This window comes from Citrobacter koseri ATCC BAA-895 (assembly GCF_000018045.1).
Lineage (GTDB): Bacteria > Pseudomonadota > Gammaproteobacteria > Enterobacterales > Enterobacteriaceae > Citrobacter_B > Citrobacter_B koseri.
In genome coordinates this window covers 1,384,113-1,441,783 of record NC_009792.1, presented here as the reverse complement: position 1 = coordinate 1,441,783, position 57,671 = coordinate 1,384,113, and the positions used below count along the sequence as shown (strand labels likewise).

The 57,671-nt window shown below is 55.4% G+C and carries 51 protein-coding genes and 1 riboswitch (2 of these 52 cut by a window edge); of the genes, 17 read left to right on the top strand and 34 right to left on the bottom strand.

The features are described from left to right. Together CKO_RS06375 and CKO_RS06370 are read right to left on the bottom strand one after the other, a co-directional pair. A protein-coding gene (locus CKO_RS06375; protein ID WP_024130322.1) for an NADP-dependent oxidoreductase crosses the window boundary here: on the bottom strand, positions 1 to 972 show its 5' portion. The gene continues 66 nt to the left of window position 1, outside the view; only the first 972 of its 1,038 coding nucleotides appear in the window; the start codon lies at positions 970 to 972; the stop codon falls past the left edge of the window. Between the two features lie 48 nt (positions 973 to 1,020). Continuing rightward, entirely contained in the window at positions 1,021 to 1,596 is a 576-nt protein-coding gene (locus CKO_RS06370; protein WP_012132365.1) for a helix-turn-helix domain-containing protein, read from the bottom strand. Positions 1,597 to 1,633: 37 nt separating this feature from the next. Between CKO_RS06370 and CKO_RS06365 the strand changes: the two genes are divergently transcribed. Both CKO_RS06365 and CKO_RS06360 read left to right on the top strand, forming a co-directional pair. Continuing rightward, on the top strand, positions 1,634 to 2,152 hold the full coding sequence (locus tag CKO_RS06365; RefSeq protein ID WP_012132364.1) for a GNAT family N-acetyltransferase: 519 nt from the start codon (positions 1,634 to 1,636) through the stop codon (positions 2,150 to 2,152). Continuing rightward, entirely contained in the window at positions 2,149 to 2,598 is a 450-nt protein-coding gene (locus CKO_RS06360; protein WP_012132363.1) for a DMT family transporter, read from the top strand. Before CKO_RS06365 ends, CKO_RS06360 begins: the two co-directional genes overlap by 4 nt. Positions 2,599 to 2,680: 82 nt before the next feature. Here the strand turns inward: CKO_RS06360 and CKO_RS06355 are convergent, their stop codons facing one another. Both CKO_RS06355 and CKO_RS06350 read right to left on the bottom strand, forming a co-directional pair. Further along, complete coding sequence (locus CKO_RS06355) at positions 2,681 to 2,914, bottom strand: YdcY family protein (RefSeq protein ID WP_012132361.1); 234 nt, start codon at positions 2,912 to 2,914, stop codon at positions 2,681 to 2,683. 17 nt (positions 2,915 to 2,931) lie between these two features. Further along, positions 2,932 to 4,530 (bottom strand): ABC transporter substrate-binding protein, encoded by a 1,599-nt coding sequence (locus CKO_RS06350; RefSeq protein WP_024130321.1) that lies wholly within the window; start codon positions 4,528 to 4,530, stop codon positions 2,932 to 2,934. A 282-nt stretch (positions 4,531 to 4,812) separates the two neighbouring features. Here CKO_RS06350 and CKO_RS06345 point away from each other — a divergent pair, with 282 nt between their 5' ends. The 3 genes from CKO_RS06345 to CKO_RS06335 are packed head-to-tail and all read left to right on the top strand — an operon-like array spanning position 4,813 to position 11,289. Next, entirely contained in the window at positions 4,813 to 6,144 is a 1,332-nt protein-coding gene (locus CKO_RS06345) for an SrfA family protein (RefSeq protein WP_012132359.1), read from the top strand. 4 nt (positions 6,145 to 6,148) lie between these two features. Beyond that, complete coding sequence (locus tag CKO_RS06340) at positions 6,149 to 9,130, top strand: virulence factor SrfB (RefSeq protein ID WP_012132358.1); 2,982 nt, start codon at positions 6,149 to 6,151, stop codon at positions 9,128 to 9,130. Continuing rightward, on the top strand, positions 9,127 to 11,289 hold the full coding sequence (locus CKO_RS06335) for a virulence factor SrfC family protein (protein WP_012132357.1): 2,163 nt from the start codon (positions 9,127 to 9,129) through the stop codon (positions 11,287 to 11,289). The genes CKO_RS06340 and CKO_RS06335 overlap by 4 nt, the downstream gene beginning before the upstream one ends. A 64-nt stretch (positions 11,290 to 11,353) precedes the next feature. Here the strand turns inward: CKO_RS06335 and CKO_RS06330 are convergent, their stop codons facing one another. Beyond that, on the bottom strand, positions 11,354 to 11,527 hold the full coding sequence (locus tag CKO_RS06330) for a GhoT/OrtT family toxin (protein ID WP_048902428.1): 174 nt from the start codon (positions 11,525 to 11,527) through the stop codon (positions 11,354 to 11,356). 191 nt (positions 11,528 to 11,718) lie between these two features. On the opposite strand from CKO_RS06330, the gene yncL reads away from it, so the two are divergent. Then, on the top strand, positions 11,719 to 11,814 hold the full coding sequence (gene yncL / locus CKO_RS22320; RefSeq protein ID WP_071818853.1) for a stress response membrane protein YncL: 96 nt from the start codon (positions 11,719 to 11,721) through the stop codon (positions 11,812 to 11,814). Between the two features lie 98 nt (positions 11,815 to 11,912). Here the strand turns inward: yncL and patD are convergent, their stop codons facing one another. The 6 genes from patD to CKO_RS06305 all read right to left on the bottom strand — a co-directional run bounded on the left by patD (position 11,913) and on the right by CKO_RS06305 (position 18,554). After that, the gene (patD, locus tag CKO_RS06325; RefSeq protein WP_012132353.1) at positions 11,913 to 13,337 is read right to left on the bottom strand and encodes an aminobutyraldehyde dehydrogenase; all 1,425 of its coding nucleotides are present in this window, start codon (positions 13,335 to 13,337) and stop codon (positions 11,913 to 11,915) included. 318 nt (positions 13,338 to 13,655) lie between these two features. Next, complete coding sequence (locus CKO_RS06320; protein ID WP_012132351.1) at positions 13,656 to 15,065, bottom strand: aminotransferase-like domain-containing protein; 1,410 nt, start codon at positions 15,063 to 15,065, stop codon at positions 13,656 to 13,658. 51 nt (positions 15,066 to 15,116) lie between these two features. Beyond that, positions 15,117 to 15,533, bottom strand: coding sequence for a type II toxin-antitoxin system HicB family antitoxin (locus CKO_RS06315; protein WP_012132350.1), 417 nt, complete (start codon positions 15,531 to 15,533; stop codon positions 15,117 to 15,119). Between the two features lie 46 nt (positions 15,534 to 15,579). Beyond that, on the bottom strand, positions 15,580 to 15,756 hold the full coding sequence (locus CKO_RS22315; RefSeq protein ID WP_071818852.1) for a type II toxin-antitoxin system HicA family toxin: 177 nt from the start codon (positions 15,754 to 15,756) through the stop codon (positions 15,580 to 15,582). Between the two features lie 221 nt (positions 15,757 to 15,977). Beyond that, complete coding sequence (locus CKO_RS06310; RefSeq protein WP_012132347.1) at positions 15,978 to 17,939, bottom strand: peptidase U32 family protein; 1,962 nt, start codon at positions 17,937 to 17,939, stop codon at positions 15,978 to 15,980. Positions 17,940 to 18,017: 78 nt separating this feature from the next. Further along, complete coding sequence (locus CKO_RS06305; RefSeq protein ID WP_012132346.1) at positions 18,018 to 18,554, bottom strand: helix-turn-helix domain-containing protein; 537 nt, start codon at positions 18,552 to 18,554, stop codon at positions 18,018 to 18,020. 92 nt (positions 18,555 to 18,646) lie between these two features. Between CKO_RS06305 and CKO_RS06300 the strand changes: the two genes are divergently transcribed. Continuing rightward, positions 18,647 to 19,813 (top strand): benzoate/H(+) symporter BenE family transporter, encoded by a 1,167-nt coding sequence (locus tag CKO_RS06300; protein ID WP_012132345.1) that lies wholly within the window; start codon positions 18,647 to 18,649, stop codon positions 19,811 to 19,813. On the opposite strand, the gene CKO_RS06295 is transcribed toward CKO_RS06300, so the two are convergent. Next, the gene (locus CKO_RS06295) at positions 19,790 to 20,665 is read right to left on the bottom strand and encodes an AraC family transcriptional regulator (RefSeq protein WP_012132344.1); all 876 of its coding nucleotides are present in this window, start codon (positions 20,663 to 20,665) and stop codon (positions 19,790 to 19,792) included. The genes CKO_RS06300 and CKO_RS06295 overlap by 24 nt on opposite strands. Positions 20,666 to 20,858: 193 nt before the next feature. On the opposite strand from CKO_RS06295, the gene CKO_RS06290 reads away from it, so the two are divergent. After that, complete coding sequence (locus CKO_RS06290) at positions 20,859 to 21,767, top strand: DMT family transporter (RefSeq protein ID WP_012132343.1); 909 nt, start codon at positions 20,859 to 20,861, stop codon at positions 21,765 to 21,767. Positions 21,768 to 21,799: 32 nt separating this feature from the next. Here CKO_RS06290 and CKO_RS06285 read toward each other — a convergent pair whose 3' ends face one another. The 3 genes from CKO_RS06285 to tehA form a co-directional block, all read right to left on the bottom strand. Beyond that, a complete protein-coding gene (locus tag CKO_RS06285) occupies positions 21,800 to 22,468 on the bottom strand; it encodes a DUF3313 domain-containing protein (RefSeq protein WP_012132342.1) in 669 nt (222 codons plus the stop codon). 151 nt (positions 22,469 to 22,619) lie between these two features. Beyond that, entirely contained in the window at positions 22,620 to 23,216 is a 597-nt protein-coding gene (tehB, locus tag CKO_RS06280) for a tellurite resistance methyltransferase TehB (RefSeq protein ID WP_012132341.1), read from the bottom strand. Beyond that, complete coding sequence (tehA, locus tag CKO_RS06275) at positions 23,203 to 24,216, bottom strand: dicarboxylate transporter/tellurite-resistance protein TehA (protein WP_012132340.1); 1,014 nt, start codon at positions 24,214 to 24,216, stop codon at positions 23,203 to 23,205. The genes tehB and tehA overlap by 14 nt, the downstream gene beginning before the upstream one ends. Before the next feature lie 112 nt (positions 24,217 to 24,328). On the opposite strand from tehA, the gene ydcK reads away from it, so the two are divergent. Further along, positions 24,329 to 25,309, top strand: coding sequence for a YdcK family protein (ydcK, locus tag CKO_RS06270; protein WP_012132339.1), 981 nt, complete (start codon positions 24,329 to 24,331; stop codon positions 25,307 to 25,309). On the opposite strand, the gene rimL is transcribed toward ydcK, so the two are convergent. From rimL to CKO_RS06240, 6 genes are all read right to left on the bottom strand, one after another. Then, positions 25,301 to 25,846: a 50S ribosomal protein L7/L12-serine acetyltransferase gene (gene rimL, locus CKO_RS06265; protein ID WP_012132338.1), complete on the bottom strand. Its 546-nt coding sequence runs from the start codon at positions 25,844 to 25,846 to the stop codon at positions 25,301 to 25,303. The genes ydcK and rimL overlap by 9 nt on opposite strands. Positions 25,847 to 25,987: 141 nt before the next feature. Then, entirely contained in the window at positions 25,988 to 26,212 is a 225-nt protein-coding gene (locus CKO_RS06260) for an HP1242/YdcH family protein (RefSeq protein ID WP_012132337.1), read from the bottom strand. Positions 26,213 to 26,390: 178 nt separating this feature from the next. Then, entirely contained in the window at positions 26,391 to 28,046 is a 1,656-nt protein-coding gene (locus CKO_RS06255; RefSeq protein ID WP_024130319.1) for a glucan biosynthesis protein D, read from the bottom strand. Between the two features lie 243 nt (positions 28,047 to 28,289). Further along, the gene (locus CKO_RS06250; protein ID WP_024130318.1) at positions 28,290 to 29,798 is read right to left on the bottom strand and encodes a carboxylesterase/lipase family protein; all 1,509 of its coding nucleotides are present in this window, start codon (positions 29,796 to 29,798) and stop codon (positions 28,290 to 28,292) included. A gap of 41 nt (positions 29,799 to 29,839) precedes the next feature. Further along, on the bottom strand, positions 29,840 to 31,183 hold the full coding sequence (gene hglS, locus CKO_RS06245; RefSeq protein WP_012132333.1) for a 2-oxoadipate dioxygenase/decarboxylase HglS: 1,344 nt from the start codon (positions 31,181 to 31,183) through the stop codon (positions 29,840 to 29,842). Positions 31,184 to 31,264: 81 nt separating this feature from the next. Beyond that, positions 31,265 to 32,167, bottom strand: coding sequence for a DHHA2 domain-containing protein (locus CKO_RS06240; protein WP_012132332.1), 903 nt, complete (start codon positions 32,165 to 32,167; stop codon positions 31,265 to 31,267). A gap of 75 nt (positions 32,168 to 32,242) precedes the next feature. Continuing rightward, positions 32,243 to 32,315: riboswitch (Fluoride riboswitch) on the bottom strand. Positions 32,316 to 32,545: 230 nt separating this feature from the next. Here CKO_RS06240 and CKO_RS06235 point away from each other — a divergent pair. After that, positions 32,546 to 33,469, top strand: coding sequence for a LysR substrate-binding domain-containing protein (locus tag CKO_RS06235; RefSeq protein ID WP_012132331.1), 924 nt, complete (start codon positions 32,546 to 32,548; stop codon positions 33,467 to 33,469). A 62-nt stretch (positions 33,470 to 33,531) separates the two neighbouring features. Here the strand turns inward: CKO_RS06235 and CKO_RS06230 are convergent, their stop codons facing one another. From CKO_RS06230 to cybB, 4 genes are all read right to left on the bottom strand, one after another. Next, positions 33,532 to 35,220, bottom strand: a complete 1,689-nt coding sequence (locus CKO_RS06230; protein WP_012132330.1) for a methyl-accepting chemotaxis protein — start codon at positions 35,218 to 35,220, stop codon at positions 33,532 to 33,534. A 169-nt stretch (positions 35,221 to 35,389) separates the two neighbouring features. Further along, the gene (locus tag CKO_RS06225) at positions 35,390 to 36,508 is read right to left on the bottom strand and encodes an S-(hydroxymethyl)glutathione dehydrogenase/class III alcohol dehydrogenase (RefSeq protein WP_012132329.1); all 1,119 of its coding nucleotides are present in this window, start codon (positions 36,506 to 36,508) and stop codon (positions 35,390 to 35,392) included. Between the two features lie 32 nt (positions 36,509 to 36,540). After that, positions 36,541 to 36,816, bottom strand: a complete 276-nt coding sequence (locus CKO_RS06220; RefSeq protein ID WP_012132328.1) for a metal/formaldehyde-sensitive transcriptional repressor — start codon at positions 36,814 to 36,816, stop codon at positions 36,541 to 36,543. A 203-nt stretch (positions 36,817 to 37,019) separates the two neighbouring features. Beyond that, positions 37,020 to 37,550, bottom strand: a complete 531-nt coding sequence (gene cybB, locus CKO_RS06215; protein WP_012132327.1) for a cytochrome b561 — start codon at positions 37,548 to 37,550, stop codon at positions 37,020 to 37,022. Positions 37,551 to 37,740: 190 nt separating this feature from the next. On the opposite strand from cybB, the gene gap reads away from it, so the two are divergent. Together gap and CKO_RS06205 are read left to right on the top strand one after the other, a co-directional pair. Further along, complete coding sequence (gene gap, locus CKO_RS06210) at positions 37,741 to 38,742, top strand: type I glyceraldehyde-3-phosphate dehydrogenase (protein ID WP_012132325.1); 1,002 nt, start codon at positions 37,741 to 37,743, stop codon at positions 38,740 to 38,742. A gap of 132 nt (positions 38,743 to 38,874) precedes the next feature. Next, a complete protein-coding gene (locus CKO_RS06205; protein ID WP_012132324.1) occupies positions 38,875 to 39,801 on the top strand; it encodes an alpha/beta hydrolase in 927 nt (308 codons plus the stop codon). Between the two features lie 39 nt (positions 39,802 to 39,840). Here the strand turns inward: CKO_RS06205 and aldA are convergent, their stop codons facing one another. Both aldA and CKO_RS06195 read right to left on the bottom strand, forming a co-directional pair. Next, the gene (gene aldA / locus CKO_RS06200; RefSeq protein WP_024130317.1) at positions 39,841 to 41,280 is read right to left on the bottom strand and encodes an aldehyde dehydrogenase; all 1,440 of its coding nucleotides are present in this window, start codon (positions 41,278 to 41,280) and stop codon (positions 39,841 to 39,843) included. 204 nt (positions 41,281 to 41,484) lie between these two features. Further along, complete coding sequence (locus tag CKO_RS06195) at positions 41,485 to 42,285, bottom strand: YdcF family protein (RefSeq protein WP_012132322.1); 801 nt, start codon at positions 42,283 to 42,285, stop codon at positions 41,485 to 41,487. Between the two features lie 270 nt (positions 42,286 to 42,555). On the opposite strand from CKO_RS06195, the gene CKO_RS06190 reads away from it, so the two are divergent. From CKO_RS06190 to CKO_RS06180, 3 genes are read left to right on the top strand one after another with little or no spacing between them, the layout of a single operon-like run. Beyond that, positions 42,556 to 44,208 carry an MFS transporter gene (locus CKO_RS06190; protein WP_012132320.1) on the top strand — a complete coding sequence of 551 codons (1,653 nt, stop codon included), beginning with the start codon at positions 42,556 to 42,558 and terminating at the stop codon, positions 44,206 to 44,208. 41 nt (positions 44,209 to 44,249) lie between these two features. Next, positions 44,250 to 45,332, top strand: a complete 1,083-nt coding sequence (locus CKO_RS06185; RefSeq protein ID WP_012132319.1) for an HlyD family secretion protein — start codon at positions 44,250 to 44,252, stop codon at positions 45,330 to 45,332. Then, the gene (locus CKO_RS06180) at positions 45,329 to 46,705 is read left to right on the top strand and encodes an efflux transporter outer membrane subunit (protein ID WP_012132318.1); all 1,377 of its coding nucleotides are present in this window, start codon (positions 45,329 to 45,331) and stop codon (positions 46,703 to 46,705) included. The genes CKO_RS06185 and CKO_RS06180 overlap by 4 nt, the downstream gene beginning before the upstream one ends. Positions 46,706 to 46,707: 2 nt before the next feature. Here the strand turns inward: CKO_RS06180 and CKO_RS06175 are convergent, their stop codons facing one another. Continuing rightward, a complete protein-coding gene (locus CKO_RS06175; RefSeq protein WP_024130315.1) occupies positions 46,708 to 47,343 on the bottom strand; it encodes a LysE family translocator in 636 nt (211 codons plus the stop codon). Positions 47,344 to 47,471: 128 nt separating this feature from the next. Here CKO_RS06175 and CKO_RS06170 point away from each other — a divergent pair, with 128 nt between their 5' ends. Further along, positions 47,472 to 48,377 (top strand): LysR family transcriptional regulator, encoded by a 906-nt coding sequence (locus CKO_RS06170; RefSeq protein ID WP_012132316.1) that lies wholly within the window; start codon positions 47,472 to 47,474, stop codon positions 48,375 to 48,377. Between the two features lie 8 nt (positions 48,378 to 48,385). On the opposite strand, the gene hrpA is transcribed toward CKO_RS06170, so the two are convergent. After that, entirely contained in the window at positions 48,386 to 52,288 is a 3,903-nt protein-coding gene (gene hrpA, locus CKO_RS06165; protein ID WP_012132315.1) for an ATP-dependent RNA helicase HrpA, read from the bottom strand. Between the two features lie 201 nt (positions 52,289 to 52,489). Between hrpA and azoR the strand changes: the two genes are divergently transcribed. Further along, complete coding sequence (gene azoR / locus CKO_RS06160) at positions 52,490 to 53,095, top strand: FMN-dependent NADH-azoreductase (protein WP_012132314.1); 606 nt, start codon at positions 52,490 to 52,492, stop codon at positions 53,093 to 53,095. 62 nt (positions 53,096 to 53,157) lie between these two features. Here azoR and CKO_RS06155 read toward each other — a convergent pair whose 3' ends face one another. The 5 genes from CKO_RS06155 to CKO_RS06135 all read right to left on the bottom strand — a co-directional run. Continuing rightward, positions 53,158 to 54,027, bottom strand: a complete 870-nt coding sequence (locus CKO_RS06155) for an aldo/keto reductase family oxidoreductase (protein ID WP_012132313.1) — start codon at positions 54,025 to 54,027, stop codon at positions 53,158 to 53,160. Between the two features lie 117 nt (positions 54,028 to 54,144). Then, positions 54,145 to 54,468: a YdbL family probable chaperone protein gene (locus tag CKO_RS06150; protein WP_024130313.1), complete on the bottom strand. Its 324-nt coding sequence runs from the start codon at positions 54,466 to 54,468 to the stop codon at positions 54,145 to 54,147. 7 nt (positions 54,469 to 54,475) lie between these two features. Then, the gene (locus tag CKO_RS06145; protein ID WP_012132311.1) at positions 54,476 to 54,658 is read right to left on the bottom strand and encodes a YnbE family lipoprotein; all 183 of its coding nucleotides are present in this window, start codon (positions 54,656 to 54,658) and stop codon (positions 54,476 to 54,478) included. Next, the gene (locus CKO_RS06140) at positions 54,655 to 57,294 is read right to left on the bottom strand and encodes a YdbH family protein (RefSeq protein WP_012132310.1); all 2,640 of its coding nucleotides are present in this window, start codon (positions 57,292 to 57,294) and stop codon (positions 54,655 to 54,657) included. Before CKO_RS06140 ends, CKO_RS06145 begins: the two co-directional genes overlap by 4 nt. Before the next feature lie 344 nt (positions 57,295 to 57,638). Next, on the bottom strand, positions 57,639 to 57,671 hold the end of the coding sequence (locus CKO_RS06135; RefSeq protein WP_012132309.1) for a DUF417 family protein. The gene runs 411 nt beyond the window's last position; only the last 33 of its 444 coding nucleotides appear in the window; its start codon lies off the right edge, out of view — the gene reads right to left on this strand; it ends in the stop codon at positions 57,639 to 57,641.

The window sequence follows — 57,671 nt, the reverse complement described above, 5'->3', positions numbered from 1 at the left end:
CGCCCCCGGCGCTTTTTCCAGTCCGTCGGTGATCTGTTCGCGGTAGTGGATCTTCCCTTCTTTGACCCAGCGCCCCATCTCCTGCTGAAACTCATGAATCCGGTGCCCGTAGTCCTGACCAATAATAAACCCTTGCAGGCGGATGCGTTTTTTTAACAGCGTCGCCATTAATAGTGGCAGCCGGTCAGGTCCATCGGGGAGTTTTGTGGCGTTATACCCGCTCACCAGACCACACAACGGGATACGTGCCGAAGTATTCAACAGCGGCAGAACCGCATCAAACACCTTACCGCCGACATTTTCATAATACACATCAATTCCCTGCGGGCAGGCTTTCGCCAGTTGTTCCGCAAAATCCGCCGCGTGGTGATCGAGGCATATGTCAAAACCGAGAATCTCGGTCGCGTAGCGGCATTTTTCTGCGCCGCCTGCGACACCCACCACATGACAGCCCTTCAGTTTGCCTATTTGCCCGACGGTTGCGCCGACCGGCCCGGTGGCGGCAGCAACGACCAGCGTTTCCCCTGCTTTGGGCTGGCCGATATCCAGCAGTCCCATATAGGCGGTAAAGCCCGGCATCCCCAGCACGCCCAGCGCCCATGACGGATGCTCAGGGTTGTCACCGAGTTTCACCAGCCCTTTCCCGTCGGAAATATCATAATCCTGCCAGCCGCTGTAACTTAATACCCATTCTCCCGGATGGTAATCAGGGTGACTGGACTCCACGACCCGGCTGACCGTTCCGCCAACCATCACGCCGTCGATCTCCACTGGCGGTGAGTAGGACGGTTCGTCGCTCATTCTTCCGCGCATGTAGGGATCGAGGGACAGGAAAATTGTACGTAACAGCACTTGCCCTTCACCGGGCGTCGCCACGTCGTCCTCTTCCATGCGGAAGTTGCTCTCAACCGGCGCGCCATGCGGGCGCGAAGCCAGAACCCAACGACGATTACGGTATGCTTGTTGGCCCATGATGTTCTCCTCTGCTTGTGGCATGAATCCCTCAATAGTAGCCGAACATTAATTACCCGCGTGGTTTAAGCGCACAACCAGGTAAACGCATGTTTCCTGCGTCTCATTGATAAAACGGCAGTCGTTTGGCGGCCCCAGCTCCAGGCAGTCGCCCGCTTTCATCTCATGGCGAACCCCGCCTTCGACAAAGACCAGCTCTCCCTGCTGTAGCCAGATAAGCTGTCTTGCCAGCGCGTAGGATGCCGCAGGCATCGGTACGTCACTCCCCGCCGGAAGCGAGATTTGTACGAGATCGATGGGCAGGTCGCTGCGCGGTGAAACGTGGCGGCGCAGGTAGTGCGTCTGCGGGTCGTGCCAGACGGGTTGATCGGCAAAACGCAGCAGCTTGCCCTCCTGCATTTCTGCCCGCGCGATCAGCGTCGACATGCTGATGCCAAACGCCCCGGAAAGCCGCCCCAGCAGCGTGGCCGTCGGGCTGCTCTCTCCGCGTTCGATTTTGTGGATCATGGCGCGCGATACGCCTGCCCGCTCGGCAAGCTCCGTCAGCGACCAGCCCCGCGATTCACGCTCAATGCGAATTCTTGCACTGATCCGTTGATTTATGCTGTCTTCGATAGTATTCATATCGTAATACTATAGTGAACAACAACTGAGGTTCAACATGTCTATTCGATTTGCTGGCAAAGAAGACTGCGCCACCATCGCCGAAATCTACAATCACGCAGTATTGCACACGGCGGCAATCTGGAACGATCAAACGGTCGATGTGGATAACCGCATCGCATGGTTTGATGCGCGTCAGCTATCAGGCTATCCGGTTCTGGTCAGTGAAGAGAATGGCGTCGTCACCGGGTACGCCTCCTTTGGTGACTGGCGTAACTTTGACGGTTTCCGCCATACGGTTGAACATTCCGTATATGTCCACCCGGATCATCAGGGGAAAGGCCTCGGACGGGCGCTTCTCAGCCGTCTGATCGAGGAAGCGCGCGCATGTGGCAAGCATGTGATGGTCGCCGGAATCGAGTCGCAAAATCAAGCATCGCTGCATCTGCACGAAACGCTGGGGTTCAGCATTACCGCCCAAATGCCGCAGGTTGGCACCAAATTCGGCCGCTGGCTGGATCTGACGTTTATGCAGCTTCAGCTTGACGATCGCTGCGACCCGGATGCGCGCGGATGAACCAGACGCTGACCCTCGCCTTTCTGATTGCCGCCGGTATTGGGCTGGTTGTGCAAAACACGCTTATGGTGCGCATTACACAGAACTCGTCAACGATTCTCATCGCCATGCTGCTGAACTCGCTGGTCGGGATTGTCCTGTTTGTCAGCATTTTGTGGTTTAAACAAGGCGCGGCGGGGTTTAGCGAGCTGGCTTCCAGCGTGCGCTGGTGGACGTTGATTCCCGGCTTGCTCGGATCGCTTTTTGTTTTCGCCAGTATTAGCGGGTATCAGTACGTTGGCGCGGCGACGACTATCGCGGTTCTGGTTGCCAGCCAGCTTATTGGCGGCCTGGTATTGGACATTTTGAGAAGTCATGGCGTGCCGTTACGTGCGCTGGCAGGCCCGGTTTGCGGAGCGGTGTTGTTGGTGATCGGCGCGTGGCTGGTCGCCAGACGCCAGTTTTAACTGCCGCTTCGCCGGATGGCGGCGGCGCGGCGTAAATGCCTTATCCGGCCTGTACATCCCTCACAGGCCGTGCTTATCAACGTCAGAGAATGCTACCGCCTTTGGTAAGCTGTTCGCGACGCGCTTCCATATCTTCCTTGTACTGACGACCGTGATGCGCAATCGCCGTCCGTAGCCGCTGTTGCTGGGTGTAACGATCTTCCCGGCTCAGTTCGGCGTCATCGCTCAGCGCGATCAGCAGTTCGTTCATATGGGTAATGACGCTCTCTTCGATAGCGGCATCTACGCGCGCAGTGACCTCTTCCAGGTGCGACATAAACTCTCCTTAAACCATCAATTCAATTTAGCTTTTGAAAAATCACTGCCCATCAGGCTTACGCTGTATCCGGTTACGTTGCTGCGTGTGGCGTAGAACGTTTTGCCGTTTGCCAGCGCGATCCACGGCGCTTGCTGATAGAAAATATCCTGCGCCTGCTGGTAGAGCTGCGCACGTTCTTCCGGCTTGCTCACCCGTTTCGCTTTCTGGACGAGATCATCATACCCTTTATCGCACCAGCGCGCGGCATTTGAGCCGGTTTTTATGCTGTTGCAGCCCAGCAGCACATCGGCAAAGTTATCTGGATCGCCATTGTCAGACATCCAGCCGAACAGCGCGGTATCGTGCTCGCCTTTACGCATCCCGGACAGATACTCTCCCCATTCGTAAGAGACGATTTTCGCCGTCACGCCGACTTTTGCCCAGTCACTCTGGATCATTTCCGCAATGCGCCGGGAATTGGGGTTATAAGGGCGTTGCACCGGCATCGACCAGAGCGTTGCCTCGAACCCCTTCTCCAGCCCCGCCTGCTTCAGCAAATCTTTGGCTTTTTGCGGATCGTAGTCGTAATCCTTCAGGTTGTTATTAAAGCCCATCATATTTGGCGGAATGGGCGATTTCGCCACCGTACCGGAACCGAGGAACACCGCGTTGATAATGGCTTTTTTATCAGTGGCGTAATTTAACGCCTGGCGCACCAGTACGTTATCAAACGGTTTTTTCTCGGTATTAAAGGCCAGATAGCCGACGTTCAGCGCATCGACCGAATGCAGCGTTAACGCATTATTCTTTTTAATCTCGTCAAACTGTACGGGTGATGGCGCCGGAATAATCTGGCACTCGTTGGTTTGCAGTTTTGCCAGGCGCGTCTGGGCGTTAGGCGTAATCGAGAAAATAAGATGTCTGGTCGGCACTTCGCCATCCCAGTAGTTCGGGTTCGCCAGGTAGCGAATCTGTGAATCCTGCTTGTAGTGTTGCAGTACGTAAGGGCCAGTGCCGACAGGCCAGTTATCGACGTTTTCCGGTGTGCCTTTTTTCAGCATCGCATCGGCATACTCTGCGGAGAGAATGGAGGCGAAATCCATGCCCCAGTCAGCGAGGAATGCCGCATTGGGTTCGTTCAGCACAAACTGGACGTGATAATCGTCGACCTTTTTCACCTCTTTAATCAACTTATCGAGGCCGACATCATTGAAGTATTCGTAGCTGCCTTGCGACACATTATGGTACGGATGATCCGCATCCTTCTGGCGCAGCACCGAGAAAATAACGTCATCGGCATTAAAATCGCGCGTCGGTTTAAAGAATTTATTGCTGTTGAATTTCACGCCCTGACGCAGCGTAAACGTGTATGTTTTCCCGTCCGGGGAAATCGTCCAGTCGGTCGCCAGCGACGGCACCGGCGTATTTTTTACCGGATCGAAATTGATCAGTCGGTTGTACAACACCTGCGAACTGGCCACGAATGACGGGCCGGAGCTGGCGATTTGCGGGTTAAACGATTCGGGTGAGGCTTCAGAACAGTAGATGATGGTATCGGTATTGGCCGCAAATGCCGCCCCTGCCGGTAAAAGTGCGCTGAGCGCCAGCGCGAGCAACGTTTTCCCTGTAGACATCGTTATAAGCCTTTTCATTTGATTATAAAGAGTGTCATATGAGCATAGCTTACAAAAGCTGACAAATAACGAATCACTCTCAGGTTATTCCGTTCTGGTATTTTTCGCTAATGAATGCGTCCTGCGGCGTGAAATAATTTCCCTTAAGTCTTTTTGAAAACGTCAAGATTTTTCCCCCGGCGCTATGCCATGAAAATTAGCCCCTTTTTGCCTCTCTTCCGCCGTTTGCTTGTCTTTGTAATCCGTAAAGTAGATGCGTGAAGAAGTCTAAGGGACAACAACGTGGCAAAAACTCTCTTACGTAGCGGCAATCTGGATGACTATCAGGCCGTGGGCGGCGGCGGTCAGGCCGTATTTGATTCCGCATTGCAAATTCGTGAAACGCTTCGTCTGCGTAAACAGCAGGCAATGGTGGATTGTCTGGCGATCCCGCAAATTAATGACAGCGGCGATCGCGTCGACTGGTATTCCCCGGTCGAGGGAAAAGCCATCGCATGGAAGGCCGCAGAGGAAGAAGCTCGATTTCGGGCGCTGCGCTACCTGAGCAGCACGCTGGAAAACGCGGCGGCGCTGAGCCGCAAAAGTCTGCAATCCGGGAAAACTTCGTTGCAGCTGTTCGGTTCCCTGCTGGAAAAAGCGGTTCAGTTCCCTGGGGAAAACCACGTTTTTCTGGTTGATGGCAAACCGGTCATCACCTTCTGGGGGTTTGTGAATCTTAATGAAAACACCCGTGAGGACGTACTTGACTGCCTGCGCGCCATTGATGTTCCGCCCGTCCTGCCGCCTGCCGCTGAACCCGAGCAGGAGGTGGAAGATGAGCCGTTGCCAGAGGTGACGTTTGCCCGTTCCGATGAGCCATTACTGACGCCGGTGATGATTGAACGCCCCCAGGAACCCGAACCTGAACCGGTCGCCCCTGTTGTTGTCAGCGAACCGCAGGCGCCTTCACCATCTCCGACCGCTCCCGTGAAGCCCTCTTCGCGTCTGCCGCTATGGAGCCTGCCGGTTGCCGCCGTGATTGTCGCTGCCGTTGCGGCGCCGCTGTTGTGGAAACCGTCTGCCCCCGTCGCCGAAGCCACGGCGGTCAGTACGCCGGTTGTCGCCGCGAAAGTAGACAGTAAACCGTTGCCGAAGATGATTGCCCAACTGCCGCTGCATCAGGCGGAAGTGATTCCGCCAGTGAAAAAAGCGAAGCCCGCAGATGAACCGGTGGTGATCGCCGCCATCCCCAAAGATGCGCTGGTGATGGATGCCGGTCAGATGAAAGCGGGAGTCACGCGCTTTTTGAATGGAAACTGGCGCGTACTGATTGACGTTAAAGATCCGGTCAGCGGAAAAGCGCCTTCGCTGCGTTACCAGATCCAGAACAACAAAGGCACCGCCCGGGTGGTACACGGCGACAACATCGTCTGCCGGGCGGACATTTTCTCCGGCCTGCATCAGACCGGAGAGCTGATGATCAAGAGTCGTGGTCACGCACGTTGCACTGATGGTTCGCGCTACCCGATGCCGGAAATCACCTGTAAAGCCAGCACGAATGACGTTGCAGCTTGCTCAGCGCGTTATGACGCCCATGCGGAAGTCCCGTTGACGCTCAAAAAGATAGGTGCCTGATTTTATGTTGGTGAATCTGTGTGATTACAAACAGAGCGTAACGCTCATCGCAAACAGCGGCGTACAATTCCTCGACTTCGGCCTGACGCCGCAGGAGTCTGCCCATCTTGGTCGTTTCGTGCGTAAAACGGCGAACGGCCCCCTGCTCCGGCTCGACTTTGATCTGACCAACGGGCGCTATACGGTACCGGGGCGCACGGGGGGTCAACCTGAAGTGGTCAAACCGGAAAGCACCCAGATGTTGCACTATTCGCTGGATGTGCTGGATGGCGTCTGGTTGCCGCTCCCTTTCCTGCGCTTTAACCCTCCCCGTACGTTTGTGGAAGGCCCCGACAACTGGGCGCGCGTACAGGTGCGTAAGCTGCCTGAACCCGACAGCGCGGGTCATACGCACCGCATTACCGTGGCGCTGGACAGCCAGTTAAGCGAGAACGCGCCGGCGGCGCTGGCGCCTAACGAAAACGACCTGCTCAATGGCACGCGGTTCGCGCTGGCCTGGCGTGATGATGAAATTGCCGATTTTCTTGACCAGACGTGGATTGACGGCTGGCTGCGTGAATCCTTCCTTCACCACGTCACCCAGGAGGAGAACCGCTCCGAGCAGGAGATTCAGCAGGCGCTGCGTAACTTTGAGTACCAGGCGCACTGGTTGAATCTGATGACGTTACTGGGGGAACAGCTTTCCGTACCAGAGGTGAAGCTGGTCACCCACACGCTCAGCACGCCTGCGATTCCGGTAGATTTGATTCTGGACGTCGGCAATACCCATACCTGCGGCGTATTGATTGAAGATCACGGCGACGCCAATGACGGTTTGCGCCAGACGGCGGAATTACAGGTACGCTCCTTAAGTGAGCCGCAATGTCTTAACGATCCGCTGTTCACCAGCCGACTGGAGTTCTCCGAAGCGCGTTTCGGCAAACAGCATTTTTCGGTTGAAAGCGGCCGCGACGACGCCTTTATCTGGCCATCGATTGTGCGCGTGGGCGACGAAGCCCGCAAACTGGCTATGCAGCGTCTGGGAACGGAAGGCAGCAGCGGGATCTCCAGCCCGCGTCGTTATTTGTGGGACGAAACCCCGGTTTTACAGGACTGGCGCTTCAGCCAGATGAACAGCAAAACGCAGCGAGAACCGCTCGCCACCGCCTTCCCGCTGATGAATCTGATGAATGACGACGGACAACCGTTATTCAGCCTGCCGCCTGATGACCGGTTACCGGTCTTTTCGCCGCAGTACAGCCGCAGCACGCTGATGACGCACATGCTGTGCGAAATTCTGTCGCAGGCGCTGGGGCAAATGAACAGCGTGGCGACGCGGTTACGCCTCGGTTTTCCGGCGTCGCCGCGTCAGTTGCGCACGCTGATTCTGACCCTGCCATCGGCAATGCCGAAACAGGAACGCGAAATTTTCCGCCAGCGTATGTTCGAAGCCATCGCACTGGTATGGAAAGCGATGGGCTGGCATCCGCAGGATGAGGATTTTTCCTCCCGTAAACAGCAGGAAAAGAGCGTTGTTCCGGTGCCGGACATTCAGATGGAATGGGATGAAGCCAGCTGCGGACAGCTGGTATGGCTGTATAACGAAGCGATTTCCCATTACGCCGGGCGCACGGAGACGTTCTTCAACGCCCTGGCTCGCCCGGACCGTTTACCGGAACCGGGCGAAACCAAAGGTCGGGCGCTACGCGTGGCGTCTATCGACATTGGCGGCGGCACGACGGATATGGCGGTCGTCCACTACCAGCTTGATGACGGCGTCGGCGCGAACGTCAAGATCACCCCGCACTTACTGTTCCGTGAAGGGTTTAAAGTCGCGGGCGATGACATGCTGCTGGACGTCATCCAGAAATGCATACTGCCTGCGCTGCAAACCCGCTTACAGCAGGCCGGCGTGACGGATGCCGCCGCCCTGCTGGCAACGCTGTTTGGAGATTCAGGCCGCATTGATACGCAGGCGATTTTGCGTCAACAAACGGCGCTACAGCTGTTTATGCCGCTGGGGCACGCCGTACTGGCCGCCTGGGAACAGAGCGATGTTAACGATTCGCTCGCGGGTCTACACGCGACCTTTGGCGAACTGCTGACTCAACGCCCTACGCGCAACGTGATGAATTACATCCAGCAGGCGATCGACCATGCGCTGCCTTCAGGCTCACCGGCGTTCGATCTGCTGAGCGTGCCGTTGCAGGTGCAGTTCAGTCACTTACAGGAGGCATTACTGGCCGGTCAGTTTACCCTGACCTCGCCGCTGCATGCCGTTTGCGAAGCGATTTCTCATTACCGCTGCGACATTCTGCTGGTGACGGGCAGACCAACCTGCCTGCCCGGCGTGCAGGCGCTGATCCGCCATTTACAGCCGGTTCCCGTTAACCGCATCGTCTGGATGGACAAGTATCGCGTCCATGAATGGTATCCCTTCAGCCAACAGGGGCGGATTGGCAACCCGAAATCAACCGCCGCCGTGGGGGCGATGCTGTGCAGCCTGGCGCTGGATTTACGGCTACCGCGCTTTAACTTTAAAGCCGCCGATATCGGCGCCTATTCCACCGTACGCTATCTCGGCGTTCTGGATAACACGGTCAATACCTTGCGTGATGAAAACGTCTGGTATCAGGAGATCGACCTCGATAAACCCGGCGCGAAGCTGGATACCCGTCTGCACTTCCCGCTTCGCGGCAATGTGACGCTCGGTTTCCGCCAACTGGCGAACAGCCGCTGGCCCGCGACCCCACTCTATACCCTGAGCATTAACTCAGCAGAGCTGGCGAAAACCATCGCCGGTGATGGCGTTCTCAATGTCCGGCTGCAACTGCGCGGCGGGAACAAAGAGACGGGGCCGGAATCGTTTGTGCTGAGTGACGCCTGGCTACAGGATGGAACGCCCGTCGCCGCGAATGCCCTGACCTTAAAACTGAATACCCTGGCCGACCGTCGTCATAGCGGCAGCCACTACTGGATCGACAGCGGGAGCGTGTACCTGAAATGAGCAAGACGTTAAACACCACACAGGCCGCCATTGCGTGGGTTAACCATACACGTCAGCACGCAGTACGCCTGGATGATGAAGCGGACGCCCTGCTGGCGCAGCTCACACTCGCCGCTGCCGGTGAATCGGCGCTGAATGCCGCGCAACAGGCAAGAGGCAGCATCGGTCTGTATGGCCATTCACAATCCTCAAAAGCGCATCTGCTTGGCGCGCTGTGCGGTAACGGCGAGGGAAAACTGAACATCGCCACGCCGGATCGCTGCTTTGACTATTTTACCCATATCAACCCAGGCCATGCGCCAGCCAATATGGCGATCCGTTTTACGCAGGATGAAAGCGCGGCGGTTGATAGCGAATGGCCGCTACGTCTGCGGCTCATCAGTGAAGCTGAACTGGTACAACTGTTTATCGCCTGGGCCAGCGCCTCGCCCGATAACCGGCAGGTCGAAAAATCCATTATTGAGACACGGTTAGAAAAGTGGCAGGCGCTGCGTCAGCGTCAGCCGGTTCAGGGCGTGACCGCAGAGGACGTCGCCGCCATTGCCCGTTTCTGGCGCGCCTGCGTTCCTGTCGGGCAACAGCAAATCGACGATGCGCTCTGGCATCAGTTCGCCTCCCTGCTGCCCTCGGTGGATCTGACGACCCGCGCCAGCGCCTGGGCATTACTCTGGGGCGAACAGCCTGAATTAACGCAACAGTGGCTAACGCTGGCGCGTACGCTGCAACAGACCGGCCATGCGCAGGAGTTAGCGGCGCCGTTGAGTCTGCTGGTCGATCATTTCGGCCTTCCGGCAGAAAGTTTTCTGACCCAGGGCGCGTTATCCGGCAACGACGCGCAGAGCGACGTCGTTGTACATCCTGTCGAGCACCATCAGTTACTCAATGCGGTGAGCCTCTCTCTGGATTCACTGGCTTTGCTGACGCGTGAACTGGTGCTTAGCGTTGAAAACACGGCGCTGGATAATGTCGATCTGCTGGATATTCCGCTGGCGCCGGATGCGCACCCGCATCCACTCTGGCGGGCAAAACTCGGCTGGATGCTGGAACATTATCGCCAACATTTGCAGCCCGATGTGCTGGTCATTTGCAATGCCACCTCCGCCCGATCGCAAACGCCCGCTGCCGCCCGCACGCTGCTGGGCTGGGTGAACGATACACAACCGCTGCGCGACGCCGCGCTACCGGGCGTGGTCTGGGCCATTACGCCGCAGGATGCGCGTTTCACAACGCAGCAGAATCTTGATGAAGCCGTGCAGCAGTTAATGGGGAAACCCGGCCTTCACTGGGGCACGCTTCAGGCGCTGGATAAACACAGCTTGCAGCGTCTGGTGGAATGGCTGTCACAGGCGACGTCGCCGTTACAGCGCCAGGCGCGGCTGGCCTCCCTGTGTGAGCAGCATCAACAACGGCTTCATGACCTGCTGTTGAGCCATATCACCCCAAAAGACAGCGGCAATAAGGCGACGGAATCCGTTATTCGCCAGCTTCAGGGGCAGGCCGCCCGGCATGGCGAGTTGCTCGACGGGCTTCTGCCGCCGATACACCATTTTGAGTCGCTTTTGCGTATCCAGCAGCCGCGCGAGGAGCAGGTCAGCGGCCTGTTTAATGAAGCGATCGATCTGTTTGCGGATGAGCCAGACGCGCCCCGCCCGGCAGAAAACAAAGAGACAGGGTATCTGGCCCACAAAATGTGGATTAACCATGTGCGCCAGTGGAGCCGAAATGAGAGCAACGCCCGTCGTTTAGGTCTGGAGTCGCATACGCTCAGGCTGGTCGTGGATATTCTGATTACCGCCAGCTATCGGCTTAATGTGCCTCAGCAGTTACAGCAGATTATGCAGCGTGAAGAGGTTTGCGGCGCGCAGCTGCATGCCGGGATCGGTAACTTTATCGCCTGGCTTGGCTACGAAAATGTGGCGGAGGACGCCCGACCCGCCAGCCGGTTCCAGAAAGGATCGGCGATCTTCAGCGCGCCTCGCCTGCAACCGATGGCCCGGCTCACCCAACTGGATGAACAGCCGGTACATGCCGCCAGTCGCTATGTGTATGACTGGCTGGTCGCGCTCTATACCCGGGCAAATGAAAATAAGGGGTATCAGCATCCGCAGGATGTGTCCGACGCCGACAAAAAACGGCTGATGGCGCTGCTCAATGCCTGATGGCGCTACGCAACATCGTAAGCCGGATAAGGCGCTCGCCCGCCATCCGGCAATCTTCATCTCATCAAAACAACGAAAATAACAATGCGACGGGCAGACTCATCGGCCAGGTTGCGCCCACGAGAACGGCGCTCAGAAAGCGGATACATTTTTTATCGTGGGAAAGAAACCAGGTAATCAGGCAGGCAATCGCCGCCATCACTGCGTAAAAAACCAACATTTTTTGGTAGAGCGACATTTCGGGCATCCGAACCAGAGGGGAAAAACGCGCGCAATATGCTCTTTTTTTTGACGTACATCAAGTTTTATCCGTACTATTCAGCAAAACGCTGAAATAGCGGCACCATTCACCATGTTCATATTTTGTCTTATTGCGGATTGCCTGAACCCGTACTATACACAAAGGGGTCATAACGAAAGGTGGCAAAAATGAATGTTTCCAGTAAAACCGTGGTGCTGATAAATGTCTTTGCTGCTATTGGACTTTTTGGCCTTATCTCATTGAGATTCGGCTGGTTTGCCTGATGTACTGAGTGCTTGCTGCGCATACTGGCAGAGAGCGTTCCTCCTCTCTGCCATCGATTTACGATCTTCCCATGCCGCGCCGGAACGGTAAATTATCCTTAATGTTTAACCATTATGTGGCGGATAACCGTATAGTCTTCCAGCCCATAAAGTGACATATCCTTGCCGTAGCCCGAGCGTTTTTGCCCACCGTGCGGCATCTCGCTCACCAGCATGAAATGCGTATTAACCCAGGTGCAGCCATACTGCAATCGCGCGCTCAGGCGATGCGCCCGACCCACATCTTTCGTCCAGACGGATGATGCCAGCCCGTACTGAGTATCATTTGCCCACGCCAGCACCTGCTCTTCATCATCAAACACCGTCATGCTGACAACCGGGCCGAACACTTCTCGCTGCACGATGGCGTCCTCCTGTTTTGCGCCGGCCAGCAGCGTTGGCGCAAAATAGTATCCTGCGCCGTCCAGTTTCTGGCCGCCGGTCACCACGTTGATATGTCCGAGCGCTTTCGCCTCTTCCACCGCTTTTGTCACTCGCTCAAGGTGCGCCTGCGAGCTGAGCGGCCCAAGCTCAGTCGATTCGTCGTTTGGCGAACCGGTTTTCAGGCTGGCGACCGCCGCGCCGAGTTTCTCAACCAACGCGTCATAGATCCCTTTTTGCGCATAGATACGACAGGCCGCCGTACAATCCTGCCCGGCATTGTAGAAACCGAACGTTCGCACACCTTCGACAACGGCATCCAGATCGGCATCATCAAAGACAATCACCGGAGCCTTACCGCCTAATTCCATGTGCGTGCGCTTAATGGAGGGCGCGGTATGTTGAATAATGTGCTCGCCCGTCGCAATCGAGCCGGTCAGGGAGACCATCCGTACTTTTTCATGCCCAGTGAGCGGATCGCCAACCGTCTTGCCCCGCCCGAACAGCACGTTAAGCACGCCTGGCGGGAAAATATCCTTCGCAAACTCCGCCAGCTTCAATGCCGTCAGCGGCGTGATTTCAGACGGTTTTATCACCACACAGTTACCCGCCGCCAGCGCTGGCGCCAGTTTCCAGGCCGCCATCATCAGCGGATAGTTCCACGGCGCGATCGAGGCGACGACCCCAACCGGATCGCGGCGGATCATCGAGGTATGCCCTTCCAGATACTCCCCCGCCGCCAGGCCGTTCAGACAGCGTGCGGCGCCGGCAAAGAAGCGAAATACATCGACAATCGCCGGGATCTCATCATTGAGCGCGCAATGCAGCGGCTTCCCGCAGTTTTGCGACTCCAGTTCGGCGAATGTCTGCGCATTTTCCTCAATCACGTCCGCCAGTGTTAACAGCAGCTCCGCTCTGGCTTTTGGCGTGGTTTGCCCCCATTCCGCGAATGCCCGGTCTGCGGCGCGAACGGCGGCATCTACCTGTGCGGGCGACGCCTCTGCAATCTCCAGAATCACCTCGCCCGTCGCCGGGTTGTAGACGGGCTGTTTTTCACCTTCACCGCTGACCAGCTCGCCGTTAATCAGTAATTGATGTGGCATACATCTTACTCCTGTCGCAAAATATTGAGCGGCAGCCTTGCCGTAAATATATGTCCTTTCCTAAAAATAGTCGGCGCGTCTGCCGCGCACCTGTTGGGATAAGGAAATTTAATCAGGTTGTGAGCTGACACGCATTACGCCGCTCCACGCGGCGCGCATGTTCCATCTTTCGGAGTATAGACAAGGAGTTAGGCTGAGGATGGAAAAGACGGGGGTATTGATATTTCCTATGGCGAGTCAGCGATAAATAACGTTCTGCCCTGATAATCGATACGCTTTCTCTATTTTGGCTAAAACCAAAAGATGGCAACGCGTATTTTATTTCAGCATATCGCGAATAAGTTTCCCCAGTTGAGATACCGCCTGCTCCTCTCTTTCTCCCCACCCCCATGCGGTATTAAACCGGAAAAAATGCGACCAGGTATCAGAGGTCGAAAACATTTTACCGGGGGCGATACTGATCTGATGCGCCAGAGCCTGCGCACTGAGTTCCCCGGCATCAAGAGATTCGGGCAGTTCCAGCCAGAGAAAATAGCCGCTGTCATTGTGGTGAATCTTCACCTCAGCGGGCAAATGGCGCAGCAGCGTTTGCCAGGCCTGCTGTTTTCGCTCCGCCAACTGGCGGCGCAGACGACGCAAATGCGCGTCATAGCGGCGTGTCGAAAGGTAATCGACCAGAGCAAGCTGCATTGGTGAACTGGTGGATAGCGTACTCATCAGCTGTAGCCGCTGAATTTGTCTGGCGTACTTTCCCGCTGCAACCCAACCAATACGAAAACCGGGAACCAGACATTTCGAGAATGACGAGCAATGCAATATTTTGTCGCGGCGATCCCAGGCTTTGGCAGGCAGCGGTTTGTCGCGGCCAAAATAGAGCTCGCTGTACACATCATCTTCAATCAGCACGACGTTGTATTGATCCAGTAACGCGACCAGCCGCGCTTTTTTCTCCGGGCTAAGGGTGAAGCCGAGCGGGTTTTGGCTATTGGTCATCAGCCAGCACGCCTTCACCGGATACTCCTGTAATGCCTGTTCCAGCGCCGCTAAATCGATCCCCTCTTTTACATCCGTGGCGACCGAAAGCGCCTTCAGGCGGAGTCGCTCCAGCGCCTGTAACGCGCCATAAAAGCAGGGATTCTCCACAATAACCCAGTCGCCCGGTTCGGTAACCGCCTGAAGGCTGAGGTTCAGGGCTTCCAGCGCCCCGGCGGTAATGACGATTTCATCAGGAGAGACGGTAATTCCCTGCTGCGCATAGCGTCGGGCGATGGCATGGCGCAGCTCGCTGTTCCCCGGCGGCAGGTTCTCAATCACGCTCATGGCCGTGGCGGTTTTACTGACCTGCGCCAGGGAACGGTTAAGCTGCTGCAACGGAAACAGACGCGGGTCTGGAAAGGCAGAGGCGAACGGCATCACCGACGCATCCCGGCTGGCCTGCAACATTTCGAAAATATAGGTATTAATATCAACGGATTCATCGCGCATTACCTGCACGGGCGGCATCGCAGGCTGGCGCACCGGGCGCGCCGCCACGTAATAACCCGACTGCGGACGCGCAATAATGCGCCCCTGGCTTTCCAGCAACTGATACGCGTGTCCTACGGTCATAAAACTCATGCCGCTGCTGACCACCTGCTCACGCAAGGAGGGTAATCGATCGCCAGGCTGCCACACGCCGGAGGCGATTTGATCGCAAATTTGTTCCGCCAGTCGCTGATATTTCTTCATCGTTTTTTTATTTCACACAATATGTAATGCCTGCTGGAACAACCGGAAAAGCTAAAGCATAGTCAGCGATAACTCTTTACCCAATGCTTTGGCCGCAATCTGTACAGCATCAATTTTCGTTGCGTGTTTCAAGTCGAATAGTCGGGTAATTTCCTGCTTGGGTCTGCCAATGCGCCTCGCCAGCTCCTGCTGCGTGATTTTTGATTCAAGGAACGCATTCAACAAAAGGACTTTAGACGCAATGCTTAGAGGAATCTCCACATAATCATCAGCTTCATCAACCATTGAAGGTAAAGGAATTGGCTGGTTATCTTCAAAATAAAATTCAAAGGCGGTGACTAATGCGCCCTGCGCGGCTTCGAGAGACTCATGGCGGGTGTCACCTTGTGTTAACGCCTCTGGAATGTCCGGGAACGACACAACATAACCCCCTTCTTCTGCGGGAATGAGATTGACGGGATAACGCATAGTTTCTGGTAACGCTCTCATGTGATCAACCTTATATATCTGATGATTAATTCAAACCAAGCTGCTTTAGTATTGCTTTACGCAGGGTGTCTTTAATTTCATCACCAGGATGTCTGGGCATGACGCTTCGTTTGTCATGATATCTCAACTTCAAATGATTCGTTCCATTTGTTACATCGACTCCCTGAGATTCAAGCCAGCGTCTGAACTCGCTCTGCTTCACCGCGCCTCCCTGCCATGTATTATAACCATAAGGTAAACATTTTTGTTTACCTTTTCTCTTTTTTTGAATGTTATACACCCCGAAATGGCTTTTGGCTGATTAACACTCAAAAACCGGAAAGCCGGTTCCAGTTTTGCGGGAAGGTTAACTATGGTGAGAGGGGGTTTAAGGTACATCAGGCGTGGCCGGGTGACGCTCAGCGTTCCCGGCCAGCCGCTGACTTAGTTTTTACGTTTTGGCAGCGTTTTCATCAGTTCTTCCGGGCTTACGGAGGCGACAACGCTGCCGGGCAACGGCATTTTCAGAATATGAGTTTTGATCTTGCCGATAACGTGCATTTCGCACGGACGGCAATCAAACTTCAGCGTCAATACTTCGTCGCCGTGTACCAGTTGCATCGGCGTTGCTTTCCAGCTTTTGATATTCCCTTTCGCCTGTTTCGGGCACAGGTTAAAGGCAAAGCGCAAACAATGTTTGGTGATCATCACCGGTACATCACCCTTCTCCTGGTGCGCCTCATACGCCGCGTCGATCAGCTGGACGCCGTAGCGATGATAAAACGCGCGCGCTTTGTGATTGTAGACGTTAGCCAGGAAGCTCAAATGCGTTTCCGGGTAGACCGGGGCTGGTTGCGCCACCGGCTTACGGCTGCCGCGTTGATAGTTCGCCAGACGCGCCGCATCCAGCATCTCTGCCGCTTCGCGACGGAACTGGTTGAGTAAACTGTTCGGCACGAACAGTGCGCCAGGGAGATTAACCTCGACGTTACGCGCGTAGTACATCGTCTGTCCCAGCTTCGCCACGCCTTCTTTCAGGTTGTTCAACGCTTTTTCGGCGTTGTTCGCCTCGTCAAACTGCCCCTCCAGCGTATGGGTGACGCTCACGCCCTCTTCGCTGGTCAGCGTCAGAATTAGCTGTTCCTGCCAGCCGCCTAACGCGATATCCACCGCCACCCGGCGTTCGCTGGAGGTTTTGGTTAACGCCTGCTGCCAGTTGTGGTCGAGATTACGGTTCAGCGGATGATGCGGGCGCACTTTATGCAGGTCGGACGGCATTTCATTCGGCCAGACGCGATAACGGTTCTGCCCCGTCTTTTCCACCGTATTGGCGCGAAACCCCACTACTTCACGTTTGATCAGCACATTCAGGCCATCGCCGTTGGATAACGGTTCCGTCACCTCAACGTCCAGGTGATCTTTTGCCACTTTGACGACTTCGCCTACCGGCAAACCGATAAATTTTGGCGAATCGAACGCGCCGATATCCCCTTTACGGGCGTTAACAAAATAGTCGGTACTGCCGCGATGGAAGGTTTTATCCGTAGAAGGAATAAAAAAGTGCTCAGTACGACCGGCGGAAGCCCGCGCCAGGTCGCCACGCTCCTCGATAATCGCATCCAGCATCTGGCGATAGTGCGCCGTGATGTTCTTCACATAGCTCATGTCTTTGTAGCGCCCTTCAATTTTGAAGGAGCGCACGCCGGCATCGATCAACGCGCCCAGATTGGCCGTCTGGTCATTATCTTTCATCGACAACAGGTGTTTTTCGTACGAGACCACCCGCCCCTGATCGTCTTTTAAGGTGTACGGCAGGCGACAGGCCTGGGAGCAGTCGCCACGGTTAGCGCTGCGACCGGTCTGCGCATGAGAGATATAGCACTGCCCGGAATAAGCCACGCACAGCGCGCCGTGGATGAAAAACTCAATAGTAGCGTCGGTGGCCTGATGAATCGCCTGGATCTGGCTCAGACTCAGTTCGCGCGCCAGCACAATCTGGGTGAAACCGACGTCGGCAAGGAATTTCGCCTTTTCAACGCTGCGGATATCACACTGCGTACTGGCATGCAGTTCAATGGGAGGAATGTCCAGTTCCAGGATGCCCATATCCTGCACAATCAGCGCATCGACGCCGGTCTGGTACAGATCGGTAATCAGCCGTTGCGCGGGCTCAAGCTCATCATCATGCAGAATGGTGTTTAACGTCACAAAGATCTTCGCGCCATAGCGATGCGCAAAAGGCACCAGTTCCGCGATATCTTTCAGGCTGTTACTGGCATTATGCCGCGCGCCGAAGCCAGGCCCGCCGATGTAAACAGCATCGGCGCCATGTAAGATCGCTTCACGAGCAATGGCGGTATCGCGTGCCGGACTTAACAGTTCAAGGTGATGAGGTTGCTGGCGCATACGGTTAATATCATCCAATAACAGCAAAATGGCGGCTATTGTAGTCAGAAGCGCGACGTTTCGGAATACTTTTCCCGTCTAACTATGTGGGTAATGGATCAAGGAGTGAAAGTGAACCGTCTGGTCGCTGTTATTGCGATACGCATGGGCGGCATCTCCCGCAAAACGCACGCCTTCGCCGGATTTGAGCGTGCGCCATTCCCCGGCAATACACATATCCAGCGTTCCCTGAATCACCACCACATGTTCGATGACGCCTGCCTCATGCGGCGTCGATTCGCTAAGCGCGCCCGGGGCCATCAATATTGAAAAATGGTCAAAACGGAGCTGCGGGTCCCACGGAAACAGCGGCGTGATCACCATTGCCTGTTGCTGCGGGTCGAAGGTCGGGAGATCCTCCGCTTCCGGCGGGGAGATAAACGTTGAAAACGGGACATTCAAACCGGTGGCAATCTTCCATAATGTCGATACCGTCGGGCTGGATTCGTTGCGCTCTATCTGGCCGAGCATTGCTTTTGAAACCCCTGTCGCTTCCGCCAGACGCGACAGACTCCATTCTCGCTGTTGGCGCAGCGCCTTCAGCGTCGTCGCCAGATAATGGGTCAGGTTGTCCATTTTTCTCCTCCGGTAAAGCCGCAGTCTATCACTTGTGCGCTATAGCGCACAATGCTACAGTTTTTGACCGTTATAACGCACAAGGGGCAATCATGCGGTCATTTTCACTTCCTCTGCCAACCGTGTTGTCTGGTTTTGTTGCGGTCCTGGTCGGCTATGCAAGCTCAGCGGCAATCATCTGGCAAGCCGCGATTGTCGCCGGCGCATCAACCGGACAAATTGCCGGATGGATGACGGCGCTTGGCATCGCGATGGGTGTCAGTACGCTGGCGTTAACCCTCTGGTATCGTGCTCCGGTGCTGACGGCATGGTCAACGCCCGGCGCCGCGTTACTGGTTACCGGCTTGCAGGGTCTCACGCTTGCGGAGGCCATCGGCGTATTTATTGTCGCGAATGCGTTAATCGTTCTGTGCGGCGTAACCGGGTTGTTTGCCCGCTTAATGCAGGTGATTCCGCATTCTCTTGCCGCCGCGATGCTGGCCGGTATTTTATTGCGTTTTGGTTTGCAGGCGTTCGGTCATCTGGATGGCGAGCTGTTTCTGTGCGGCAGTATGCTGCTGGCGTGGTTAGCGCTGAAAGTGCTGGCGCCGCGCTATGCGGTTATCGCCGCAATGGTTGTCGGTATTCTGGTTGCGGGCATGAAAGGTGACATTGTCACGTCTGGCATAACCTTCTCCCCGGTGCTACCGGCGTTTATCGCGCCCCATTTTTCGCTTGCTCATAGCCTCGGCGTCGCCATTCCACTGTTTCTGGTGACAATGGCGTCACAAAACGCGCCCGGTATCGCCACGATGAAAGCCTCCGGTTACTCCCTTCCGGTTTCGCCGCTGATCGTGTTTACAGGGCTGCTGGCGCTGGTTTTATCTCCTTTTGGCGTCTACTCCATATGCATTGCCGCTATTACCGCCGCCATTTGCCAGAGTCCCGAAGCGCACCCGGACGCCGGGCGTCGCTGGCTGGCTGCGGCTGTCGCAGGCGGGTTCTATCTGCTGGCGGGATTGTTCGGCGGTTCAGTCACCGCTCTGATGGCCGCCCTGCCCGTAAGCTGGATTCAGATGCTGGCCGGGCTGGCGCTGCTGGGAACAATCAGCGGCAGTCTGCACCAGGCATTGCTTAATGAAACGGAGCGTGATGCCGCTATCGTGACCTTTCTCGTCACCGCAAGCGGGCTGACGCTGCTGGGCATTGGCTCTGCGTTTTGGGGACTGGTAGTCGGAGGCGTCTGCTACGGGGTGCTATCGTTTGCTCGCCGCGCGTAACTGCGACGGCGTCTTACCGGTCACCTGCTTAAAGCGATTGCTGAAATGGCTCGCCGAACTGAATCCGCAGGCCATCGCGATCTCTGACAGCGAACGGGTTGAATGGCAGACCCATTGCTGTGCCAGCGCCATACGCCGCTGCATCACGTACTGGTGCGGCGCCATGTTCATCGACTGGCGAAACATTCTGGCGAAATGAAATTCGCTCAATGCCGCCTCGCGCGCCAGATCGCTTAGCGTCAGCGGCTCAGCAAGATGCGCTTCAATGTACGCCAGCACATTGCGCAGCGTGGCGGGCGCCAACCCGCCAGTAACCGTCGGGAGACGCCACTGTACGTTACTGTAATGCTGCACCAGATGCGTCAACAGCAGTGACGAGGCGGCGCTGAGCGTCATATGATTCGCCGGTTGCTGCCAGTCATTTCCCAGCAGGAACTGGCGATAAACCGCCGTTATTCCCGGATCGTTGCCAAAGGTGCGCTCATCCAGGGTAAAGCTGTACGGGCTTTTATCCCAGACTTTTTCCCCAACATCCCGCAGATGGGCATCTGTACAGTAGAGATGGACAAACGACAGGTCGTCGCGAATGTCCCAGACGGACTCACTCTCTTTTGGCATCAGACAGAAGCGATCCGGCCCCCCGCCATTCTTCCAGCCGCCCGGCGTTTTGTGGTAGCTCTCGTAGCCGTCAGCGACATACAGGCTGAGAGTATGGTGATCGCAATATTGCGTAATGTTGTCACGTTTATTTGACCATGCCGCCAGCTGGACACCCGAATGCAACGCAACCGAGTCATGCAGCACGGCATTATGTTTGCGTAAATTTTCAAAGGCATCATAAGACTGAGACATACCATCACATCACAAAGCAGTAATAAGTAGAATCTCAGTCTATAACAGCCACGATCCGTTTCCAGCCCTCACCGCTCAGACAGCGGCAAAAAAGCGCAAGATTTTGCAAGTCATCCGCAAACCGGTGCAAGCGCGCGCATTTTTTACATGTCACATTCCTTCTTCGGATAATAAAGATAAAGAAGAGAGTGTTATGAACGCATTATTATACTGTCTGGTGGTTGTCATTTGGGGAACCACCTGGATTGCGATTTATCTGCAACAAGGCCCGGTATCGGCGCCCGTGTCCATTTTCTGGCGGTTTGCCGTCGCCAGCGCGTTAATGATGCTCATCCTGCTGGCGAGCGGGAAATTACGTAAATTATCCGGGCGCGACCACCTGTTTTGCCTGTTACAGGGCGGATGCGTCTTCTGCTTTAATTTCTGGTGTTTTTATAGCGCCGCCGCCTGGATCAACACGGGGCTGGAGTCCGTCATTTTCTCAATGGCCGTACTGTTCAATGCGGTTAACAGCTTTGTGTTCTTCGGGCATAAACCGCCGCTACGCTTTTATTACGCTGCTGGTCTGGGATTAACGGGCATTATCACGCTGTTCTGGCAGGATCTGGCCAACAGCGGCTGGAACCACTCGCTGTTACTGGGGATTGGTCTGAGCGCGCTGGGAACGTTTGGCTTCTCTTTGGGAAATATGATCAGCATGCGCCATCAGAGAAAAGGTCTGGAAGTCATGACCACCAACAGCTGGGCGATGCTGTACGGCACACTGCTGATCGCCGCCATTGCCTGTATACGCGGCGATAACTTCACGCCGCAATGGACGTTGAGCTACCTCGGCGCCCTGCTGTATCTGGCAATATTCGGTTCTGTTATCGCGTTTGGCGCGTATTTTACTCTGGTGGGACGCATCGGCCCCGGCAACGCGGCCTACAGTACGCTACTGTTTCCTCTGGTGGCGCTGACAATATCCACACTCTATGAAGGTTACGTCTGGCAAATGAATGCCGTTGTTGGATTAGTGCTGATTCTGGTTGGCAATCTGGTAATGTTCACGCGTCCAGAGGCGTTAATGAGTAAGTTAATTTACCGTCGCCGGGCGGCATAAAAAAACGCGCCATCCGAAGATGGCGCGTGAACTTATTTTTTACCGACATCAAACATGGTGGCATCAGTCGCCATGTCATCAATCACTTCTTTCAACGTTTCAAACGCCATCGGCGTATTTTCGTTGCTCAGGTCTTTACCCTCGCCCTGACGAACCACTTTCACCACCGGTTTATTGGTGGCGGCATCAATCAGCTCGCCTTCAAAGTAAAGATGCGTATCCATTGTGCGATGGCCTGTCGCCATCTGCGTACCCGCAACCACCAGGGCGACCGGCACCACTTCATAGAATTGCAGCCCCTCTTTGCTGGTATCAACGCCGGTTATCGCGCCGCGGAAAATCAGGCTACGCGGCCCCGGGGTCGTTACCAGAGGTTTACGTTTCTCAATGGCCGTTTTCAGTTGGGTATCGGTATAGCTTCGTAATTTATCCAGAACCTGCTGCCCGACCTGCGTCGTGGGTTTTGGCACCGGATAGTAGGTTATCGGGTTCCAGACGATGCTGTCATATTTAGATTCATCAAAGCTGGGGTCAACCCAACGGAGCACCGGTTTTCCCGTTGCGGAGGTTGTTTCTTTCAGCCCTGAATAATCTTTTAAGAACCCAGAATATTTATCCGGCTGAGTGATTTTTGACGCACAGCCAGATAAAGCCAATAAGCCAGAAAGCACTGCAACTTTAAATAAAGTATGAGTACGCATGGAAACTATCCCTTTTGTTTTTGCAGATATGCAATTGGAATAGTAGCAAAAGGAAACTAATCTGGATGGACTATAAATGGTATCGCCAGCACAAATTCAACACGGCGAGTTGCAGGCCGTATCAGGCCTGCAACGCTATCGTAAAATTGCGTTATGCGCTTTTACGCGCCAGCAGCGTCGCAAAACGCAGTTTGATGCGGTTGCCGTTGGCGTCCGTGCGGTGAAGTTCACCCACATCCTCGTTGTATTTCAGCAATTCCCAGCCTTCGTAGTAACGGCGCAGTTCCCCTTCTTTAAACGCAAACGGGAAACCCACGGTGCAGGGGAAATCTTCCGTATCCATTGCCGCCACAATCAGGTTATGCCCGCCCGGTTTGGTGCAGCGCTGCATATTGGCAATCAGCCCCGGAATGGTTTTCGCTTCCAGGAACATCATCACGACCGTTGAGAGAATAAAATCGTAGTCGCCTTCGAAGCTTAACGCGTTAAGGTCAACCACCTTTGCTTGCAGGTTTTCCAGCCCTTCCGCCGCTTTGATGCGCTCAACGTTGGCGATGCTCATCGGATTCTTATCCCAGGCGGTAACGTCATAGCCGTTCGCTGCCAGATAGAGGCTATTACGGCCATTTCCGCAGCCCAGATCCAACGTTTTACCCGGCGCGACCACCTTTGCCGCCTCAACGACGTCGGAGTGTGTGCGGGTTAAATCGTATTTTTCAGTAAAGTAATTTTCGTCACGAAGGGTCATTAGTTATCCTCAGATTCAGTAATGCGGCGCGTTCTGTGCGCACGAGAAGTTTCCCCTGCATCAGCAGCGCAAACGTGCGTACGAGCAATAACGCTATGATAAAATTGGTAAAAATAAACAACGGAATCGCCAGCGTATGAAAAAATCCCGACGCGCTGGCGTGCCCTAAATGCAGCCCTGTCGTCGCCAGCGCTGAAACGCCGAACGAGAAGCTCCAGAAAGAGGCATTAAACGGCTGTGACAGATACCACGGCATCAGGCGCAGCATGAAAAGCAGTTGCAGCAAGCCATAGCCAAACAGCATTTTTGCCAGCGTATCGCCTTCTCCGCCGTTGACGCTCAGCCAGGCGCTACAGGCTACTAACGCCGGAGCCAATTGAATGCCCAGCGATGTGCGCAGCACCGCCGGTAATTCACCGGAACTGCGCAAACGTTGCAAAATAACGGGTTCCAGACTCAGCCACGAGAATACGCCAGCTCCTAAAAAGACCAGCCCGGCGTCGTTGTAACCCAACGCGCCGCAGGCCATCGCGCTAATAAAGTTATTCGCTACCGTCGGCAGATACAGCCCCGGTGTTGTCGCCTCTTCAGGATGCGAACCGCGCCAGAGTCCCGCCGTTTGCCATGCGGCATAAGCCAGTTGCACCACGACGCCAATGCTGAACAATCCCACGGCTAATCCACGACACCAGGGGACAAAACCAATCGCCACCAGCATCGTGGTCGCAGGAAAAAGGCTGACAAAACTGCTCTTTACCGGATGCCGTACCTCCGCCAGTACGCTCTGTGGAAAACGCAGCAGACGGTTAAGAAAGGCAAGCGTCAGCAAGCTCCAGATGATCATTGCCAGGATCACCAGGCCATCGCCAATCCAGTGACTGACGGGCCAGATATGGCTGGCATAGCGCCACGCGAAGCCCATGCCAATGGTGCCCAGTACCATCCCAAAATAGCCAGCCGGAAGATTAAGCACCCGGTCGCTCTGCTTGTTCTTACTCATTTTGTTTAATTTATAAAGTATATTTTAAATGCATTTTATGGAATTTCGCCCTGTTTAGCCAGTGCTGAAAAATTTGCTACGGTTATCTTAAGCGAGCAAAGGGAAATTCCCCATGAGCAAATATCACCTGAGTGAAGAATCGCGCGCCTTTAGTTATCAGGATAACGGCCACAAGAAAAGCGTCCTGCTACGCCAGATCATTGCCCTTACCGACTTTAACGACGTCAAAGCCGGAACCGCTGGCGGCTGGGTAGACGACGAAAGCGTGCTGGCGCAAGAAGGACACTGCTGGATTTACGACGAGAATGCCCTCGCATTCGCCGGGGCGATGATTTCAGGCAACGCCCGCATCACCCAGGCCTGCATCATCAGAGATCGCGTGCAAATCGGTGATAACGTCTGGATTGATCTGGCCGAGATCAGTCACGGCGCCCGGATAAGCAACAACGTCACCGTGCAGAATTCGGTCGTTCGCGGTGAATGTCATCTGTCTGGCGACGCTCGTATTCTGCACCATTCGGAGATTATCGCCGCAAAAGGCCTAACCCAGGAAAGCGACCTGACGCTGCAAATCTACGATCGCGCCACCGTCAGCAGCTCGCGCATTGTCCATCAGGCGCAAATCTACGGCGATGCGATAGTCACCCAGGCGTTTATTGAACACCGCGCAGAAGTGTTTGATTTCGCGATCGTCGAAGGAAATGAAGAGAATAACGTCTGGCTTTGCGACTGTGCCAAAGTGTACGGTCACGCCCGCGTTATTGCGGGAACGGAGGAAGATGCCATCCCCACGCTGCGTTACAGTGCTCAGGTGGCGGAACACGCGACGGTTGAAGGTAACTGCGTATTGAAACATCACGTTCTGGTCGGTGGTCATGCCGAACTACGCGGCGGCCCTGTCCTGCTTGACGATCATATCCTGATCGAAGGCCATGCCCGCATTCTGGGGGACGTGCTGATTGAGCATCATGTGGAAATCACCGATCGGGCGACGATCGAAACCTTTGATGGCGACAGCATCCACTTGCGTGGCCCAAAAGTGGTTAACGGTGAACAGCATATTACACGAACACCGTTGGCAGGGTTACTCTGAGGCGTTCTCGATAATGCGGGCGTACAGGTTAACGTCGTGATACTCCCCGTTGAGAAACTCCGCTTGTTTCAGGCATCCTTCCAGTTCAAAACCATTGCGGCGCGCCACCTGGTTGCTCGCCTGGTTCGCAACCCGACATTTAATCACAAAGCGTCGAAGCTCGCCGCGCCCGGCATAATGGCCGATAAACGCCTGAAGCGCGCGCGACATAATGCCCTGCCGCTGGTGAGATTCATCCAGCCAGTAACCGATATAGGCGGTTTTATTCAACGGCTCTATCAGATTAAACGAGATGACGCCCACCACCTCCTCTTCCTGAAAGATAAGGAACATTTTGGCGTAGCCTCGCTGGTGCAACATCATATTACCCTGCACATTTTTGCGCGTATCGTCTTCACTGGCGACAAACTGCGGCCAGTTTAGCGATGCCTGTAGCCAGTCTTTGTTTTTAAGCACCAGTTGATGTAACGGCGTAACATGGCACTCTTCCACCGCTCGCAGTTCCAGTGTTTCGCTGATCGTGATGACTTCAGCCATTTCTCCATCCTTTACGGTGACAACAGCAGGATTTATTAGCTTATCACAGACTTGCCCGCATACCTGAAAACAGGAAGGGCTTCCTTGTCTGTCAGGAAGCCCTTTTAAGCAGGACAAAGACTGCGCAGTGCCTACAACGAATCAGCTCTCATTCAAACTTTCTTTCTGCAATATTCTGAGCAGATCCTCCTTCAGATGGAGTTTCTCTTTCTTCAGACGAACAATATCCAAACTGTATCCCCTGCCGTCAGAACCTTCCAGCCGGGCAATCTCATGATCAAGGGTGTTGTGTTTTTCGAACAAGGAAAGAAAGCGAGGATTCTCGGTTTTCAGTCGTGAAATCAGATCTCTGTATTCTGGAAACATACGCACTCCCTGTTAGTGGCTGTAAAACGTGTACTGAAGTACACACCGTCAGCTTACGCATTTGACATAAGGAATAATGCGAACGGGATCGAGTTTAAATAATGAGCAGAAAATGCGCCGGGAATCGTCGGGAGAAAAGAGCCGCCAGCAGTGTGGCGGCTCGGGGCAACAGAGCGGATTAACGCATCACGCGGTCATCAACGTAGCGACGCTTATCCGGCGCCGGCGGGAAATACTGATACAGCCAGGTTTCGCTAATGGCGTCCCCCTGGCAGCGCAGGAACATACGCATATCCACCGGGTCGGTCGAATCTGACGTCGGATACCAGTCAAACTGGATGCGATAACCATCGAACGGTTCGACGTAGAGGATCTCAATCTGTTTCGCTTCGCCGTTAGACAGCGTAATGACAGGCTCGATCCCCTTCGGCGCAGCGGCTTTCAGGTCGCCGCCGACAAAATCAATGGCAAAGCGGCGCGCCCATTTTTCAGGGTAGTGTTCACCCGGCGCCCACCCTTCGGGGAAACCGCCCATACCGGTACGGGTCGCCATCACGCGCGCCAACGGCGAGCGAACCGGCGGTTGCGCGCTCCAGTAAAGACGGTATTTGAATGCCAGATCATCGCCCGCTTTGATCGCTTTTTCCGGCTGCCAGAAGCACACCACGTTATCGAGCGTTTCACCGGTCGTCGGGATTTCCATCAGGCCAATAGACCCTTTCCCCCATTTGTTACGCGGCTCCACCCACAGGCTTGGGCGTTTGTTATACCAGCCCATGATGTCCTGATAGTGGGAAAAGTCACGGTCAAGTTGCAGCAGGCCGAACCCTTTCGGGTTATTGTCGAGATAGGCGTTGAACTGCAATTTCTGCGGATTATTCAGCGGACGGCAGATCCATTCGCCATTGCCCAGCCACATGGCCAGGCGGTCAGAGTCGTGAATTTGCGGATGAATGGTGTCGCACATCCGGCGTTCATTGTTGCCGCAGCTGAACATGCTGGTCATTGGCGCGATACCCAGCTGCTTGATGTCTTTACGCGCATAGATGTGGTTTTCCACATCCATGATCACCTGGCTCTCTTCACAGTGGATCACAAATTTATAGGCGCCAGTGACGCTTGGGCTGTCCAGCAGCGCGTACACGGTAAACGTGGTGTCGCCCGGTTTCGCCGTCTCAAACCAGAATGCGGTGAAGTCTGGGAACTCTTCTTTGCTGTCGGTATAGGTGTCTATCGCCAGGCCTCGCGCGGACAGCCCGTACTGATAAGTGTCATCCACCGCGCGGAAGTAGCTTGCCCCCAGGAAGGAGACGATGTCGCGACGCGCCAGTTCAGGCGCTTTAAAGGCGCGAAAGCCCGCGAAGCCAAGGTCGGTTTGCCCTTCCAGTTGACGGGTATCGACACCGGCATCGTTGTATTTGAACAGTTCCGGGCGGAAATGAATTTCGCGCGCCTGATGCGTGCTGGCATCAAGCGAGAACATACGCACGCGACGACGAAAGCCCATTCCTACGTGGAAAAATTGCACATCCAGCTTGCGGCCTTCGATGTTGTTCCACAGAGAGTGCGCCGCATCGTACTGAATGCTGTTGTAGGCCTGCGGCGTCAGATTCGCCAGCGTATTGGGTAACGCCCGGGGTTCACCGCCCCACGGTTTTTGCGCTAAATCGTTCGCCATTGATTGCAGAACGGAAAAGTCAAAACGGACGGTTTGACCATCTGCAATATCAGACTCTGCCGCGAAAGCGGCGCGGGAAAAGAGTGAAGCAATACCGCTCGTACCGCACACGGCGGCCATTGCCATTGAACCTTTAATAAATCGTCTACGATCCATACCTGAAAGTGAGTCCTTCTGGTCGTGTGAATGGTCCCGCGCTGGTCTCTATCAGCGGCAAGAAGTGCAACGTTTCTGACCGCTCACTCTAGACAAAATTCATTAATAATCCAATTGTTGGCTGTCGATAATCTGTACAAAAGCCAAAATATTTTATGTCGATAAGAACAGACTGAATACCGTGTAAATGCAGATGGCGCGCTTTCAGGTTATGAAAAGCGCAACCTGCCGAACATCTCGCCATTATTCCAGACTGACGTGATGTTTCATCACCCGTTTGAACAGCGCCATCCGCGCACCCATAAAGCGGTTCTCTACTTTAAAACCGGCAAATTTATTCAGTCCGATGCGTAACAAGCGATCCCGCCCCTGAACGCAGGCGGGCCAGCGCACCGGACCATGCAGAACATCGCAGGTCCGGCTGGCGTGACGGGCGAAATTAACCCAGTAATTGGCGATATGCCGGGCAAACGCCAGATCGTTGTCATTCACGTAATTGCGCGCGGGTTCCGCCAGCGTCAGCGTATCAAAGACATACGGCACTTCATTTCCGTGCCAGGCGCCGTTGGCGTAGGTTGTGTGTTCAGTTTCCGCGACATAGTCAAACCAGTATCGCCAGCACGGTTCGCCTACCCGCTGCTGCGCCTGCATCACCACATAGCCCAACGTGGTGAACGCCATATCGCGGCAGACCTGACGCCCCAGTTCCTCATCACCCTTCACGCCGGGATAGAGCAGCTTGATCAGCCCTAACCCCAGTCGGCGTTCGCGCCGCAATTTCGCGATCTGCCCGGCGAGATCAACGCCAAACACCGCCATCACGCTCGCTTCGTCGCTGTTGGAGCCAATCAGAACCGGCATTGGGTGCTGCTTTCCGGCAAAGAAGGTCTCCATCATCGGCTGTGGCAATACCGCATCGCCGGAAATCGGCGTCGGCGCGATTTTCAACGGCGCGCCCAGCGGCCAGAATGCCTCCGCCGGTAGCGCCCGCAATTGTTCAGCAGTAGCGTCCGGCAAATTAAAATGCGCCGCCAGTTCGATGCCCTTTTGCAGCGCGACCTCGCGCGGCGTATCCGGTAACGTATAACCACTCTGAATAATAGCTTTATGGAACAGGCCCTTTGCCCGTGGGGACGCCATCAACGACAGGACGCTACGCGCGCCAGCGGACTCGCCGAACAGCGTCACATTCTGCGCATCGCCGCCGAAAGCGGCAATATTGTCCTGCACCCAGCGTAGCGCCGCGATCTGATCGAGCAAGGCGAAGTTATGCACGCATTCGCCGTCCTCGCCATCAAGGGCCGGATGAGCAAAAAATCCCAGGTGACCAAGACGATAATTGAGCGTGACTACCACGACATCGCGCTTCGCCAGCGCACAACCGTCGTAAGGCGGTAATCCTCCCGCGCCGATGGTGTAGCCGCCGCCATGCAGCCAGACCATCACCGGCAACGGCTGCGGGCGCACCGCGGGCGCCCAGATGTTCAGATACAGGCAATCCTCGGAAAAACGCCCCGGATCGCCCCCGCCAAGCTCGCGACAATATTCAATATCCTGCCAGCTGGCGCATGAAAATGTATTCGCAGGGCGTTCGCCCTGCCAGGGAGCGGCAGGCTGTGGCGCCCGCCAGCGGAGCTGACCCGTAGGCGGTGCGGCATACGGTATACCGCGCCAGATGTGGATGTCGTTTTGCACGACACCCATGACATTTCCCTGTTGTGTTTCGACAAGCGGGATGGAGGGATTCAACATGACGCATTCCTTTTCCTTCACATCCCGACAGCATACCGCGATCAGAGCAGTCCGCAACGCCGTTTACTGCGTTCTTCCGCCGCCTGATAAAGCGCAAACTCATCATATACCGGGCACCCTAACGCCTGCTCAAAGGCGTCGCGGCTGGCATTGCCGTGGCTGCGCGACTGGGTTTCGTTACCCAGGTTAGACTGGAATATTCCGGCCGCGCTTACCGGCAGAAAATCTTCATAGGTAATGGGTTGTGCCACCACCCAACCGCGTTCAATCAGCGGCTGTGGGTCGTCGCCCGGATGAATAGACTGGCGGTGCGATTCACCGGCAGGCGTTAACCGGTAGCGAAACCAGGCGAGCCCCTGCTGGCGCAGTAAAAATTCGCTGTCCGGGAAAGCGTTAAAGACCGCCTGCAAATGCAGCTGATGCGTAAGATTATCTTTGCCCGCCCCCGCCTTATGCAGTAACGCATCGTACAACCGCCGCCCTTCAGGCGTCAGCGCCACGCCGCGCTGTTCAATCTCACCAAAACGTGCCGTATGGCTGCCCTCCGTTTCACCGGCAAACAGCACCGACTCTTCCAGCGCCTTGAAACTGGTCTGGCGTAACAGAATCGGCACCTCACGGCGCGGCGGCCCTTCAATCAGGATCTTGGGTTCGATACCGCATTCCGGCATCATCAACTGCACTTTGTCGATATCCAGCGTGCGCGGCGTCAGGTGGTTAATGTGGCACCCCGGAAAACACACCACGTCAGCAATCAGACGGTGTTCATTATGTAATGCCTGATACGTTTCCCTGTCCACCGTGGCGTGCCGGTGCCAGCGGAAAGTCTCCAGCGCCTCCTGCACAAACTCCCGCGCCTGCGCCCCGGTAAAATTGCCCTGCGCATCAAAGACGTCCAGAAGTTCGCGACAGCGCGGCGTAAAGATATCGCGCTTCGCCAGAATATCCGCCGCGCGTTGGCGCAGCGCCGTGTTCTCAATTAACTCCAGCCGTAATAGCGAGGTGAATACGCGAAACGGGTTGCGGGAAAGCGACGCATCGTCAATGGGGCGAAAGGCGGTGGAATGAACGGGAACGCCCGCCTGAGAAAGGTCGTAATAACTGACGGGATACATCCCCATAATCGCAAACATTCGGCGCAAGGTGGAAAGCTCCTGCGCCGTACCCACCCGAATCGCGCCATGCCGTTCAACGTTCAGCCGCGCCAGCTCATCCGCGTTGGCCAGCTTTTCATGCAGCGTGGGATTATTTTCCAGTACCGTCAGATTCACATCAGCGACAAGTTCCAGCAATGTACCGTACTGTGGAACTTCCTGCTGGTACATTGCTGACATTGCCTGCGAAAAGTGTTCCCGAATCTCATCAGCCGCGATGGTGTTCGCCATAATGTCATGCCTCCAGTGAATATTACCTGGAGTGTAGAAAACGCCGTTCACTCTGGTGGGAAGAATTTACAAAGTGTGATCTCACCTGTGCGGATTCAGGTGATGTTCCAGCCAGGGGAGCATCTGTTTCTTACGGCTCAGCATCCCTTCCACCTCGCAGGGGTGCGGGACGTCCGGCTGGGCATCTCCGGCAAACCAGAGGCGGGAATAACCGAGATTGATATCCGTGAGCATCAGAACAACCAGCGCCGCGTCTGCCCCGGCAGCATAGCGCGCCATTTCCTCACGCAGGTCGTCCATCATCGCATCAACCTGCTCCAGCGCATACAGCTCAAGCTGCGCCACGCAAACCCGCTGCCCGTGGACAGTAAAGGTTTTCATGTCCTTCTGAAGAAGCTGGCTGGCGTTCATCCCTTCCACGCTGGTTTTCGCGTACAGAAGATCGCGGCTAAAGCGTTCAAGAGACAAACCGGCGAGCTGGCTGAGCGATTCCACCGCAAGGCGGTCATCCGGGGTCGTTGTCGGCGAACGAAGCGTGACAGTGTCACTCAGAACGGCGCCCAGTAATAACGTCGCTTCTGCGGGTGAAAGCTGTTTTCGAATGGCATCCGTCATCAGTTGCCACAGTAATGTTGCGCTACTGCCAACAGGTTTTACCCACACTTCCGGCGGCAGTCGGGTGATCAACCCGCCTAAGCGGTGATGGTCAATAATGCCAACAACGTTACTCTGCGCTAAAGAATCCGGCCCCTGGGCTGGTTCGGTAAAATCAACCAGCCAGACGTCCCGATCGGTGAGCGGAACGCTTAATCGTTCAGGAATGGGCAACCCCGCCTGCGCAAAAATAAACTGCGTCTCACGGTTGGCTTCCCCCGTGCGGAACGCCACTGCCTCCTGCCCGCGTAACGTCAGCCAGCGCGCCGTCATCATGGCCGTACAGATAGCATCGCTATCAGGATTGAGGTGACCAATTACATATATCATTGTTGTTTCCTGTTGGAAAAAGCATGAGGAACCGGAAGAGTATTGACCAGCCCGACACGCTCCTGGTGATAAAGAGTCATATCAGGCGTCATCAGCCTACTGAAACGAGGCGGTTGGAATAAGGTGGAACGCCATCACCCTGCACAGGATTGTGAACCCGCTTGATGTCTCTTTCAAGTATGAACTCACGTTATGACCTGTCGCTTTCTGCGCCACGCATTGTCATTATTCTCACATCACTGTGAATCGTACAAAACATAAGCAAAACAAACTTCTTGTAAAAGAAATGAGTTAGATGTTAATAATATTTTGCTATCAGGTTATCAAAAACCAATAACTTTACTTGTCACCGGCACCGCTCTGTTTTTAACATCGCTTATGGAAAAAAATAGCTTGTTTAGTCAGCGCATCCGTTTGCGCCATCTTCATACTTTTGTAGCTGTCGCCCAACAAGGAACACTGGGGCGCGCGGCTGAAACCCTTAACCTGAGTCAACCTGCACTCTCTAAAACGCTTAACGAGCTGGAGCAACTGACCGGAACCCGCCTTTTTGAGCGCGGTCGCCTCGGCGCGCAGTTAACGCTGCCCGGCGAACAGTTCCTCACCCATGCGGTAAAAGTGCTTGATGCGCTTAATACCGCTGGCCAGGCGTTGAATCGCAAAGAAAGCCTCAATAATGATGTGGTGCGCATTGGCGCATTGCCCACCGCCGCATTGGGTATCCTTCCGGCCGTTATTGGTCAGTTCCATAAGCAGCAAAAAGAGACGACGTTACAGGTCGCCACCATGAATAACCCGATGCTGCTCGCTGGCTTAAAAACGGGGGAAATCGATCTCGGTATTGGCCGGATGTCCGACCCGGAATTGATGAGCGGTCTGAATTACGAGTTGCTGTTTCTGGAGTCGCTGAAGCTGGTTGTGCGCCCTAATCACCCGCTGTTACAGGAAACCGTCACCTTAAGCCGTGTGATGGAATGGCCAGTGGTCGTGTCGCCCAAAGGCACCGCTCCCCGGCAGAATGCGGAAGGTCTGCTACAAAGTCAGGGCTGCAAAATGCCCGTTGGCTGCATCGAAACGCTGTCGGCCTCGCTGTCTCGCCAGCTTACCGTTGATTATGACTACGTCTGGTTTGTCCCTTCAGGCGCGGTGAAAGAAGATCTGCGCCAGGCTACGCTGGTATCACTGCCGATTCCCACCCTGGGCGCTGGCGAACCGATTGGCATCCTCACCCGCGTGGACACGCCGCTTTCTCCCGGCGCGCAGGCGCTGATCGCCGCTATCCGTAAATCCATGCCGCACTGAATGCGCCCTCAAATAAATGCCGGATAAGACGCGTTAGCGTCGTTACCCGGCAATATTAAGACTTAAAACGTTTCCCAGTTATCACCGCTGGTTGTTACCGGCTGCGGTGATGAACTGGCGACGACGTCCACAGACGGCGCGCGTTTAATCGCACTTCCCCCCTGCAAACGAAACGCCCCGACCGCTTCGGTTAAGCGAGCGGCCTGCTCTTCCAGAGACGCGGCGGCGGCAGAGGCCTCTTCGACCAGCGAGGCGTTTTGCTGCGTGACCTTATCCATCTCGGAAATCGCCTGGCTCACCTGCACAATCCCACGACTTTGCTCATCAGAGGCTGCGGCGATCTCCAGCATAATGTCCGTTACGCGTCGCACGGCATCGACAATATCATTCATGGTGTTGCCTGCTGCGACGACTTCCCCGGAGCCCTGGTCAATCAGTCTGACCGATTCGCTGATCAGCCCTTCAATTTCTTTCGCCGCCTGCGCACTGCGGCTTGCCAGCGTGCGCACTTCACTGGCGACCACGGCGAAGCCGCGCCCTTGTTCACCCGCTCGCGCCGCTTCAACTGCCGCGTTAAGCGCCAGGATATTGGTCTGGAAAGCGATGCTGTTGATGACGGCGGTGATCTCGGAAATTTTCTTCGAGCTATTGGAGATGTTGCCCATTGTTTTCACGACGCCAGACACCATCTGACCACCGTGACTGGCTTTGCCGGAGGCGTCTTCCGCCAGTTTGCTGGCATGGTGCGCGTTGTCCGCATTCTGTTTCACCGTGGCCGTGAGTTCTTCCATGCTGGCTGCGGTCTGTTCAATTGCTGCGGCCTGCTCTTCCGTTCGCGATGACAAATCGGTATTGCCGGCGGAAATCTCACTGGTGCCGCGATAAATCTCTTCCGCCCCCTGACGTACCGTTCCCACCGTTTGCCCCAGAGAGGACTGCATCTTCTGGAGATGGCGGCTTAAGCGACCGATTTCGCTGCGTCCGGTTGGATCATCCGGCATGGTGAGATCGCCTGCGGCAATCTGTTCAATACGCTGCGCAGCACGTTGCAGAGGGTTGATTACCGTCCGGCGGAGCGCGATAAACGTCAGTAGCGTAAGCACCAGCGCCAGCGCGAACGCTCCAATCATGAACATCAATCCCAGTTGGCTGCGCTGATGCGCCTGGTCGCTAAGCTGATTCGCGCGCGCCGTGCGTAGCTCAATCGCCTTGAGCAATACGGTGTTATACGCGGTATCAAGCGGTCTGGCCTGTTCGTTTTCATGGTTGATAATCGCCTCGAACATGCCGTTTCTGGCGTATTTCAACATAGGTTGCAGGCCATCAATATAGGCTTTGAAGCGGGTATTCAGCTCCGCATCCAGCGCTTCGTCCGCCGGTGTTTTTACCGCCCGCGCCATAAAGACGTTAAAGCCTTCCTGCGACTGCTTAATCCGCTTCTCCGCCTCAGCGATATTGGCTTTCATGTCGTCCATTTCAGCAATGCGGCTCGCCGCGCCTGCATGGATCATATTGATACGCGCGGTACGCAGATGGTTAGAACTGTTGGATAAGCCCATCCGCACCTGAATTTCGTCCGTCACATCCCGCTGGTCACGATCTGCCTGTAGCAAGAAGTACCCCGCCAGCCCGGAACTGAGTGCGAACAGAAGAAGGATGCCACCGAGAATGGAGGAAAACAGCGGAACCAGCCGAATATGATGCAGAAAACCCAGCTTATGCGGTGCTTGCATCGTTGATGTGTTGTCCATGACCGTCGACTCTCTTGTAGGTTATTGCGTATAAAACACGCCCGTTAGATAGTCATCGGCATTCCAGGAAGTTTGCTTACGGTGAAAATCGGAATGTTTGTCACATTTTCACAACATTTATTCCTGAAAATTCAGGAAAGTGCCAGCGGCAGACCCGCTGGCATGTGAATCAGTTATCACCGAAATGGATAACGGTGCGAATGGACTTGCCCTGATGCATTAAATCAAAGGCATCGTTGATTTGATCAAGCGGCAAGCGATGGGTAATGAACGGGTCCAGACGAATTTTCCCTGCCATTGCCTCTTCCACCATGCCTGGCAGTTGGCTACGCCCTTTCACACCACCAAAAGCGGAACCGCGCCAGACGCGCCCGGTAACAAGCTGGAACGGACGGGTTTTAATTTCCTGGCCTGCGCCAGCCACGCCGATGATGATGCTCTCGCCCCAGCCTTTGTGGCAGCATTCCAGCGCTGCGCGCATCACATTGACGTTACCGATACATTCAAAACTGAAATCGACGCCGCCATCGGTCAGCTCAACAATCACATCCTGGATGGGTTTGTCATAGTCATTCGGGTTAATGAAATCGGTCGCGCCCATTTCTTCCGCCAGTTTGAATTTCTCCGGGTTGGTGTCAACCGCCAGAATACGCCCGGCTTTCGCCTGCACCGCTCCCTGAATCACCGCCAGGCCGATACCGCCCAGGCCAAAGACCGCAACGCTATCCCCTTCTTTTACTTTTGCCGTGTTGTGTACCGCGCCAATCCCTGTGGTGACGCCGCACCCCAGCAGACAGACTTTATCCAGCGGCGCCTGCGGATTGACTTTCGCCAGGGAAATTTCAGCACAAACGGTATATTCACTGAATGTGCTGGTGCCCATATAGTGATAGACAGGTTCGCCGTTGTAAGAAAAACGGGTGGTGCCATCCGGCATCAACCCTTTACCCTGTGTGGCGCGCACCGCCTGGCACAGGTTGGTTTTGCCGGATTTACAGAACTTACACTCGCCGCATTCTGCGGTATACAGCGGAATAACATGATCGCCAGGCTTCAGACTGGTGACGCCTTCGCCAACGTCAACCACCACGCCACCGCCTTCGTGACCCAGCACCGCCGGGAACACGCCTTCCGGGTCGTCGCCGGAGAGCGTAAACGCATCCGTATGGCAAACGCCGGTATGGGTAATTTTGACCAGCACTTCGCCTTTTTGCGGCGGCGCGACGTCAATTTCAACAATCTTTAACGGCTGGCCGGGGCCAAATGCAACTGCTGCACGTGATTTCATTTGTCTCTTCCCATTATTGTGAGGTGATCTGTTTATTTTAGATAAGCGCGCAGAAGGTGGCCGATTTCAGCCATGCGCACGGCGCGTTGATCCGGCGTGGTGTCGCCGCTGACCAGTTCATCTTTCAGGTGAATCTCAACCATCTCTCCCATCAGCCCGTTAGATGCGCCGCGAACGGCGGCAATCTGTTGCAGGATCGCCAGGCAAGGTTCTCCTGACTCCAGCGCCCGTTCCAGCGCGTCAACCTGCCCGCGGATACGGCGAACCCGAGTGAGAATACGTTTTTTATCTTCAGGTGAATGCGGCATACGCCCTCCATACTATAGGGGGGTATACTATCAGATTTGTTATGTGGCTGTAAAACCAACAGCAGCATCTCGCTATTTGTATGACAAATAGCTATACTGCCCGCTTCCGATGTAGACCCGTTTCCTTCACCTGCGTCACGGGTCTGGTTACACGCAGGTGTTTTCTAAAAGAAACCCCGCATTACGCGGGGTGGTGAGAAGAGTCAGGAACGTTTGCGCGGCATCATGCGCAACAGCGTATTGTCTTTCCAGACGTAGTGATGCATCAGCGCCGCGGCGGCATGCAAGCCAATGACAAAATACCCCAGTTTCGCCAGCGTGATATGCCAGGTTTTCAGCATATCCACCACCTCAAAATTAGCGTCTGACGCATGCGGCATCACCAGGCCGAACGCAACCCAGGGATTGCCCCGGTTATACATCATCACCAGGCCAATAATCGGCAAGACAATAAACAGCAGATAGATCACCAGATGCCCAAGATGCGCCATTCCGGTCACCATCGGCTTTGGTTTTGGCACAATGGGCGGCGCCGGGTATTTCAGTCTGACCAGCAGGCGCGTCACCATCAACACCAGGATTGTCATCCCGCACGAGACATGAACCATATTGATCCACGGACGATAGCTGCGGGGCGCAAATCCCCTCAACTCCATCGCACAGTAGGTCACAATAACCAGTAAAAAGACCAGCCAGTGGATGCCAATTTGCAGGCTTGTGTACTTATTGCTCATAACACGTCCTGAGTAAAAAAATAAAGCGTCAACATAGCGAGCTTTTGTTAAAAATTCATTAACTTTTGTTCACCCAATTTCAACCAGTTACGCTTAGCCGCAAAATCTGTTATTGCCCTGGACGCCTGACTGGACTATGCCTGGTAGGGAAAAAATGTGTCGTACCGTTGCATCCTGACAGGAGAAAACCATGAGTAAAATTGGCATTAACGGCTTTGGTCGTATCGGTCGTCTGGTGTTACGTCGTCTGCTGGAAGTGAAAAGCGACATTGATGTCGTCGCCATCAATGACCTGACCTCCCCTAAAATCCTCGCGTATCTGTTGAAATATGACTCAAACTACGGCGTATTCCCCTGGAGTGTGGATTTCACCGAAGACGCGCTGATTGTGGACGGCAAGAAAATTGCGGTTTACGCAGAAAAAGAGGCTAAAAATATTCCGTGGAAAACCACCGGCGCCGGGATCATTGTCGAGTGCACCGGCTTCTATACCTCAGCCGAGAAGTCCAAAGCGCACCTCGACGCTGGCGCTAAAAAAGTGCTGATTTCCGCCCCGGCTGGCGATATGAAAACCATTGTCTTCAACGTGAATGACGACACGCTGGATGCCAGCGACCAGATTGTTTCTGTCGCATCCTGCACTACCAACTGCCTGGCGCCGATGGCGAAAGCGCTGAATGACAACTTTGGCATTCAGGTTGGCACCATGACCACAATTCACGCCTACACCGGAACCCAGTCGCTGGTTGACGGGCCGCGCGGGAAGGATCTGCGCGCTTCGCGGGCGGCGGCGGAAAACATCATCCCCCACACCACCGGCGCGGCGAAGGCCATTGGTCTGGTGATTCCTGAACTGAGCGGAAAACTTAAAGGCCATGCTCAGCGCGTTCCAGTGAAAACCGGCTCTGTAACCGAACTGGTTTCGATTCTGGAGAAAAAAGTCACTGCGGAAGAGATCAACGCGGCGCTGAAGAAAGCGACAACCCATAATCCGTCGTTTGGCTATACCGATGAAGAGATCGTCTCTTCCGATATCATCGGCTCACATTTCGGTTCGGTGTTCGATGCCACGCAAACTGAAATCAGCGCAGTGGGCGATCTGCAACTGGTGAAAACCGTCGCCTGGTACGATAACGAGTACGGTTTTGTGACCCAACTTATTCGCACGCTGGATAAATTCGCCAAACTCTGACCCTCTGGCGGAGGCATTGTTCCTCCGCCGTTTTCACCATTTATCTGGTCATTCAAGACGATGTGAATCCCTTCCGATTTTCAATGGATTAACTGTGTTATAGATAACGTTTATCACTGAGTGAGCACAGTCATGGACGTATTCAGCCGCGAAACCTTAGAAGAAATGATGGCGCAAGCCGTCTCCCGCTCAGCCACATTTACCCTCTGGCCTGATGGCGAAGCCCCCGGAGCGAAAAACAGCGATGCTGTTTTTACGCCAGAACCGCGGCATACCGGTACATCCATCTTCGATCGCGCCGTCACGGGCGTCCGATCTCCTGAAATCACCGTTTACGCGCCAGATAAACCCAACGGCGTGGGGCTTCTCGTGACGCCAGGCGGTTCCTACCGGCGCGTCGTGCTGGACAAAGAAGGCAGCGCGCTGGCACCCTTTTTTAATGCGCGTGGTTATACCCTGTTCGTGATGACCTACCGGATGCCCGGAGATGGCCATGATGAGGGGGCAAACGCGCCGCTGGCGGATGTGCAGCGCGCGATGCGCTATCTTCGCGCCAATGCGCAAGCGTGGAAGATCGACCCGGAACGCATCGGAGTGCTGGGTTTTTCTGCCGGTGCGCATGTCGCCGCCAGTCTGGGGACGCGTTTTGCTGAACCCGCCTGTCCCCCCATCGACAGCCTGGATGAAATCAACGCCCGCCCTGCTTTTATGGCGCTGGTCTATCCGGTCATCACCATGCATGACGACATTTATCATCCCGGCTCACGCCTTGAGCTGATGGGCGCGGAACCTGACGATGAACAGATTCGCCACTACTCGCTTGAGGAACGCACGGATGCCGCTACGCCGCCCACATTTCTGCTGCATGCCATCGACGATCCGGCGGTAAAGGTGGAAAACAGCCTGGTATTTTTTAACGCGCTGCGCCGTTCTGGCGTACCGGTGGAAATGCATCTGTTTGAGCGAGGAAAACACGGGTTTGGCATTCGTGATACGCAAGGATTGCCGGTCGCGGTCTGGCCGGAACTGATGATGAACTGGATTGCGACCAAAGTGTGACCGCCATTAGCAGGCCGGGGAAAACCCCGGCCTGCTACATCAGGACTGCAAATAGACCACCTGCGTTTGCAGATATTCATTCAGACCGTGTTTGCCATCCGCCCCGCCAATACCTGACTTGCGCCAGCCAGCATGGAATCCCTGCATCGCCTCAAAGTTTTCGCGATTGATGTAGGTCTCGCCGAATTTCAGTCCGCCGATCGCCTTCATCGCAACATTCAGGTTTTGCGTATATACAGACGATGTCAGACCGTAATCGCTGTCGTTCGCCATCTCCAGCGCCTCTTCCAGCGTATCAAACGCCACAACCGGCAGCACGGGGCCAAATGTCTCCTCATGTATGATGGTCATCTCCTGGCGAACATCCAGCAGCAGCGTCGGTGGATAATAATAACCTTTGCCCTCCACGGCCTTGCCGCCCAACGCCACGCGAGCGCCTTCCTGTACGGCACGCGCCACTTTCTGCTCTACCCGCTCCAGAGCGGCAGCGTTAATCAGCGGCCCCATTGCGATGTCATCACGCTGTGCCGGATCGCCAAACTGAACCGCTTTCATCGCCTCGCCCAGACGATTCACAAAGCGATCGTAAATCCCTTTTTGCACATAAACGCGCTCAGCACAGTTACAGACCTGCCCGGTGTTGATCACTCTGGAATCCACAATCGCTTTCACGGCCAGTTCAAGATCCGCATCGTCCATCACGATTGCCGGGGCTTTCCCGCCCAGTTCCAGGCAAACTTTAGTGATGTTTTTCGCTGCCGCCGCCATAATTTTCTCGCCGGCGACCACGCTGCCGGTCATGCTTACCATCGCGACTTTCGGGTTCCCCGCCAGCTCCTGCCCAACTGTTTCACCGCGTCCCAGCACCAGGTTGAATACGCCTTTCGGTAAGCCGATGTCATGCACGATCTGCGCGAAAGCAATGGCATTGTTTGGCGTAAATTCGCTGGGTTTAATGACGATGGTATTCCCGGTCAACAACGCCGGAGCGAGCTTACGGGCAATCAAAAAGAACGGAAAGTTCCACGGCAGAATCCCGGTGGTGACGCCCAGCGCGCGTTTAAAGACCAGAATATTTTCTCCGGGGCGGTCGCTTTGCAGGATCTCGCCTTCATAACGGCGCGCCCACTCGGCCATATATTCGATGTAGTCAGCGGTGAACGCGACTTCCACCTGCGCCAGCTGCTGGATTTTTCCGCCTTCCGCGACAATCAGCGCGCTGATCTCTTCTGCCCGCTCACGAATCCCTGCCGCGATCTTTCTCAGCCACCCCGCGCGTTCAATCGCAGGCAGCGCCTCCCATTCCGGCTGAGCGCGCGCAGCGGCGTCAATGGCCTGACGCGCCTCTTGCGCGCCGCCATCAGGAATACGGGAGAGCAGTTCTTCGGTGGCAGGATTCACCACATCAATCCATGCGTCTCCCTGCCAGCTAACAAATTGACCATTGATATACATCGGGTGTTGTACGGGTGCGGACATGCGCTGCTCCTGTAATTGAATTGTTATTAACAAGTAAAATCATTGTTAAGTAATAACAATCACATGTTCTCAGGGGCGTCTGCGGTGCTGGTTTTGTGATGTGCTTCATAAAAGCAGCCAGGAAGGTTCTGTCAGAGGGGCGATATCGGGGAGAGAGTTTGCCCGTTTGAGCGTAAATTTCCGCAAACGGGCAAGAAAGTAACATTAACGCAACGAACGACTGTTCATGGTCTCAATCAGGTCAGCGTCATTTTGCAGCGTCTGCCACGCCGCCTCAACGTCAGCGGGAATATCAACGTGCACAATAAAGTCGCGGCCACGCGGCCCGTAGCCGGTTTCATCATCCCGTAAGCGCGGAAGCTCTCCCGCAATCAGGGAGAGATAGCGATCCACGGACCACAACCCCTTCTGTTCTCCGGCAAAATCCACGCCGTCATCGTGCTGGCACAGCGTCGGGACAATACCAGGATAGCTCAACCAGCGGGGCGAATCGGGATCGTCGCAGGTGACGCGGCGGAACGTCGCCATCGTCCGGCGTTGCATTGTCGGGTCCTGTACGATAATGGCGGTGTTAATGGGCGCCGATACCTGACCAATCAGGGCGCAGCTAAACTGCGCGTTCTCACCGCAGTTTGTTGACTTGTCTTCTGGGCAAATGTTCTCCGTCGGGATCTGCCAGAACTGATGAGCGATATCCGCGAGGATTTTGGCTTCCGTACGCCCGGTGGTGCGTATGGTGTTGTAGCGCGGGTGCCCGGCGATGGCGGCATAGAGAAACGTGGTGGAATGGCCGATGCCGCCGCTGATCAACAGCGGGATCTGCTGCGCTTTCGCTATGTTGCAGGCGGCGTCTATCGCCGGGATGACGGCATTCCCCGCCAGCACAACGCAGTCAGCCTGATACGGCGCGTCACCAGAGAAGTCATTTTGGGCCAGCCAATGCCCCAGCGTGTTCGCTGCTTCCAGCGTTGCACTGGATAATGCCGGAAACGGTCTCATTCTCATGGTTCTTCCTCCTGTGTTCCTTGCAGAGTACCGGAGTGGCTTCTGGTGAGTACCAGATCACTCCGAAAGACGATCCGCTGATTATCCTGTGGTGAGAGGGTGAGATAAAGCGTTGATGTCAAACAACGTTCAATGAGAGAAAATCCCGGCTTAACGGCAATGAATATTTGATTTACCGGGCGTTTTCATATTCACTTGAATTATGGTTTACGTCAGACGTAGAATCATTAGCCCGCTAATCATTAAAATAATACAAAGGTATACGACGTTATGCGCCTGCCCCAACGCGATCCTTATGCTCCTCGCGAGTGGCAGCCTCACGAAAAGCCCGCGCTGTTAGGCTCACCTTCGACTCCCATTCACAGCACGCCGAAACGCATCGCCTACGGCGTGGTCGGCCTGCTGGTGTGTCTGACCGGCGCACTCGGGAACGCGGTCGTGACCGCGAATCTGCAAAATTTACAGGGCACCTTTGCCGCCTGGTCGACGGAGATCGCCTGGCTGCCTGCCGTCTATGTCATGACCAATGTCTCAATTAACCTGCTGCTGGTGAAATTTCGCCAGCAGTTTGGTCTGCGGGCATTTACCGAAGGTTTTCTGGTGCTGTATGTGCTGGTCACCTTTTTTCACCTCTTCGTCAACGATCTGAGTTCCGCGCTAATGGTACGCGCGGCGCACGGTATGGTCGCCGCCGCGCTCAGTTCGCTGGGTATTTATTATCAGATACAGGCCTGGCCTGCGAAACACCGTCTGAAAGCGTTAACGATCGGTATTACCGGGTCGTCGCTGGCTATTCCCCTCGCCCGGTTGTTCTCTACCGAACTGCTGCAACTGGATGAGTGGCGCGGCCTGTACTTCTTTGAGCTGGGACTGGCGCTGGTTTCGCTGGGCTGCGTCATCGCCTTAAAACTGCCTCCCGGCGACAGACGTAAGGTTTTTGAAAAGAAAGACTTTATTACTTTTATTCTGCTCGCGCCCGGCATGGCGCTGGTCTGTGCCGTGCTGTCGCTGGGGCGACTGGACTGGTGGTTTGAAGCGCCCTGGATTGGCTGGTCTCTGGCGCTGGCGACGGTACTCATCATCAGCGCAATTGTGTTCGAGCATAACCGCAGCAATCCGCTGTTGAATACGCGCTGGCTCTCCAGCGGCAGTATTCTCCGCCTGGGGCTGATTATGTTGCTGATCCGCATTGTGCTGGCGGAGCAAAACACCGGCGTAATTGGCTGGCTGCAATACGCTGGCTTACAGAATGAGCAAATGACGCATCTGGCCTGGTCAATTTTCGCTGGTATTGTGTGCGGCATCATCACCAGTTGCCTGACGATTAAACCGACGCGGCTGGCCTGGCCCGTGATTACGTCGCTGGCATTGATGATCGTCGCCTCGCTGCTCGACAGCCACTCCACAAACCTGACGCGCCCCGACCAGTTAATGGTCAGCCAATTTTTACTCGGCTTTAGCAGCGCGTTCTTCCTTGCCCCGGCAATGCTGGCGGGTATCGGCGGCGTCATCGCCGATCCGCGCAACCTGGTCAGTTTTTCCGTCTTATTTGGGATGAGTCAGAACATCGGCGGTCTGCTGGGCTCCGCCATTCTCGGCACGTTCCAGACCTGGCGTGAAAAATATCACTCCAGCCTGCTGGCCGATCAGCTCACCACGCTAAATCCGCTGGTGAATGAGCGTCTACAGATGTACAGCCAGATGTACAAAAGCCTGATTGGCGACAGCGCATTGCTGAACACCCAGGCGATCGCCCAGCTACAAACCGTTACGTCGCTTGAGGCAAATATCCTCGCCTATAACGATACTTATTTACTGACGGCCAGCATTGCCGCCGCTACGCTAATCTGGATTTTATGGCGCTTGCTGCGACTGCGTATTACCGCCCGGATGGCGCTGAAAAAAGCCACCGGAACCAAGTAACAGACGAAAATTATGTTTATCGCTTTACCTCAGGAGCCGCTATGAGTCAGCAGGATGCCGCCAAAGAGCAGGCAAATACCCGAAACAATCTCCGTGTGGTGTCAATTTTTGCCGCTGCCGCCATTGGCCTCGTCGGGGTTCTGGTGATCCTCTACGCCTGGCAATTACCGCCGTTTACCCGCCATACGCAATTTACGGATAACGCCTATGTGCGTGGACAAACCACCTTTATTAGCCCGCAGGTGAATGGATATATCACGCAGGTGAATGTGCAGGACTTTGTGCAGGTGAAAAAAGGCGAACTGCTGATGCAGATCGACGACCGTATTTATCGCCAGCGTGTCCATCAGGGCGAAGCGCAGTTGGCCATGAAAATCGCCGCGTTAAATAACAACCTGCAACAGCGTAAAAGCGCCGAAGCCGTGATTGCGCGCAATGAAGCGGTACTGAAGAACGCCAAAGCGCAAAGTTTGAAAACCCAGGCAGATTTGAAACGCGTGAAAGATCTCACCGCCGACGGTTCGCTGTCGATTCGTGAACGCGATGCGGCGCTGGCCAGCGCGGCGCAAGGCAGAGCGGATATCGACCAGGCGAAAGCCACGCTGGAGATGTCACGACAGGATTTACAAACGGTGATCGTCAACCGGGGAGCGCTGGAAGCCGACGTTGAAAATGCCCGCGCAGCGTTAGAGCTGGCGCAGATCGATCTGCAAAATACCCGCATTGTCGCGCCACGCGACGGCCAGCTTGGGCAGATTGCCGTCCGCCTCGGCGCGTATGTCACCGCCGGAACGCACCTCACCACGCTGGTGCCGCCGCAGCACTGGGTTATCGCCAATATTAAAGAGACGCAACTGGCGGAGCTGCGCGTGGGTCAGCCGGTACGATTTACCGTCGATGCGCTGAATGATCGGGCTTATGAAGGCCGGGTGGAGAGCATTTCTCCGGCAACCGGCGTGGAGTTCAGCGCCATTACGCCGGATAACGCGACCGGCAACTTTGTCAAAATCGCCCAGCGCATTCCGGTTCGGGTGGAGGTGCTGGGTAAACCGGAGGAGATTGCGCGATTGCGTCCGGGCATGTCGGTGCAGGTACATATCGATACCCGGGAGGCGAAACAATGACGCGCCGTCCCGTTGCCGCTTTACTGTTCGCCCTGCTGCTCAGTGGCTGTCAGTCGGTTGATGTGGCACCCGCAAAACCGTCTTTGCAAATCCCCGCCGCCTGGCGAACCGCCACCGGCCCCGCCAGCGCAACAGAACAGGTATGGTGGAGAAATTTTCACGACAGTCATCTGAATCGTTATGTCGATCAGGCACTGCAAAATAACAGTGACGTGCTGATTGCCCGCGAACGGGTAAATGAATACCAGGCCAGGGTCTATGCCGCCGAAGGCAGCCTGTTCCCCTCGCTGGATGCGGGCGTTAGCGGGGCGCGGGCGCGAACGCAGTCTGCGGCAACCGGACTTCCGATCTACAGCACGTTGTATAAGGGCAGCCTGACGGCAAGCTACGATGTCGATATCTGGGGCGTTAATCGCAGCACCGCCAGTGCGGCGCGGGCCTCACTGGCGGCGCAAAAAGCGGCGGCGGCCGCCGCCGATCTGACTGTTGCCTCGTCCGTTGCGTCCGGTTATGTCACGCTGCTGGCGCTGGATGAGCAGCTCAACGTGACAAAATCGACGCTGAAATCGCGTGAAGAGGCCTGGAATCTGGCAAAACGGCAATATGAAACAGGCTACAGCTCGCGCCTGGAATTGATGCAGTCGGATTCTGAGCTTCGCTCGACGCGCGCGCAAATTCCCCTGCTTGAGCACCAGATCGCACAACAGGAAAACGCGCTGAGTCTTCTGCTGGGCAGCAACCCGACGCGCCTGGCCCGTAGCGACCGTTTTGATGCGCTGACGCCCTTAACGTTGCCGTCACAGTTGCCCTCTTCGTTGCTCAACCGCCGTCCTGATGTTGTGCAGGCCGAGAGACAGCTTATTGCGACCGATGCGACGCTTGCCGCCTCTCGCGCCAGCCTGCTGCCGTCGATCAACCTGACGGCGACCGGATCGGTGCAGGATCGCACGCTCCCCGGTCTGCTTGACGACCCGCTCCGCTTATGGAGTATCGGCGGCAGCATTCTCGCCCCTCTGCTTAATCGTCAGGCATTGAATGCGCAGGTTGATATTTCCCAGTCCCAGCGTAATCAGGCGCTGTACAGTTATGAAAAAACCGTGCGTAACGCTTTCAGAGAGGTAAACGATAGCCTCGACGCCATCACCCGCTATCAGGAACAGCTCAGTGAATTACAGGCGCAGCAGGATGTGGCGCAGGAAACATTGCGCATCGCCCAGAATCGCTATCGCAATGGCTATTCGTCTTATCTGGATGTACTGGACGCCCAGCGCACGCTGTTCTCAGTGCAAACCAATGTGGTGCAGGTGAAAAACAATCTGCTGCTGGCACAGATTGATCTCTACAAAGCGCTGGGCGGCGGCTGGTCAGTCTGACGTCATCCGTACGGCAAGTGGTGAATGATTTCGCGGACGTTATAGACCAGGCCAGACAGCGATATCACCAGCAAAAACAGCGATGACGCCAGCCCAATACGCCGGCTGTGATGCGGTGACAACCAGTTATTGATGAGCAGGATGTACAGCGATAAAACAGCAAAATCAAAAATGATCCACACCACCGTCAGCATCATAATGCTGGCGGCGAAGTTCTGCGTCACCGCAATAAACTGAGGGAAGAAAGCGACAAAGAAAAGGATGTCTTTCGGATTTGAAATGCCGGTAATAAATCCCCGGATCACCCCGCCGTCGCCCGCAGCGACCGTGTTTTCTTGCGCATTTGCCTGCGGATTCCCCGCCCGCAGGCTGATTAACGCGCCGTAGCCGATATACAACGACCCTGCGATCCCCAGCAAAGACAGAAACAAACCGGAGATCGACATCACCCCGGCCAGCATCAGCGCCGCCAGGATAATCAGCACCAGAGAGGCGCTGTTCGTTCCGATCACCGTCGCAAAGGCTTTACGCGCACCGTGCCGGGCCGCCGTTCCGGTTACCAGCGCAACCACCGGGCCGGGCGTGACCAGCAACAGTAAAACCGATAAACTATACGCACTCAGCAATGTCAGATTAATCAACGCCTTTTCTCCTTCATAACGCACACAGGCCCGGAAACTCCCGGCATTATTCAGCGAGCGATGACGTTTGAAAAACGAATAAAACTGCTATTTAATGTGAGTAAAACTCACAATAGCGTATCGCCATGACTCTGCCGCCACTGTATGCCCTGCGCGCTTTTGAAGCCGCCGCCCGCCTCGGATCATTCAGCAAAGCCGCTGACGCGCTGAACGTCACTCCGGGCGCGATCAGCAGACATATCCGTACTCTGGAGACAACGTTTGACTGCCCGCTGTTTCACCGCAACGGCCCGCAGGTTGAGGTAACGGAAGCGGGACGCGCGCTGGCGGAGCAGCTGGCCGCAGGCTTTCGGACGCTGGAAAACGCCTGCTCCGCGTTTCGCAACCAGCAGCACGGTCTGCGCTTAAAGGCGCCCTCAACCCTGACAATGGGCTGGTTGCTGGACGTGCTGAACAGCGTACATCAGCAGGAGCCCTCGCTTAACGTGGAGCTTTCCAGCGTCTGGATGGACACCGATACGGTGGATTTCAATCGCGAACCCTTTCACTGCGCCATCCTGTTAGGCAATGGTCATTTTGGTTCCGGCACGCAAAGCAGGCTGCTTTTTAAAGAGTGGCTGATCCCGATATGCGCCCCCGCGCTACTTGAACAGGTACGAGAAAACATTGCCGACTGCGAGCTTATTCACCCTTCGCCAGACCGGCGCGACTGGACGCGATGGCTGGCACGCAGCGGTAAATTTAACGGGCTGAATACCCGTCGGGGAAAAGTGTTCGACACGCTGGAACAGGGAAATCAGGCGGCGATAAGGGGGCATGGCGTCTCCGTGGGCGATCTGCTGCTCAGTCTGGAGGCGGTAAAAAGCGGTCTGCTCGCCCTTCCGTTCAATGAAGCAGTGGCAACCGGAGAAGGCTACTATCTGGTCTGGCCGCAAGATACGGCATTCGAAAAAGACATTGCGCTGCTTTATGACAGGCTAAAGCGCGCCGCCCCGCAGGAGATACCCGAAGGTATCTCCTGCCTGAGCTGAGCATGGAGCTACAGGCTGATTTGCTCCATCGCCTGTAAAATGCGCTTATCGGAGATCGGGTACGGCGTGCCGAGCTGTTGTGCAAAGTAGCTGACGCGTAGCTCTTCGATCATCCAGCGGATTTCTTTGACGTCGTCGTCATCACGGCGGGCTGGCGGCAGCTTGTTAATCCACTGCTGCCAGGCCTGCTGCACGCTTTCGATTTTCAGCATCTGCGCCCTGTCACGGTGCGGATCAACCGCCAGTTTCTCCAGCCGTTTTTCAATCGCCTGCAAATAGCGCAGCGTATCGCCGAGGCGCTTAAAGCCGTTGCCGGTGACAAAACCGCGATACACCAGCCCGCCCATTTGCGCTTTGATATCAGACAGCCCCAGCGCCATCGTCATATCCACACGTCCTTTCAGACGTTTGTTGATCGTGAACACGGCGGTCAGGATCTGCTCGACCTGCTTCGCGATATCGACAACGGTGTCGTTCAGCTCAGCGCGCACCTTCTCATGCAGTGCGGCAAAAGCCTCTTCCGTCCATACCGGGCCGCCATTGGCGTCAATCAGCTTGTCCACGCCGCAGGAGATACAGTCGTCAATCAACTCCAGCACTTTGCCATACGGGTTGAAGTACAGACCGAGCTTGGCTTTATTCGGCAGTTTTTCGTGCAGATACTTAATCGGCGACGGAATATTCAGCAGCAGCAAGCGGCGTAAACCGCACCACATTGCCTGTTGTTGCTCCAGCGGATTGTCGAACAGCCTGATGGCGACGCTATCACGCTCATCGACCAGCGCAGGCCACGCCTTCACTTTGTAATTGCCGCGTTTCTGCTCATAGCTTTCCGGCAGCTGACCGAAACTCCAGATGTGCAGCCCACTCTGCTCGATGCCGTCATCTGCCACCGCCGAGAGCGTCTCCTGGACTTTCCCTTTCAGCGCCTCTTTCAGCCCCTGCAAAGCGCGCCCTTCCTGCAACTTCTTGTTTTTGTCATCCACCACGCGGAAGGTGATCTTCAGATGATCGGGCACCTGATCCCAGTGCCAGTCTTCGCGATCTACCGTCACGCCGGTCATCCGCCGTAACTCACGCTCCAGCGCATCCAGCAACGGTAGCTCCAGCGGTGTTACGCGACCTAAAAACGCTTCGGCATAGTTCGGCGCCGGAACAAAGTTCCGTCGTACCGGTTTCGGCAGCGATTTAATCAGCGCAATCACCAGCTCTCGGCGCAGACCTGGAATTTGCCATTCAAACCCGGACTCTTCCACCTGGTTTAACAACGGAAGCGGGATATGGACGGTGACGCCGTCGGCGTCGGCGCCCGGTTCAAACTGATAGCTCAGCCGCAGCTTAAGATTTCCCTGGTGCCAGAAGTTCGGGTAATCCAGCTTGCTGATTTTTTCCGCGCCCTCTTTGATAAGCATACTCTTTTCAAAGTTGAGCAGATCCGGCGTTTCACGGCTGACTTTTTTCCACCAGTTGTCGAAGTGGCGCGCGGAGATCACGTCATGACTGATGCGCTGGTCGTAGAACTCAAACAGCGTCTCATCATCGACCAGAATGTCGCGGCGACGCGATTTGTGCTCCAGCTCTTCCACTTCCGTACGCAACTTCAGGTTGTCGCGGAAGAAGGCGTGGCGCGTCTGCCAGTCGCCCTCTACCAGCGCATGACGAATAAACAACTCGCGACACAGCGCCGGGTCGATCTGGCTGTAATTCACCTTGCGCGCGGCCACTATCGGCAGACCGTACACGGTCACTTTCTCCGTCGCCATCACCGCGCCCTGCGCCCGTTCCCAGTGCGGTTCGCTGTAAGAACGCTTAATCAGATGCTGGGCAACCGGTTCCACCCATTCTGGATCGATGCGCGCCGCAATGCGCCCCCACAGGCGGCTGGTTTCCACCAGTTCTGCGACCATCGCCCACTTCGGCGGCTTCTTGAACAAACCGGAACCCGGGAAGATGGAGAAACGGGCGTTACGCGCGCCGGTATACTCCTGCTTGTCAGCATCTTTCATCCCGATATGCGACAGCAGCCCGGTCAGCAGCGCGATATGCACTTCACGGTATTGCGCCGGTTCGCTGTTTACCGGAATACCCAGTTCTTTCACCACCTGGCGCAATTGGGTGTAGATATCCTGCCATTCGCGCACGCGCAGATAGTTCAGGTAATCGGTGCGGCACAGGCGGCGGAACTGGTTCGACGACAGCGCTTTCTGCTGCTCGCCGAGGTAATTCCACAGATTCACAAAGGCGAGGAAGTCAGACTCTTTATCGTGGAAACGACGGTGCTTCTCATCGGACGCCTGCTGTTTATCCATCGGGCGCTCACGCGGGTCCTGAATAGACAGCGCGGAGGTGATGATCATCGCCTCACGCACGCAGCCGTGTTTCTGCGCTTCCAGCACCATCCGCGCCAGACGTGGGTCTACCGGCAGCTGCGACAACTGGCGTCCTGAAGGCGTCAGTTTATAAGCCGTTTGCTGCTCATCGATCGTAATCGCCCCAAGCTCTTCCAGCAGACGCACGCCGTCCTGAATGTTGCGTTTATCCGGCGCTTCAACAAACGGGAATGCGGCGATATCGCCCAGCCCCAGCGCCGTCATTTGCAAAATAACCGAAGCCAGGTTGGTACGCAGAATCTCCGGGTCGGTAAATTCCGGGCGCGACAGGAAGTCATCTTCCGAATACAGACGGATGCAGATCCCTTCCGACACACGTCCACAGCGGCCTTTACGCTGGTTAGCGGAAGCCTGTGAAACCGGTTCAATCGGCAGCCGCTGCACTTTGGTGCGGTAGCTGTAGCGACTGATGCGCGCGGTGCCGGGATCGATAACGTACTTAATGCCCGGTACGGTCAGCGAGGTTTCCGCCACGTTAGTCGCCAGCACGATGCGACGTCCGCTGTGCGACTGGAACACGCGGTTCTGCTCGCTGTTAGAGAGACGTGCATACAGCGGCAATACTTCGGTATGGCGCAAATTGAGTTTATTGAGCGCATCGGCGGTATCGCGGATTTCACGCTCGCCGCTCATAAAGATCAGGATATCGCCGGGACTTTCACGCCCCAGTTCATCCACCGCGTCAAAAATCGCCTGAAGCTGATCGCGCTCGGTATCGTCCGCTTCTTCGACAATCGGACGATAGCGCACTTCAACCGGGTACGTTCTGCCGGAAACTTCAATGATCGGCGCATTGTTAAAATGACGCGAGAAGCGCTCCGGGTCGATGGTCGCGGAGGTGATGATGATTTTCAGATCCGGGCGACGCGGCAACAGCTCTTTCAGGTAGCCAAGCAGAAAATCGATATTCAGGCTGCGCTCGTGCGCTTCATCAATGATGATGGTGTCGTACTGCATCAGCAGCCTGTCCTGCTGGATTTCCGCCAGCAGGATACCGTCCGTCATCAGCTTGACCATCGTGTTGTCGCTGACGTGATCGCTGAAACGGACTTTATAACCGATGCAGCCGCCCGGTTCCGTTTGCAACTCTTCGGCAATACGGTTGGCAACGGTACGCGCCGCCAGACGACGCGGCTGCGTATGGCCGATCAGCCCTTTAATACCGCGCCCCAGCTCCATACAAATTTTCGGCAGCTGCGTGGTTTTACCAGAGCCGGTCTCCCCCGCCACAATCACCACCTGGTGGTCGCGAACGGCCTCCAGGATGGCCTGTTTTTTCTGGCTGACAGGCAGGTTTTCTGGATACGTTATTTCCGGTCTGGCGGCTTCGCGCAGCACAATTTTACCTGCTGCCTGTTCAATCTCTTTCGCCATCTCCAGGAGAATGGCCTGTTGTGCATCAGGTTTTTTAACCTTCTTCACGCCATGCAGGCGGCGGGCAAAGCGCTGCCTGTCACGCAGCATCAGCGTATCCAGCTGTTGCTGAAGTGCGGCGAAGGTGATTTTCTGTTGTTCTGTCATAGCATTAGAGGGCAGTGCTCTGCCGGGTAAAATCTCTTTTTAATGATTGGTATAGAGTACCACATCGGCGCTTTTCGTGTGTTGTTCAATAATTTCGAACATAGGATTCGATATATTGCGCTATCTCTGCGACAGGATTGTGAATAGAGTGTCAACAAGCAACGGGGCTCACCCCATTCAAACACATAAAAGGAAACACCCATGAGCAAAGTATTAGTTCTTAAATCCAGTATTCTGGCAGGGTACTCTCAGTCTGGTCAGTTGTCTGATTATTTTGTTGAACAGTGGCGCGAAAAGCATCCTGCGGATGCGATCACCGTGCGCGACCTGGCCGCGAATCCTGTTCCGGTACTGGATGGCGAACTGGTGGGTGCCCTGCGCCCGAGCGACGCTCCGCTGACTCCGCGTCAACAGGACGCGCTGGCGCTGTCCGACGAGCTGATCGCGGAACTGCAAGCGCACGATGTGATCGTCATTGCGGCGCCAATGTACAACTTCAACATCCCGACTCAGTTGAAAAACTATTTTGACCTGGTTGCCCGCGCAGGCGTCACCTTCCGTTACACCGAGAAAGGGCCGGAAGGTCTGGTGACCGGTAAACGTGCGGTGATTCTCTCCAGCCGTGGCGGTATCCACAAAGATACGCCGACAGACCTGATCGCACCGTACCTGAAAGTCTTCCTGGGCTTTATTGGTATCACCGACGTGAACTTCGTGTTTGCTGAAGGGATTGCTTACGGCCCGGAAGTCGCGGCCAAAGCGCAGTCTGACGCCAAAGCGGCGATTGACAGCGTTGTTGCTGCATAAGATTTATTTGCCTCATCCGGCCTGCAAGGGGTGTCATCCTCCCGCAGGCCGGATGACCTCCATCAGGCATTCATGCCATTCAGCACCGCAAGAACCTCATCCGAAAGTTGCAAATCCCCTGCCGCCATATTTTCACGCAAATGCGTCACTGACGACGTTCCCGGAATTAACAGGATATTGGCTGAACGTTGCAGCAACCATGCCAGCGCAACCTGCATTGGCGTCGCATTCAGGCTGGCGGCAACGTCGGAGAGCGTTGATGACTGCAACGGCGTAAACCCGCCCAGCGGGAAGAACGGCACATAAGCGATACCCTCGCCCGCCAGCGCGTCAATGAGTGCGTCATCCTGGCGATGGGCAATGTTGTACTCATTCTGCACGCAAACAATTTCGGCAATCTTCCTCGCCTCAGCCACCTGTTTCGCGGTGACATTGCTCAGACCGATATGCTTCACCAGCCCCTGCTGCTGAAGTTCTGCCAGCACGCTAAAACTCTCTTCGATAGATCCTTCATGCGGGCCATGACCGTCGCCGAACATAACGCGCAGGTTGACCACATCCAGCACATCAAGTCCGAGATTACGCAGATTATCGTGAACCGCCTGCTTCAATTCCGCAGGCGAGAAAGCGGGCAACCACGACGCATCTTCCCCGCGACGGGCGCCAATTTTGGTAACGATCGCCAGATCGTCAGGATACGGATGCAGCGCTTCTCGAATGATTTGGTTCGTAACATGCGGGCCGTAAAAATCGCTGGTATCAATGTGATTCACACCCAGCGAAATCGCCTCCCGAAGCACCGTCAGCGCGACGTGACGGTCTCTCGGCGGGCCAAATACACCAGGTCCTGCCAGTTGCATGGCCCCATACCCCAGCCGTTTTACCTGCCGGGAACCGAGAGAAAACGTCGCTGAATTACCGTGACTTGCCATAACTGCCCCTCTTGCTGAATATCGCTTCGGAGCAGACAGTATAGAAACTTACCCTGCAAATTATCGCGCTTTATCATACAAAACAGAAAATACGTAGAAGCTACGCACTGTTGCCAGTTACTTTTTCAGCCACTTACCGTTAATGCCCTGCACATACTCACCCGGCTTTGCACGGTCGACCAGCTTTTGTCCGGCCATTTTCGCCACCTCATCCACCGGAATCTGATGGCTTTTCGCCAGCTGTTGATAACTGGCGCTACGCTCTTTATTAATCTCGCTGACGAGCGAGCGCGTTTCTGGATCGGTTGCCAGCGCCACCAGATAACCATTAAGCGTTTCCCCCACTCGCCCTTGCGTTCTCGCTTCGCTCAGGGTCAACGCGATGGCGTTGCAGCTCAATAAACTCAGGATAAGAACGGTCGCTCTAAGCTGTTTTTTCATCATGACCTCAGAACAAATCACTGCGTGACTTCAATAAACTTTCCACGTCCTTATCAACCTTGATATGAATTTCATGCTCAATTTTGACGTTCATATTGATGGTGATCGGTTCCTTCGGCGCTGCAACTTCAATACGCGGCGTACAGCCCGCCAGTAAGAAGAGCGCCAGCATGGCAATCATCGTTTTCATTGTTGTTCCTCACATTCCTTGCCTTCCGGGCAACGGGTTTCCGGCAACGCGGTGTTTTGTTCAAGCCATGCCTGTAAGTTGTCGCCAAAACGCAAACTGCGCCAGAGCGTAAAGACATTTTCTTCATGGGTATAGTTCAGGTTAACCGTGCCGACTTTACCGTCCACATGGCTTTTACCCGTGACCGTCGCCTGCATGGTCAGCACGCCCAGATTGTCCAGATTAATCTTCGTCCACGAACGGGCAATCTCCATATAGCGTAACCAGTTGATTGCCGCGCCCGCCGCCATATTGTCTTTGACGACCGCATCGGCGGTATCTTTATCGATACGCAGCGTCATCGGGCCAGGATTGGTTAACCAGCCGTCTTTAATGATCCATTTTTCATTGCTCAGCCACAGCGGAAGCGCGCCGCTAACCGGGCCGGACATCGCAAATTGTTTGGGATTCACCGCGCTGATCAGTTCGCTGGAAGAGACATTTTGCACCCGCAGCAGTGCCGGATCGTGCTGCGGCATACGTAGCTGTTTCATGATGATTTTGCCGCCCAGCACATCCACGCTCACGTCACTCAGCAATAAAGGATTCTCTTCGCTCCACGGATAACTTCCCTGGAGATCGGCCGTGATATTTTTCGCGGTGACCTGGTTTACCACCTCTGCGATGCGTAATGACACCGGCCCGCGCGTTCCCAGTTGCCAGGTGCCCTGACTGAAACGGAACGGCAACACAAAATCGACGCCGTTGATTTGGTTGTCCGGCATCCAGGCGCTACCGCCTTTCAGTACGCCGTGTCCACCCGCTTCGAACCCCTGATCCTCTGCGGCGGAAAAAGCCACCTGCGCGTACAGTTCGCCTGCGCGCAAATTCATTTTCCAGTCAGGAGGCAGCAAGGGCTGGAAGACCGTAACCGACTGTTTTGGCCACCAGGCCTGCCCGCGTAAACGAATGCCGTCCCAGCGCCCATTTACCCGCACTGGCCCAATCGCCCCGGCATGCAGGTCGCCTTTGAACTGGAATACCGTTGGGTCCGTTCCTTCAACGCTGAATTTGAGCGTTGACGGCGGTAAGACGCTGCCGCCGGTGAACACGGTATTGCCCGCATCCAGCGATAACGCGCCGCTGAAGGTCGGGTTCCCGGCATCACGAACCCACACGATCGGTTTATCGAGCACCAGGCGCGGAGACGCCACCGTCATCGTGCCGTATTGCAGTTGGTCGAACCCGGTGGACAGGTCGGTAAGCGTGATGGTGTTATCGTGCCATTCTCCTTTCCCGGCAACATCCCAACCGGCGTTCATCGGAGTGAAGCTACCCTCGCCCCAGTAGCGCCACTGCCAGCGCCCCGCATCGGGAAGAAAATCATTCGCCAGTCCATCAAGATGCAGGACAAAGTCGCCCATCTTATTTTCGTGCGCGCGTAAAATTGCCTGTAATCGGCCATCAACTCCGCGTTGGGTGACTTTTACGCCAGCCAGCGGCCAGCGAATTTCGTCAATATCCAGAGAGTCAATCACCCGGCCACGAGAACGCAACAGCGCGCCGGGTTCAAAGGTCAGTTGTGGATCGGCCAGACTGCCGGTGAGCTGTGTCGGCAGTACCGCATAAAAGATCAGATCGTCCTGTTTCGCTTCACCGGTTAAACGCAGGGGCATGTCGCTGTTATCCATACTCAGCTTGCCTGGCCCAATCGTCAGCACCGCATTGCCTTTACCCGCATCGCCTTGCGTCAGAACATTCAACCGGCCGCTTATCACCGCATTTTCAAGACCTGCCTGCCAGTTATTAATGTTGATCCCCAGACGTCCGCTCAGCGGAAAGCCCTGATACGGCCAGTTCCAGCGTCCATCGCTGATGGCAAGTTGCTGGCGAGTGACCTGCCAGGGGAGATCGAGCAGCGGCTCCGGGTTACCGCGCGCCATGACGATCAGCTGTCCGGCGTTGTCCCGCCACTCCAGTTCCGCATCCACCAGCGACGGTTCCTGCGGCAGGCTCAGCGTTGCGACGGCCTGTCCGTTCACCGGCAGCCCGTCCGGCACCAGAGGCAGCGTAAATTCCCCTTCCAGTTTTACAGGGGGCTGATTTTCGAAGGCGCTCACCTCCAGTTGGCTGACGGTGAAGTTTTGCCCGTGCAGCCGCCCCTGAAAGTTGACCTTCTCGCCCTGATAACGAATCTGTTGGAGGGCTGGCGTCAGCGAAAGCGACAATTTCCCCTGCCATTCCTGCCAGGGAGAAAGAATAAGCCTGTCGATATTAACCCAGGTATTAGGCAGCATAGACTGCCATTCTGCGAGCGTGCGCGGCGCCGCGGGCGATGGTTCAGATTCAGGGAGTTTTTCCAGACAGGCGGAGTCCAGTTCAAGCGTACCGATATTCAGCTGCCAGCGGCTGGGATGGGTGAGTTCCGCGCCGCTCATGCGTGCTAACGGGCAGTCCTCCACCAGATAACGCAGCTCCGGGATATGCAGGCCGTGGCGCGTAAGTTTCGGGCTTTCATCCAGCGCGATACGCGTACCAACAGGTAACCAGATGCCCGCCAGCGTAGGAAGCCACAGGCCAAGCGTCATGAGCAGCGTTAACGGTATAAGGATCAATAATAAAAGTAGCGCGAGAACGGCTTTGTATTTACCCTTCATGGGTAGTTAATATCCTGATTTAGCAAAAATTAAGCCGGTAAGGCCCGTATTGTGGCATGTTTGGGCGCTCAGTTGAAGGCGTCGCCCTCACTAAGGATAGATGTTCTGCCGCGACCCAACAATTTTGAGGCCGTCTTAGAAATGATAAAGTTGATGATATAACAGAGCGTTAGTCTCCGTTCTTTCTGCCATCGCACCGTGATGGCGCACATCCGCAGTCAGGCAAACATTTTGTACTGAATTAACTCAGTCTCCTGATTTATTACGGAAAACAGAGGCGCAGAGGACTGACCATTTGCAGATCCTCTGCTTGGGCTCACATTCCTGCCATCCTGTAGCAGCGTTTATACCCGGTATGTTCCATTCCTGAATGCCAG

Coding starts and splice junctions, on each gene's coding strand:
- CKO_RS06235 (WP_012132331.1), top strand. CDS start 32,546: ATGGAAAAAAATAGCTTGTTTAGTCAGCGCATCCGTTTGCGCCATCTT.
- azoR (WP_012132314.1), top strand. CDS start 52,490: ATGAGCAAAGTATTAGTTCTTAAATCCAGTATTCTGGCAGGGTACTCT.
- rimL (WP_012132338.1), bottom strand. CDS start 25,846: ATGGCTGAAGTCATCACGATCAGCGAAACACTGGAACTGCGAGCGGTG.
- gap (WP_012132325.1), top strand. CDS start 37,741: ATGAGTAAAATTGGCATTAACGGCTTTGGTCGTATCGGTCGTCTGGTG.
- CKO_RS06365 (WP_012132364.1), top strand. CDS start 1,634: ATGTCTATTCGATTTGCTGGCAAAGAAGACTGCGCCACCATCGCCGAA.
- CKO_RS06250 (WP_024130318.1), bottom strand. CDS start 29,798: ATGTTGAATCCCTCCATCCCGCTTGTCGAAACACAACAGGGAAATGTC.
- CKO_RS06350 (WP_024130321.1), bottom strand. CDS start 4,530: ATGTCTACAGGGAAAACGTTGCTCGCGCTGGCGCTCAGCGCACTTTTA.
- CKO_RS06195 (WP_012132322.1), bottom strand. CDS start 42,285: ATGAGAATGAGACCGTTTCCGGCATTATCCAGTGCAACGCTGGAAGCA.
- hglS (WP_012132333.1), bottom strand. CDS start 31,183: ATGGCGAACACCATCGCGGCTGATGAGATTCGGGAACACTTTTCGCAG.
- CKO_RS06295 (WP_012132344.1), bottom strand. CDS start 20,665: ATGTCTCAGTCTTATGATGCCTTTGAAAATTTACGCAAACATAATGCC.
- CKO_RS06150 (WP_024130313.1), bottom strand. CDS start 54,468: ATGAAAAAACAGCTTAGAGCGACCGTTCTTATCCTGAGTTTATTGAGC.
- CKO_RS06335 (WP_012132357.1), top strand. CDS start 9,127: ATGAGCAAGACGTTAAACACCACACAGGCCGCCATTGCGTGGGTTAAC.
- patD (WP_012132353.1), bottom strand. CDS start 13,337: ATGCCACATCAATTACTGATTAACGGCGAGCTGGTCAGCGGTGAAGGT.
- CKO_RS06205 (WP_012132324.1), top strand. CDS start 38,875: ATGGACGTATTCAGCCGCGAAACCTTAGAAGAAATGATGGCGCAAGCC.
- CKO_RS06260 (WP_012132337.1), bottom strand. CDS start 26,212: ATGTTTCCAGAATACAGAGATCTGATTTCACGACTGAAAACCGAGAAT.
- CKO_RS06220 (WP_012132328.1), bottom strand. CDS start 36,816: ATGCCGCATTCACCTGAAGATAAAAAACGTATTCTCACTCGGGTTCGC.
- CKO_RS06180 (WP_012132318.1), top strand. CDS start 45,329: ATGACGCGCCGTCCCGTTGCCGCTTTACTGTTCGCCCTGCTGCTCAGT.
- CKO_RS06140 (WP_012132310.1), bottom strand. CDS start 57,294: ATGAAGGGTAAATACAAAGCCGTTCTCGCGCTACTTTTATTATTGATC.
- cybB (WP_012132327.1), bottom strand. CDS start 37,550: ATGAGCAATAAGTACACAAGCCTGCAAATTGGCATCCACTGGCTGGTC.
- CKO_RS06305 (WP_012132346.1), bottom strand. CDS start 18,554: ATGGACAACCTGACCCATTATCTGGCGACGACGCTGAAGGCGCTGCGC.
- CKO_RS06225 (WP_012132329.1), bottom strand. CDS start 36,508: ATGAAATCACGTGCAGCAGTTGCATTTGGCCCCGGCCAGCCGTTAAAG.
- CKO_RS06290 (WP_012132343.1), top strand. CDS start 20,859: ATGAACGCATTATTATACTGTCTGGTGGTTGTCATTTGGGGAACCACC.
- ydcK (WP_012132339.1), top strand. CDS start 24,329: ATGAGCAAATATCACCTGAGTGAAGAATCGCGCGCCTTTAGTTATCAG.
- CKO_RS06340 (WP_012132358.1), top strand. CDS start 6,149: ATGTTGGTGAATCTGTGTGATTACAAACAGAGCGTAACGCTCATCGCA.
- CKO_RS06355 (WP_012132361.1), bottom strand. CDS start 2,914: ATGTCGCACCTGGAAGAGGTCACTGCGCGCGTAGATGCCGCTATCGAA.
- CKO_RS06255 (WP_024130319.1), bottom strand. CDS start 28,046: ATGGATCGTAGACGATTTATTAAAGGTTCAATGGCAATGGCCGCCGTG.
- tehA (WP_012132340.1), bottom strand. CDS start 24,216: ATGAGTAAGAACAAGCAGAGCGACCGGGTGCTTAATCTTCCGGCTGGC.
- CKO_RS06320 (WP_012132351.1), bottom strand. CDS start 15,065: ATGAAGAAATATCAGCGACTGGCGGAACAAATTTGCGATCAAATCGCC.
- CKO_RS06300 (WP_012132345.1), top strand. CDS start 18,647: ATGCGGTCATTTTCACTTCCTCTGCCAACCGTGTTGTCTGGTTTTGTT.
- CKO_RS06145 (WP_012132311.1), bottom strand. CDS start 54,658: ATGAAAACGATGATTGCCATGCTGGCGCTCTTCTTACTGGCGGGCTGT.
- yncL (WP_071818853.1), top strand. CDS start 11,719: ATGAATGTTTCCAGTAAAACCGTGGTGCTGATAAATGTCTTTGCTGCT.
- CKO_RS06190 (WP_012132320.1), top strand. CDS start 42,556: ATGCGCCTGCCCCAACGCGATCCTTATGCTCCTCGCGAGTGGCAGCCT.
- CKO_RS06185 (WP_012132319.1), top strand. CDS start 44,250: ATGAGTCAGCAGGATGCCGCCAAAGAGCAGGCAAATACCCGAAACAAT.
- hrpA (WP_012132315.1), bottom strand. CDS start 52,288: ATGACAGAACAACAGAAAATCACCTTCGCCGCACTTCAGCAACAGCTG.
- CKO_RS06170 (WP_012132316.1), top strand. CDS start 47,472: ATGACTCTGCCGCCACTGTATGCCCTGCGCGCTTTTGAAGCCGCCGCC.
- CKO_RS06330 (WP_048902428.1), bottom strand. CDS start 11,527: ATGTCGCTCTACCAAAAAATGTTGGTTTTTTACGCAGTGATGGCGGCG.
- aldA (WP_024130317.1), bottom strand. CDS start 41,280: ATGTCCGCACCCGTACAACACCCGATGTATATCAATGGTCAATTTGTT.
- CKO_RS06240 (WP_012132332.1), bottom strand. CDS start 32,167: ATGATATATGTAATTGGTCACCTCAATCCTGATAGCGATGCTATCTGT.
- CKO_RS06360 (WP_012132363.1), top strand. CDS start 2,149: ATGAACCAGACGCTGACCCTCGCCTTTCTGATTGCCGCCGGTATTGGG.
- CKO_RS06285 (WP_012132342.1), bottom strand. CDS start 22,468: ATGCGTACTCATACTTTATTTAAAGTTGCAGTGCTTTCTGGCTTATTG.
- CKO_RS06230 (WP_012132330.1), bottom strand. CDS start 35,220: ATGGACAACACATCAACGATGCAAGCACCGCATAAGCTGGGTTTTCTG.
- tehB (WP_012132341.1), bottom strand. CDS start 23,216: ATGACCCTTCGTGACGAAAATTACTTTACTGAAAAATACGATTTAACC.
- CKO_RS06155 (WP_012132313.1), bottom strand. CDS start 54,027: ATGGCAAGTCACGGTAATTCAGCGACGTTTTCTCTCGGTTCCCGGCAG.
- CKO_RS06315 (WP_012132350.1), bottom strand. CDS start 15,533: ATGCGTTATCCCGTCAATCTCATTCCCGCAGAAGAAGGGGGTTATGTT.
- CKO_RS06310 (WP_012132347.1), bottom strand. CDS start 17,939: ATGCGCCAGCAACCTCATCACCTTGAACTGTTAAGTCCGGCACGCGAT.
- CKO_RS06370 (WP_012132365.1), bottom strand. CDS start 1,596: ATGAATACTATCGAAGACAGCATAAATCAACGGATCAGTGCAAGAATT.